Genomic DNA, 57671 nt, shown 5'->3' with positions numbered 1-57671 from the left:
ACGACACAGGTCGAACCACTCACCCTGCTTGTAGATCTTCACATCCTGATCTTCAGGAATGGCATCCACGAGCTGGACCTTGTAGGTCTCGCCCATCTCGGTAAAGACACGCTTGGCCTCATCGCGTCCCCATACTTCCTTGGTGAAGGGGCGGTCGCGGGCGATGATCTCGCGCATCTTCTCCTCGATGAGGGGCAGGTCATCGGTGGTGAAGGGCTCATTGCGGGCGAAATCGTAATAGAAGCCGTTCTCGATCACCGGGCCGATGGTGACCTGCGTGCCCGGCCAGATGGACTGCACCGCCTCGGCCAGCACATGGGCGGCATCATGGCGGATGAGTTCAATCGCGCGCGGGTCATCACGCGTGACGATCTCGATCTTCGCATCGCGGCTGATGGGTTCGGCAAGGTCGGCCAGCTCACCGTCCAGTGTGACGGCGACAGCCTTCTTGGCGAGGGATTTGGAAATCTGGGCGGCGATGTCTGCGCCGGAAATCCCCGCGGGATACTCGCGCACGGCGCCGTCGGGGAACTTCAGAGCAATCATTCTCTTCTCCTTTTGCCCACTCCTGCGTACCACGCAGGTAGGCGTGCCATTCATACGGCTGGCCCTTTTAAGGAGGAAGACCCGCTGCGTCCAGATGCGCGCGCCTCCTGCCGCGTGCTGAACCAGGGCGCACAGGGCGAATTCTGCCTGCGGGCACGATTATTCTTTCCCCCCGAAAGACAGTTCGTTATTCCAGAACAGTGGGAAACCGTTGCCAGTCATGGCGCCATGCGGGTCGGCAGCGGCCGGAAACTTTAGGATGACATGCAAAAAGCATCCATCTGCCGTGCGTTAAGTGCGGATTAAGGTTGATCTGGTGAAACCATGACTTCCGATGAGGATGCGGGAGATGAGGCCGGAATGATGTCAACACTCTTCAAGACTCTGGCCTTCGCCGCCGTGATTCAGGTGGGTGCGGCCGGCCTTGCAACGCAGAGCCAGGCACAGGTGCCGCCGCGCGGCGTGCCGGGTGCAAGCCTCGATATTGGTGACCAGCCAGGCTATGTGCCGCCGGAAGATGATACGGCGATGCTGGAGCCGGCCTATCGCCGCCAGCCGGTCTATTTCCGCACCACGGAGGCACCGGGCACCATCATCATCCATACGGATGAGCGCTTCCTCTATCTTGTCGAGGGCAACAACCGCGCCATGCGCTATGGCATCGGCGTGGGGCGTGACGGTTTCCAGTGGCAGGGCCTGAAGAAGATCGAGCGCAAGGCGGAGTGGCCGGACTGGCGCCCGCCGGCGGAGATGATCCAGCGCCAGCCTTATCTGCCGCGCTTCATGGCCGGCGGACCGGGTAACCCGATGGGCGCGCGCGCCCTTTATATCGGCGGCACGGTTTACCGTATTCACGGCACCAACCAGCCGCAGACCATCGGCTATGCTGTGTCTTCCGGCTGCTTCCGTCTCGTGAACAGCGACATCATCGACCTGTATCAGCGCGTGCCGGTGGGCACCAAGGTCATCGTGCGCCAGCAGGCCACCCTGTGAGGGGTGGTCTCATGCGCCATCCCGTCTCGATTTCAGCTCAACCGGGGGCATTCATGAAGAAGATCCTGGCCCTTCTGGCCGGCGCGGCAACTCTTGCGGTTGCAGGAGTTGGAACCACTGCCGCTTCCGCGCAGACCCTCAAGGCCGTGCAGGAGCGTGGTGAACTGGTCTGCGGCGTTTCCAAGGGCCTGCCCGGTTTCTCGGAAGCGGATGCCTCCGGCAAATGGACCGGCTTTGATGTCGATCTGTGCCGTGCCGTGGCCGCCGCCGCGCTGGGGGATGGCGAGAAGGTGAAGTTCGTGCCCCTCAATGCCGAGGAGCGCTTCCCGGCCTTGCAGAAGGGGGAGATCGACCTTCTCTCGCGCAATTCCACATGGACGCTGGAGCGCGAGGGAGATCTCGGCCTGCTGTTCGCGGGCGTTTCCTATTATGATGGTCAGGGCTTCCTCATTCCCTATGCGCGCAACCTGTCTTCCGCCCTTGAGCTGAGCAAGTCCAAGGTGTGTGTGCAGGCGGGCACGACAGCCGCGGCCAACACGCAGGACTATTTCAAGAATAACGGCATGGAACTGGAACTGGTGACCCAGCCGAATGTGGATGCCCTGCTCGTCGCCTATCAGGACGGCAAGTGCGACACCATCTCCACCGACGTTTCCCAGCTTTATGCCCTGCGCCTGAAGATGGAAAAGCCGGCTGACCATATGGTTCTGCCGGATGTCATCTCCAAGGAGCCGCTCGGCCCCGTGGTGCGACAGGGCGATGACCAGTGGTTCAATGTGGTGAAGTGGACCCTTTATGGTCTGTTGAATGCCGAAGAGCTGGGCGTGACCTCCGCCAAGGTGGATGAGGCTCTGAAATCCCAGAAGCCGGCTGTGAAGCAGTTGCTGGGTGTTGAGGGCAATGCCGGAAAGTCCCTTGGCCTGCGGAATGATTTCGTGGCGCAGGCCGTGAAGTCTGTCGGCAATTATGGCGAGAGCTTCGAGCGCAATGTGGGGACCGCTTCAAAGCTGGGCATTCCGCGCGGCATCAACCAGCTCTGGGACAAGGGCGGCATCCAGTATGCGCCGCCGGTGAAGTGAGGGCGGGGCGCATTTCTCCCCTGTCCTGAACGCCGTGATGAACACACGCCGTCCGCCGCAAGGTGGGCGGCGTTTCTGTTTGCCATGCATATGCCCATCATGGACGTTCCGCTCCTGAGACGGGTCAGGAGCCGCCGGTTTGCGTGACGGACCGGCTCACCCATTCCAGATAGGCGGGCAGGCCGCCCGTCGCCGGCAGAATGACAATTGCCGGCACATCATAGGGGTGAAGAGCGTCCAATCTGGAGACCAGCTCATCTGCGCGCGCGGCCAGGGTTTTCAGCAGCAGGACAACCTCCTCGCCACGCTCCATGGCGCCATTCCATTCATAGATGGAAACCATGCCGGGCAGGATATTGGCGCAGGCCGCAAGCCTTGCCGCGACAATCTGCTGCGCGGCCTGTTCCGCGCTCTCCATGGATGGAAAGGTCGAATAGACAAGGCAGACATCCTGTTCCGGAACATGGGCCGGAGGCACTGAGAGCGCTGGTTTGTCCATTGAACTCCTCTCCCGCCGGAGTGTGGCGGACATGTCATTATCGCCCCGCTCTTTCCATCCGCGCAATGGCGTGACCTCGACAAGGAGAGGCAAGGCGTTTAGACGGGGGCAATGAAATCCGGTTGTGGTGCCGCCCTGTGTGCCGGCGCTGCTTGCTTGTTCCCCTCATACCGCGCCAGAGGAAGCTTCGCCCGCGATGAATGACGCTCAGGGCCTGAAAGTCACGACGGGGGGTGAAGTGGGTGCGACAGGGCGTATCGCATTCGTATCCAGCCAGACCCCGGAGGCGGAATCCGCGCGCGCGCGGCTTGAGGCGCGCTACGGCGCGGTGAATGAGGATGAGGCGGATGTGATCGTCGCTCTGGGCGGCGATGGCCTGATGCTCCAGACGCTGCATCGCTTCCGGGATCGCGGCATCCCCATTTATGGCATGCATCGCGGCTCTGTCGGCTTCATGATGAACACCTATCGTGAAGACGGTCTGGTGGAGCGCCTGGCGGCGGCGCAGCATGTGAAGATCCATCCCCTGCTCATGGAGGCGATGGATAACAAGGGTGTGCGCCATCGCGCGCCGGCCATCAATGAGGTCTCGCTTCTGCGCCAGTCCTATCAGGCGGCGAAGCTGCGCATTTCGATAGATGGGCGCATGCGGCTGGAAGAGCTGATCTGCGATGGCGTGATTGTCGCCACTCCTGCCGGTTCCACGGCCTACAATCTCTCGGCTCATGGCCCCATTCTGCCGCTGGGCACCGCCCTTCTGGCTGTTACCCCCATTTCCCCTTTCCGTCCGCGGCGCTGGCGCGGCGCGCTGGTGCCGGACAGGGTGCGGGTGGATATTGCGGTGATGGAAGCGGAAAAGCGGCCGGTGAGCGCGGTGGCGGACCATTATGAGGTGCGCAATATCGTTGCTGTTTCCGCGCGCCTCGATAAGTCCTCGGCAATAGATATGTTGTTCGACCCCGATCACGGGCTGGAAGAGCGCATTCTCCGCGAACAATTTGTCTATTAAAGGCAAACGGCTTCAGCATGGTCTTTTCGTCTGTCACCTTCCTTTTCTATTTTCTGCCGCTGTTCCTTGCATGCTACTTTCTCATGCCGGGCACACGGACCAGAAACGTGGTGCTGCTGGTCTTTTCTCTGGTGTTCTATGCCTGGGGCGGGCTGGTTGACCTGCTTATTCTGTGTATCTCCATCGTCGCGAATTTCTTTCTGGCTCAGATGGTCGACAGGCACCCGGACCAGACCCGCCTGCGGGCTCTGGCCTTTGCTGTCGGGATCAATCTGCTCGGGTTGATCATCTTCAAATATATCGGTTTTCTCACAACCAACCTGGATGTCCTTCTCGCCCCGCTGGGCATTCATGTGCCCATCATCCAGGCCGAACTGCCGCTGGGCATTTCGTTTTTCACCTTCCACGCCATCTCCTATCTGGTGGACGTGTACCGGCGCAAAGCGAAGGCCAATGGCCGGTTTGAGGAAATCGCGGTCTATATCACCATGTTCCCGCAGCTGGTTGCGGGTCCGATTGTCCGCTATTCCACCATTTCCCACCGCATTCGCGAGCGCCGCACGACGCTGGGGCGGGTTTCGGCCGGCCTGCGCATCTTCATCATCGGCCTGTCCTGGAAGGTGCTGATCGCGGACGAGGTCGCCCCGATCGTGGCGGTGGTCTATGACCAGACGGCAGCGCCCAATCTGTGGGAGGCATGGCTAGGGGTGAATGCCTATACGCTGCAAATCTATTTTGATTTCGGCGGCTATTCCAACATGGCGATTGGCCTTGCCATCGCCATGGGCCTGAAGTTCCCGCGCAACTTCAACCTGCCTTACCGCTCCCTCTCCATGGGCGAGTTCTGGCGGCGCTGGCACATGAGCCTTTCAAGCTGGTTCCGTGATTATGTCTATATTCCGCTGGGCGGAAACCGGTTTGGCCAATCGCGCACCATGCTCAATCTGTGGAGCGTGTTCCTGCTGTGTGGCCTGTGGCATGGCGCCAGCTGGAACTATGTCATCTGGGGTGTGCATCACGGCTGTTTCCTGGTGCTGGAGCGCACTCGTTTCGGAGCGCTGATGGCCCGTGCGCCGGTGATCGTCTCGTTCCTCTATACCCAGTTTGTGCTGATGACGAGTTGGGTCTGGTTCCGCGCCGTCACCTTCGAGGATGCCATTGCGATGTTCCGCGGCATGTTCGGCTTCAATGGCGTGGGCTCGCTCTCTGTCTCGCTGATGGCGGAATTGCAGGTCTTCACCATGATCGTGATGGTTCTGGCATGGCCGCTTGCCATTTTTGGCCTGCCGCGTCCGGGCCTGCGCCAGTTGCCGCAGAAGCTGCGCCTTGCCATCTATGGGCTGGGTGACACTGCGGTGATGTTCGTGCTGTTCGTGCTGTGCATCCTGACGGTCGGTGCTGCTGCGTACAGTCCGTTCCTGTATTTCCAGTTCTGAGCGGGAGGAAGACGATGCCTCTGGTCATGAAGTTCCGCCGGTACTGGGCGATCTTTGTCTTCATCGTGCTGCTGCTGCCGACCATCGGTTTTTTTGCGCCGGATCTGCCCGCCCCGCTGCGCACCGTCGCCGCGCCCGAGGCGCAATGGTGGATGCGGGCATCGCAGCGTCTCGATCCGTATATCAACAATGTCTTCGGCTTCCGCGGCGCCGTGCTGGCGGCCCATAATACCTATGGCCGCTGGCTTGGGGGGGGCGAGAATGAGCGGGTGCTGAAGGGGGAGAACGGGGCGCTGTTCATCAAGGATGAATGGGCTCTGGAGCAATCCATCGGCCAGCTGGTGCGGCCGGATGCCGTGGCCGCCATCGCGGATGTGGCAGCCGAGCTGGATGGTTTCATGAAGGCCCGCGGCGGGCGCATGGTGATGATGCTTCCGCCAAACGGGCATACGGTGAACTCCGAAATGCTGCCCGCCTATGCCCGCGCCCTGAAACGCTCGCCCACGGAATATGATCTCGTGATGCAGGCCGTGAAGGACAAGGGCGTGACCTTCGTGGATATGCGCCCCATTCTTGAGGCTGCGAAGGCGGATGGCCCGGTGTATCGCCTCATCGACACGCACTGGAATGTGCGGGGTGCTGCCCTGGCCTTCAATGCGGCGATGGAGGCTGCCGGCCGGCCGGACTTCGTGTTCCCGCTTTCGGAAATCATCGGTGAGCCCGAGCCGCGCATGGAAGGGGACCTTCTGCGCCTGCTGGGAGAAACCGTGCCCGAGAAGCCGGATATGGATTACGGGCGCAAGGGTGCGATGCTCCATAGCGACAAGCTCACCCCGCTGACGGACCTGCTGCCGCCCACAGACCCCAAAGACCCCTTCAAGATGCAGGCCTATTCCACGGGCCACGCAGGTCCGCGCATCATGGTGATCGGCGATTCATTCACGCAGGGCTTCTGGCCGGGGCTTCTGGCCGCGCGCAGTTCCGCCTATGTGTGGATTCATCACCGCAGCTGCAAGTTCGACCGCAGCGTGGCTGACCGCTTCAAGCCGGACATCCTGATCTATGCCGTGACGGAGCGCTCCTTGCCTTGCAGGAAGTAGCGCCGTGCGCGTTCCGGCGGGGGATTCTGCCGGAAGGTTTCAAACGCCTGCCCATGGTGCCATCATGCAGCGGACCATGTGTGCACGCACATGCTGCCGCGGAGAATGAGAAGTGACGGAGAAAAGACCCGCGCGCCTGTTCATGCGGATCTATTTCCCGGATGGACGCCGGATTGGCCCGGGGAAGATCCTGCTGCTGGAAACCTTGCGCAAAGAGGGGTCCATTCTTTCCGCAGCCAAGGCCATCGGCATGAGTTATCGCCGGGCCTGGCTGCTGGCGAATGAAATGAACACCATGTTCGACCAGAAGGTGATCATCACCCATCCCGGCCGACGCGGAGCCGGCACGGAGCTGACCCCCTTCGGTGAACGCCTGATCACCCTTTTCCGGGAGATGGAGGCCCGCGCCATGCAGGCCAACCAACCCTTTGTGGATGAGCTGATGGCCGCTCTTGTCGAGCCTGCCGGCGATGCCTCAGGGGCAGGTGGAGCGGAAGAGGGCGGTGAGCCTGTTACTGCGCGCTGAAATGGGGTGAGCGGCTGTCCACCGCCACCGCCTTGATCATCGCCCATATTGGCATGCCTTCTTTCAGGGCCAGCCTTTCGGCGCTTTCAGCCGTGATCAGCGCGTGCAGGGAGCGGGCCTTTTCGACCGTTTCATCCGGGCGGGGCAGGGCGATTTCCACATTCACATATGGCCCTTCCTCACGGCGCAGGCCCGTTATGGTGCCGTGCAGATGGTTGGTGATGGAAACGCCATCGGGCCGGGAAAGCGAGATGGCGACATCGCGCGCCCGGATACGTGCCCGCACTGGCGCGCCTTCAGGCAGATCCACCATCGGCACACGCAGCTGCCCTTCCGGGAAGGTGATGGTGGAGAGAAAAAGCTCCGGGGCATGGGTCGAGACATGGCAATCAAACACACTGCCCACATCGAAGCGCCCCAGCACGGGCAGGGCTTCCGGCCGGGTGAAAACCTCGCCCAGCGGCCCGCTGGCCACGACCTTGCCCTCATGCACCGCCGCCATGGTGTCGGACAGGCGGACCACTTCCTCGATGGAATGGCTGACATAGAGGATCGGCAGGCGCAGATCATCCCGCAGCCGTTCCAGATAGGGCAGGATCTCCCGCTTGCGCATCTCGTCGAGGGAGGCGAGGGGCTCGTCCATCAGCAGCAGGCGGGGCTGGGAGAGCAGGGCGCGGCCAATGGCGACCCGCTGTTTCTCTCCGCCGGAAAGGGTATGCGGCCGCCGCTTCAGCAAATGGCCGATGCCGAGCAGATCCACCACGGAGGGAAGGTCGATGATCTCCTTGCGCCCCCGTGCCCGGCGCAACCCATAACGCAGATTGCTTTCCACTGACATGTGGGGGAACAGGCGCGAATCCTGAAACACATAGCCGACATGCCGCTTTTCAATCGGCAGATCGATCCCGCGCGCCGTATCGACGAAGATCTCGTCACCCACGGTGATATGGCCGGTATCCGGCTTCAGCGTGCCCGCCACCATCTGGATGATGGTGGTCTTGCCCGAACCGGAGCGGCCGAAAATGGCGGTGATTCCCGTGCCGGGAATGTGGATGTTGGCGGAGAGGGTGAAGCCTGTGGACCGCCGCAGGGTAACATCGATCTCGATCATACGCGTCCCAGAGCCAGCTTGAGGCGACGATTGGCCATCTCCGCCAGCATCAGCGCGCCGAGGGCAAGGAGAATGGAGACGATGGTGAGGCGCATGGCGCTTTCATCACCATCGGGCATATGGGTGGCGCTGTAGATGGCCAGGGGAATGGTGCGGGTTTGCCCCTCGACATTCGAGACGAATGTGATGGTGGCCCCGAACTCGCCCAGCGCCGAGGCCAGGGAAATGAGGCAGCCGGAAAGGATGCCGGGCATCATCAGCGGCAGGGTGATGGTGAAGAAGGCATCCAACCGGCTCGCGCCCAGCGTGCGGGCGGCGGTTTCCATGCCGCGATCAATGCCATCCACCGCAATGCGTATGGCGTTCACGATCAGCGGAAAGCTGACGACCGCGGCGGCGACCGTCGCGCCCGCAGTGCTGAACATGAGATTGATGCCGAACCAGTCATGCATGTACTGGCCCAGAAAGCCCCTGCTGCCCAGCGCCAGCAGAAGCAGATAGCCCACAACCACGCGCGGCAGCACCAGCGGCAGATGGACCAGCCCATCGAACAGGCCCTTGCCGGGAAAATCCTTCCGCGCCAGAAGCCAGCCGACAATGATGGCTGGCGGCATGGTCCAGATGGTCGCCCAGAAAGCCACACGCAGGCTGAGGCCAACGGCAACCCATTCCTCATATGTCAGCATTTGAGTACCCGAACTGGACAGGGGCGGGGAGGCCGGAGTGCGGCAGCGGCGGGCGGTGCCCTTCCGGTGCCGGAATGGAAACTGCGTCTGCGGTGAGGCAGACGCAGCATATGTTCAGAAAAGCCTGCATGGGCAGCCGGAAAAGGCCGCCATTTTCGCGGCCTACTGCACCGAGAAACCGTACTTCTTGTAGATTTCCCTGGCCTCCGGGCCCAGCAGGAATTCAAAGAATGCCTTGGCTTCCGCCGTATCATGACCCTTTACCAGAGCGAAGGGATACTGCACGGGAGGGTGGCTGCCGGCCGGGAAGGTGCCAACCACCTTCACATTTTTGGTGACGGCGGCATCCGTGGCATAGACCACGCCATAAGGGGCCTCGCCGCGCTCAACGAGGGAGAGAGCCGCACGCACGCTGGCCGCGCCCACAATGCGCGGACGCGCCTGTTCCCACAGGCCCAGATTGGTGAGGGCTGTCTTGGTATAGATGCCAACCGGCACGCTGTCCGTCAGGCCGGTCACCAGCTTTCCATTGGGGCCCAGCAGCTTGTCGAGATCCAGCGACTTGTCGATGGTCACTTCCTTGGCATCCGAGGAGGCCGGAGCGATCAGGACCAGCTCATTGCCGATGGGCGTCGCGCGGCTTGAATCGACGATCAGGCCGCGCTGTTCCAGATAGTCCATCCATTTCAGGTCGGCCGAAGCGAAAATGTTCGCTGGCGCGCCAGCCTCGATCTGCCGGGCCAGATCCGAAGAGGCGGCGAAGGAGAACTTGATCGGGGCATTGCCCTTGGCCTCATAGGCCTTGCTCACATCCTGAAAGGCATTGGTGAGGCTGGCCGCTGCAAATGTTGTGACAGTGGCCGAGGCCGCGCTGGTGGCGGCAGCGGGCTTTTCTGCATGGGCGGAAAAGGAAAAGGCAGATGCAAACAAAAGACCGAGGACAAAGCCGCGGCGAGGCCATTTGATACCAGACATGAACCCGACTCCCCATTGATGTATTTCACGATATATAGCTTTGGGGGTGCGAACAATCCCGTATCTGTATCATGCAGGCCGGATCTGTGGATTGGGCCGGGGCTATTGCAGCATCTTCAGCGCCAGTGCGCCGGGCGCCAGCATCACGAAGGCCCAGACCGCCGCGCTGGATATGTTCGCAATCTGGAAATGGATGTGCCGCATGTCCAGAATACCGGCGATGAGGGGAACAATCGCCCGAATGGGTCCGAAGAACCGGCCAATGGCCACGGCCCAGATCCCGAACCGTGCAAACAGTCCCTCGGCGCGGGCGACAAGCTCCGGGCTCTTGTTCAGCGGCCACAGGGTCTTGGCCCGCTCCTTGTAGTGCAGCCCGAGCCAGTAGGAGACGGCATCGCCCAGCACCGCGCCAATGGTGGCCGCCAGCCAGACGGAAAACAGGCCGAGGCCGCTGGCCTCCACCAGCGCGCCGATGGCCAGCAGCAGAACCGTGGCCGGAATGAACAGGGAAATCACCGCCAGGGATTCGCCAAAGGCGAGAGCAAAGACAATCGCCGGCGCGAAGGTCTGATTTTCTCTTACGAAAGTGGTGACAGTGTCCACCACAACCTGAAGGTCAAACATATGATCTCCGCTGCTTCCGGCGTGCATGAGGCTCCGGGCAGGAAACGGGCTTACGTTGCGTCGTGTGCAGGATCACTGCGGCAAAAAAACGGGAGATTGCCGGAATGCCTTGAAATTGTCGCCATGATGGGCCATATGCCGGTCTGTAGCGCTCTGCTTGGTACAGGCTTCAGGAATTACAGGGAAGCCGGATTTGAGATTTTGAGCGCTCTCGGGCCGCGTAGTGGGGCCTGCCGGATGTTTCTTCACACTTCATGAAAACATCGCAGGCGGCTTTGCCCGATATTCTTCCAATGGACACCCCAGGCCGCGCGGGATGTCAATGATCCCGCAGACTGCATCAGCAGACGGGCATCCTGCATATCCTGCCTGGCGCGTTGCCTTCATGGCCGTGTCGCTGTGCGACTGATTTATGCTGCGCCCTGAGCTTGTCGCTGATCTGCCATGAAAGACTGAGCTTGACTTCTTTTTCTACTCTCGGCCTTGCCGAGCCTGTTCTGCGCGCCCTCAATGACGCTGGTTACACGACACCTACGCCCATTCAGGCGCAGGCCATTCCTCAAGTTCTTGCTGGCCGTGACCTGATCGGCATCGCCCAGACCGGCACCGGCAAGACGGCAGCTTTTGCCCTCCCCATCATGGATTATCTGGTGCGCAACCCGCGCCGGCTCGAGTCCAAGAGCGTGCGTGTGCTCGTTCTTTCCCCCACGCGGGAACTCTCGGGCCAGATCCAGGACAATTTTGAAACCTTTGGCCGCCATACGCAGCTTTCTGTCGCTCTGGCCATTGGTGGCGTGCCCATGGGCCGCCAGGTGCGCACCCTGCATCGCGGCGTCGATGTTCTGGTCGCCACCCCCGGCCGCCTTCTCGACCTTGCGGATAATCATGCTGTGCGTCTGGATCAGGTGGAGGTGATCGTCCTCGACGAGGCCGATCAGATGCTGGACATGGGCTTTGTCCATGCCATCAAGGCCATTCTGCGCCGTCTGCCGCGCAAGCGCCATTCGCTGTTCTTCTCGGCCACCATGCCGACCGCCATTGCCGAGCTGGCCAACTCCATGCTGCACAATCCTGCGCAGGTGGCGGTGACCCCGGTTTCCCGCACCGCCGACAAGGTGGAGCAGCGCGTGGTGCTGGTGGACAAGCCGAACAAGGGCAATCTGCTGGCCGAAGTGCTCTCGCAGGAGCCGGTTGACCGCGCCCTCGTCTTCACCCGCACCAAGCATGGGGCGGACAAGGTGGTGCGCACGCTGGCGCGTGTGGGCATCGCGGCCGAGGCCATTCATGGCAACAAGTCCCAGAACCAGCGTGATCGCGTTCTGGCGGCCTTCCGTGAAGGGCAGGTGCGGGTGCTGGTGGCAACCGACATTGCCGCACGCGGCATCGATGTCAGCGGCGTCAGCCATGTCGTCAATTATGATCTGCCGAATGTGCCCGAAAGCTATGTGCACCGTATTGGCCGCACCGCGCGCGCCGGGCGTGAAGGCATCGCCATCTCCTTCTGCGATCATGAGGAGCGGCCCTATCTGCGCTCCATCGAGCGTCTGATCCGTATCCAGATCCCTTCCAGCGATCGCCGTGGCGCGCAGGCCAGCTTCAATGTGCCTGCCGGCAAGCCGATCGTGCAGGATGAGTGGAGCGAGGATGCGCCGCGTGCCCGCAATGGCCGCCGCCCGGCTGCGCCCGGCCAGCGCCAGCGTCCGCGTGGAGAGCGTCCGGCTGAAGCCGGTTCCGGTGAGGCCGTGCGCCGTGAAGGGCGTCGCCCGCAGCGCAATGGCGCTCCCGCTGGTGCGCAGCAGGACAAGCGCAATGAGCCGCGTGCAGCCGAGGGCCGCCCGGATCATCGCAAGCCGGCCGCCCGTGCCGATGGTCGCACCGAAGGCCGCGCCGAGCACCGCAACACGCGCACGCCGCGTGGGCCGCGCCCCTCTGGCGAAATGGCGGGCATCGGCTTCATGAAGGCCAGCCCCCGTCGCGGCGGCAGCGCCAAGAGCACCAGCAACTGAGCTGAATATCATGAGCGGGGACAGCTTTGATGCTGTTCCCGCAAGAGTCCTATGGGCTGAAGCGCATTTTCGTGAGATAAGCCCGCCAGCATCGCCCCAGCGGGGCCCAGTGGAGAGACTATATGGCGAAAGAAGAGATGTTGGAGTTCGAGGGCACTGTGACTGAAGTGCTCCCCGACGGCAATTTCCGCGTGCGTCTGGATAACGACCATCAGATCCTGGCCTATGCGGCCGGCAAGATGAAGAAGAACCGCATCCGCACCATTGAGGGTGACCGCGTGGTGGTGGAAATGTCGCCTTACGATCTGGATCGTGGCCGCATCAATTTCCGTCACAAGGCCGAGGGCTCCGCCCCGCCTCCCGGCGCCCGCCGCCAGAATTTCCGCCGTCGTTGAGATGGTGTTTCGCCCGGTGCGGCGCTGCAATTGTGCAGGCCGCCGGGGTGTGATTCATGTGGCGTGAAGGCTTCGGGTCTTCCGCCACATCTTTTTTGGGTGGTCAGCACCATCCTGACAAGTCGGCTTCCTTTTGGCGAAAGCTGATCTTGCGCTGATGATTTGCATTCCGTTGCGGTAACGCCTTGAAAAAGCCGGAATGCCTTCCTATCTCATACTCAACCCCAAGCCGATGAGCATCTGTCGAGATCTCCAGATGCACGCGGAAGACGGACGGATGTACTCCGATTCCGCACCGGCGAGGTGTTCGTTCCGCCTTGGCAGCTTTGCCTCTCTGGCGGAGCGGGCAAGGGGAAAAAGCCCGGACAATGCTGGTCCGGGCTTTTTGTTTTTCAGGGCAGGCCGGACATGAAGTCGAGAAGCGCGGCATTGAAGGCTCCGGGCGCTTCCAGAAAGGGCGCGTGCCCTATGCCCTCAAACATGTGCAGGCGGGCACCGGGAATGTTCGCCGCAATATGATGCGCCATGGCGGGTGCAACCACGATATCCCTGTCACCCTGCATCACCATCACCGGCAGGTCGAGCGCTGCGAGCATCTCATCATAATCTGCCGGTCGGCCGAAAAGCCGGGCGCGGACATATGGAGGCACCACCATATTGGCCGCCAGAAGCTGCGCGAAAACATCCTCGTCGGGCATGATCTCGAAACAGTTGCGCAGAAAGGCGCGGGTGCCGGCAATGTTGATATCGAGATCCGGCGTGCACATCTGCCGCATCAGCCGGTTCGATGTTCCATAGAAATGACGCTCATTGCGGGTGACGGCGTTGACGAAAACAATGCCGCGCAGCCGGGCAGGGCCGTAAAGGCCCAGATAATCGCAGATCACTCGCCCGGCATAAGACCAGCCCACCAGAACAGGCTGTTCCAGACCGGATTGGGTGATGACGGCTTCCAGCTCATCTGCCCAGCATTGGGCGGGCTGGTAATAATCCGCTGCCGCCGGCTTGTCGGATGCACCATGGCCGCGAAAATCATAATCCACCATATGCAGATGGGCGAGTTCAGCCGCCATGGTTTGCCGCCGCCAGCACAGCCCGGCCTGTGAGAAGCCATGGATGAAGAGCAGCTCCGCCCCCTTCCGCGCACCCCAGGCACGGGCCTGAATGTGCAGGCCATCCGGCGTCGTCACATCAATCATGCGGGGTTCGGAAGAACTCATGCGGGGCATTCCTCGGATTTTTTCATTTGGTCATGAAAACGAGCATTTCATGGGATCATAGCAGTCATGCAAGGCATCATGGATCGTGTGGGCCAGAAGTCCATATTGTCAGGTTTCCGTTAGGAAACCCGGACTAAGAGAATGCAGATGCAGGCAACAGGCATGCCAGTGGCAGATGCAGGGCGGACAGAGAGAATGTTGAAACGGGTCTTGAACAGGCTGGGCGCCTTTGTGCTGGTGGGCTGCATGGTTGTGCCGGCGGCGGCGGCAGAGCAGCAATATATGGCTGTCGGCTTGCCGTTCTTCCCGCCCTACCGGGTTGCCATTGTCAAGCTGGAGATGCATGACGCATCCGTAAAGGGGGCGCTGAGCCCGCCAGTGGGAGATCCGCGCCCGTCCTTGCCCCTGAGCGGCACGGTGAACAAGGGCCTGATGGAACTCTCCATCACCAAGGGCAATGAGGTCTACAAGGTCCAGCTTCGGCAGGAGGACCGCGGGGAGCAGAAGCTCTGGGTCGAGACCGGAATTGTGCCGGGGCTTGAGGATGTGCAGCTTTTCAGGCCCGATGGCGGCTTCTCACACCCGGCTTTGGCGCTCCAGCGCAAGAATGAGGCGTGGTGCGGCCTTGTCCATGGCGGCCTCGCCGTCACCCTGCGCGCGAGCGATCTGCGGAACATGGCGCATGCGCCCGGCGATCTGGCCTCTCTGAATGTGGTGATCGTGGGTGCGGACAATATGGTCAAGACCGTGAAGCTGGAGAATGTCTGGACGCGCATGCGGATGGCGGCGAAGAGCGGGCATGACGTCACGTTTGACATCACCGTGCCTGTCGGCAGTGAGGCTCCTGTGGCGGAGAAGATCCGTTCTCTTCCCGCTGTTGCCGGGGTCCATCTGCCCAATCTGTGCCGGGAGATGGCTCTTGCCGTCATCCCTTCTGCAAAGGTGATGGAGAACGGCCAGCTGAATGATGACCGGTTCAGGAGCTATGTGACCGGCATTCTGGAGCGTCAGCTTGCAGGGCAGCCGCCGCAGGAGGACAAGAAGGCGCGCCTGCGCAAGTTCGTGATCTCGGATGTGAAGATTGAGCGCAAGGGTACCCAGCCGCCGCGCTTCAGTGCGACAATCACGGCCGATGCCGCCGCAACCCGTGGCGCAACCGGCTGGGATCAGTTCACCCTTCAGATCACCCCCGTGATGACCGCCGCGGATGAGGAGGGCACCATTTCCCTTCTGGTGGATGTGTTGGACCTCAGGAGCACGGGGAAGGCCAGCGCACAGATTCCGGCGGCTTCCGCATTCCATGACCAGCCGGATGAGGCCGAGGCCGAACTGGCCTATCATCTGGTGACCTGGCTGGCGGAGGCGGAGGATACGCGCTGCGCCTTCACCACCACCACGAGCTTCAGCCAGCCGGAGGAGGGATTCACCTGTGCCTCGCTGATGCTGGATGATGTGGTGCCGGCGGTTACCGGAGAGTGATCCGGCGGTTTGAACAGGGCTGAAACGAAAAAAGGGGAGGCCCGGCCATGAGTGGCGGGCCTCCCCTTTTTGTTGCGCCTTCTGTTGTCAGGCGGTCGGCAGCTCGATCTGCCCATTGGGGCTGAGCTTGTCGATCAGGCCGGGCAGGTGCTGGGAGAGCAGGTCGCCCACAGTCTCGGGCGGCAGGCCGACAGCAGTGGCGACATGGGCCAGATGCTCCTGGCCGATGACGGAGATCAGCTGCTGCGCGGTCACCTGCAGGTTCTCGCCGCTGGAGAGCCAGCTTGCGACCTGATCTGCAAGGCCGTTCTCCTGAAGATAGGTGACAAGGCCGGCAAGGCTGCCGAACTCGGTCTTGGCCAGTGCGGAATTCACCATGCCGGGCAGGGCGTCACCCAGGCTGCCGCCGAGGGCGCTGTTGAGCAGGCCGCCCAGTGCGCCCGTGCCGCCAACCTTGCCCAGAACGCCACCCACCATCTGGTCGAACAGTCCCATCGTCTCATCCTCTCAGGGCTCAGGGCAGCCACGGGCCCATTATGCCGAATCAGGAGGATCATACAGGGCCGGAAGATGTGTGAAATGCGCGTTTGGTGCATTCCAGCTCCCTTCCGCATGCCCTTGCGGAACTCAGAATGACACAAATGCAGGCCGTACCCTGCGGCGCCGCGCCGCTGGCAGCGTTTCTGCTCTTTGCTTTAGAGTCGTTAGAGAGTAACCGCTATGACATGATGTCTGCCGCTCTTTTTATCGCTTTCATTGCCATGACCGCCTTTGCGGTGCTGCTCGTGCTGTGGCCGCTCAGCCGCGCGCGCACCCTGCGCAGCGAGCAGGATGCCGACCTTGCGGTCTATCGGGACCAGCTTTCGGAAATCGAGCGCGACAGGGAAAGCGGCCGCCTGCCTGCGGCGGAGGCGGAAGCCGCGCGGGCCGAGGTGGCGCGCCGTCTGATCGCGGCCGGTAGCGAGAAGGAATTGGCGGAGGCGGGGGGCGCGCTGGTGCGCCGTCGTGTTGCCGCGGTGTTCGCGCTTCTGGTGGTGCCGGTGGTGGGCGCCGGCATTTATGGCGTTCTCGGTGCGCCAGATGTGCCGGGTGCGCCGCTGGCCCAGCGCCTGGCCTCCCCGCCGGATCGCAATGACATTGCGATCATGGTGCGCAAGGTGGAAGAGCATCTCAAGCAGAACCCGGATGACGCGCAGGGCTATGCCCTGCTGGCGCCCATCTATCTGCGCCTCCAGCGGCCGGAAGATGCCGGCAAGGCCTATGCCCAGATCATCCGCATTCTCGGCCCCAACGGAGATCGTCTCTCCGCAATGGGCGAGACGATGGTGGCGGCGAATGATGGCATCGTTTCCAATGAGGCCAGCCGGATTTTCCGTGAGGCCGTTAAGATGGACCCGCAAGAGCCGCGGGCGCTGTATTTCCTCGGCGTTGCCGCGGAGCAGGACGGTCGCCCGGCCGATGCGGTGGAGATCTGGCGGCGGCTGGAACGCGTGTCGCCCGCCGATGCTCCCTATCTGCCCCTGCTGCGCCGGGCGATGGCCCGGGCCCAGGCGGAGACAGGCTCACCCGCAACGGCATCCGCCCCTGCCGCGCCGGGGCCCACCGCTGAGGATGTCTCCAATGCCGCGCAAATGTCGGCGGGTGACAGAAGCGCCATGATTCAGGGCATGGTGTCACGGCTTGAGGACCGGCTGAACGATGAGCCGAACGACCTCGATGGCTGGCTGCGCCTTGCCCGAGCCTTCACCGTGATGGGTGAAAACGACAAGGCAAAGGGTGCGCTCGAAAAGGCGCGCACCATCTTCGCCCAGAATCCGCAGGCCCTTGCGCGCATCAATGATGCCGCACAAACCCTTGCCCCGGGAGAATAGACATGACGCGCAAAGGTCGCCGCCTTGTTCTCATCAGTGCCGGCTTGTGTGTCATCGCGCTGGCCGCGGGACTTATTCTTTCCGCGCTGAATGACACCATCGTCTTCTTCCGCACGCCCACCGAGGTGGCAGAGCGGCAGATCAGCCCGGGGGAGAGGGTGCGTCTGGGCGGTCTGGTGGAAGACGGTTCGGTCACCAAGAATGGCACCACCACCATCTTTGCCATCACGGATGGCAATGCCACGGTGAAGGTGGCCTATACCGGCATTCTGCCGGACCTGTTCCGCGAAGGGCAGGGCGTGGTGACGGAAGGCGCGCTGCAGCCGGATGGCATGTTCGTGGCCGATACGGTTCTCGCCAAGCATGATGAGAACTACATGCCGCGCGAAGTGGCGGATGCCCTGAAGGAACAGGGGTTGTGGCAGCATGTCGAGGATGGGGAAGGCCCTGTCTCCGACCGGCCTTCGGGGAGCTGAGAGCATGATTGCTGAACTTGGCCAATATGCCCTTGCTCTCGCCTTTGCCCTCGCCGTGCTGCAGGTGGTTCTTCCCGCATGGGGGGCAAAGCGCGGTGATGCGGTGCTGATGGGCACTGCCAGCCCCATTGCCATCGGCCAGTTTGCCTTTGTGTTTTTCTCTTTCGCGGCGCTGGTCCAGCTTTATGTCACCTCCGATTTCACGGTGGTGAATGTGGTGGAGAATTCGCATTCGCGGATGCCACTCATCTACAAGATCACCAGCACATGGGGGAACCATGAGGGTTCCATGCTGCTGTGGGTGTTCGTGCTGGCCCTGTTCGGGGCGCTGGTCGCGATTTTCGGCACCAATCTGCCGGACCGGCTGAAAGCCTATGTGCTGGCGGTGCAGGGGTGCATTGCCGGGGCTTTCCTCTCCTTCATCCTGTTCACCTCCAATCCCTTCCTGCGCATGGTGCCTGCGCCTGCGGAGGGGCGGGATCTGAACCCGATCCTTCAGGACCCGGGCCTCGCGATCCATCCGCCACTGCTGTATCTGGGCTATGTGGGGCTCTCCATCTCCTTCGCCTTCGCCATTGCGGCGCTGCTGGAGGGGCGGATTGATGCGGCATGGGCACGCTGGGTGCGGCCATGGACCCTTGCCGCCTGGGTGTTTCTGACCCTTGGCATCGCCATGGGCTCCTACTGGGCCTATTACGAGCTGGGCTGGGGTGGATACTGGTTCTGGGATCCGGTGGAAAATGCCTCGCTGATGCCCTGGCTCGCGGCCACCGCGCTGCTGCACTCCGCCGTGGTGATGGAGAAGCGCGACGCGCTGAAAGTGTGGACCATCTTCCTCGCCATTCTCGCGTTTTCCCTGTCGCTGCTGGGCACCTTCCTTGTGCGTTCGGGTGTGCTGACATCGGTGCACTCCTTTGCATCGGACCCGGAGCGCGGCGTCTTCATTCTGGCCATTCTGGTGTTCTTCATCGCCGGAGCTCTGGCGCTGTTCGCCTTCCGCGCCTCCGAGCTGCGGCAGGGCGGGCTGTTCGCCCCTGTCTCCCGCGAGGGGGCGCTGGTGCTGAACAATTTGTTCCTCACGGCGGCGACTGCGGCGGTTCTCATCGGCACGCTTTATCCGCTGGCGCTGGAAGCGCTGACTGGCGCCAAGATCACGGTGGGGCCGCCCTATTTCAATCTCACCTTTGGCGGGCTCATGCTGCCCCTGCTGTTTGCGATGCCATTTGGCTCTCTTCTGGCATGGAAGCGCGGTGACCTGCTGGGCGTCGCGCAGCGGCTGATCTGGGCTCTGGGGCTTGGGGTCGTGGCGGCGGTAGTCACGGCCGCGGCGACCACCGGCGGGCCGGTTCTGGCGCTCGTGGGCATTGGCCTTGCTGCATTTGTGATGATCGGCTCCCTGATCGATCTTGTGGAACGTTCCGCCGTCTCGCGCGTTGGGCTTCGGGTGGCATGGTCCCGCCTGCGTGGCTTGCCGCGTTCGGTCTATGGCACGGCGCTCGCGCATTTCGGCCTTGGCGTGACCCTGCTGGGTATCGTGTGTGCCTCCACATGGGGGCTGGAGACGATCGCCGCGGTGAAGCCGGGAGATCAGGTCACTATCGGTTCGCGCACCCTCACGCTGGAAAAGCTGGTGGACAGGGGAGGAGCGAATTTTGATGCCCGTGTCGCGGTGTTCTCCATCATGAATGATGGTGTGCCACAAGGGCGTATCGAGGCTTCGCGCCGGATGTTCGAGGCCCGTCAGATGGCAACGGCCGAGGCGGGCATCCGCACCTTCGGCTTCAGCCAGCTCTATGTGAGCGTGAGCGAGGAGCAGGAGGTGGATGGCGGGGTGGCCGTGCGGGTGTCCTACAAGCCGCTGGTCACGCTCATCTGGCTCGGGGCTGTGGTCATGTCGATCGGGGGTGTGCTGTCCCTGCTGGACCGTCGCCTGCGGGTGGGCGCGCCAAAGCCGTCGCGCAAGCGTCTGGCTGCGGTTCCGGCGGAATAGGAGGTGCTGATGCATCGCGGCATGAAGCATCTGTATGGTCTGCTGGCGGCGGGACTGCTCAGCCTTTCGCTCGCCATCCCCGCGCATGCGGTGAAGCCGGATGAGGTGCTGGCGGACCCGGCGCTGGAACAGCGGGCGCGCGAGCTTTCACTGGAGCTGCGCTGTCTTGTTTGCCAGAACCAGTCCATCGACGATTCCGACGCGCCTCTCGCCCGCGATCTGCGCCTGCTGGTGCGCGAGCGGCTGAAGGCCGGTGACAGCAATTCCGATGTGCTGAATTACATGGTGGAGCGTTATGGCGAGTTCGTGCTGCTGCGTCCGCGCTTCACCGCCCGCAATGCCCTGCTGTGGGCCACGCCGTTTCTGGTGCTGGCGCTTGGCGGGCTGGGCATGATCGTGCTGGCCCGCCGGCGTCAGGCCGCCGCTGTTCCGCCCCTGACGAAGGAAGAGGAAGAGCGCCTTCACAAGCTTCTGGATGGATAGGCATCACGCCGGGGCAGTTCTGTTCAGGAGCCGCCCTGGCATCCCGCGGCCCTGACCTTCCTTTCGGTCGCATGCGCCCTGTGCATCCGGCCAGTACATTACCGAACTGTCATGTGCTGGCCAGCGAACTGTAAGATTCGGTTCGATAAGTTCTCTCTCGAACCTGCCGGAACGCCGTGTGAACACGCCCCGGCCAATGAGAGAGACGTGACCTCAATGACCCGCTCCGACAAGACCTCTTTCATGACGAAGCGCCGCTCTGCTCTTCTGGCCGGCGTTGTCGGCTTTGCGCTTGCGGGTGTGATGGCCGGTGCCCTTACCCCGGTTACCACCACTGCGGCCTTTGCGCAGATCACCACCAATGAGCCTGCCAATACCTTCTCCTTTGCCGATATCGTCGAAAAGGTCTCCCCGGCCGTTGTTTCGGTGAAGGTGAAGAAGGATGTGGATGCAGAAGGCCCGGGCGGCATGGGGCCGATGGGCGGCAATGTGCCTCCGCAGATCGAGGAGTTCCTGAAGCGCTTCGGCTTTGGCGAAGGCCCCGGCCCGATGGGGCCGCGCGGTCCGCGTGGCCCGCGTGGGGGCGAGCGTCCTGTCGTGGGGCAGGGCTCCGGCTTCTTCATCTCTGCTGATGGCTATGTCGTCACCAACAACCATGTGGTGGATGGCGCCGACGAGGTTGAGGTGACCGCCACCGACGGCAAGGAATATACCGCGCGGGTGATCGGCACCGATCCGCGTACGGATGTCGCCCTGCTCAAGATCGACAATGTCTCCGATCTGCCCTGGGTGAAGCTGGCCGAGAGCGCCCCGCGTGTGGGGGACTGGGTTATCGCGGTTGGCAACCCCTTCGGTCTGGGTGGCACGGTTACGGCGGGTATCGTTTCGGCCCGTGGCCGCGATATCGGCTCCGGCCCCTATGACGACTTCCTGCAGATTGACGCGCCGATCAACCGGGGCAATTCGGGTGGTCCGACCTTCAGCCTGAATGGTGAGGTGATTGGTGTGAACACCGCCATTGTCTCGCCCTCCGGCGGCAATGTGGGCATCGCTTTCGCCATCCCCTCCGAGACTGTCGCGACTGTGGTTCAGCAGTTGCGGGACAGTGGAAAGGTTTCGCGCGGCTATATCGGCGTGCAGATCCAGCCGCTGACGGAGGAGCTGGCGTCCGGGCTTGGCATCAAGCAGACCGAGGGTGCGCTTGTTTCGCAGGTGCAGCCGGGTGCGCCGGGTGAGAAGGCCGGCGTGAAGGCCAGCGATGTCATCGTGAAGGTGAATGGCGAGGCCATCAAGGATGCCCGCGAGCTTTCCCGCAAGATCGGCATGCTCAAGCCCGGCACCAAGGTTGATCTGGAGCTGATCCGTGACGGCAAGACCATGACCGTGCCGCTCACCCTGGACCAGCTTCCCGGTGATATCGACGCCAAGCCCGGCGAGGGTGCGGACAGCTCTGCCGATGTGAAGGGCCTGCCGCGTCTGGGGCTCCAGCTCGCCCCTGCCGGAAGCGTCGATGGCGCCGGCGCCGAGGGTGTGGTGGTCACGGGTGTGGACCCGCGCGGCCTTGCTGCCGCACAGGGGCTGCGCACCGGCGATGTCATCCTGAAGGTGGGCGACAAGACCATTTCCGCACCCAAGGATGTGCGTGAGGGGCTTGAGGCCGCCAAGGCCGCCAACCGCAAGGCCGTGCTGCTGCAGGTGAAGAACCGCCAGGGTGTGCGCTTCGTTGCCATCAGCCTGGAAGATGCCGGCAAGAAGTGATCCGCATTGCCCGCGCCTGTCATCTGAGGCTGGCGCGGGCTTCATCACGGTGTCAGCGCGGTCATGTCGCCCCCCGAACCGGACCGCCTTGACCCCGATGGCGCGGGCAGCCCTGCTCTGGCTTCCCGCGCCGCCCTTTTTGGTTTCCACACAGGCTTCGGCCTGCATGGACCCTTGATGTGAAGCTGGGATAGAGTGACATGAATTCGAATCTCGATCCGGGCTCCCTCAACACCATGCGCATCCTCCTCGTCGAGGACGACCGCGACGCTGCTGAATATCTGCGCAAGGCTTTCCGTGAAGCCGGCCATGTGGTGGACCACGCGGCCGATGGCGAGGAGGGCCTGACCCTGGCGCTGGATGGCAAGTATGACGTGCTGGTCGTCGACCGCATGCTGCCCCTGCGCGATGGCCTCTCCCTTGTGGCCGAACTGCGCGGGCGCGGCTATGCCACGCCGGTTCTCATCCTCTCCGCACTGGGGCAGGTGGATGACCGGGTGCAGGGGTTGCGCGCGGGTGGAGATGATTATCTGCCCAAGCCCTATGCCTTTACCGAGCTGCTGGCGCGCGTCGAGGCTCTTGCCCGGCGGGGTGGCCCGCAGGCGGCGGATTCCGTCTACAAGGTGGGTGAACTGGAGCTGGACCGGCTGGCCCATCGGGTGAGCCGCGGGGGCAAGGACATCATCCTGCAACCGCGTGAGTTCCGCCTGCTGGAATTCCTCATGCGCCATGCCGGGCAGGTGGTGACACGCACCATGCTTCTGGAAAATGTCTGGGATTATCATTTCGACCCGCAGACCAATGTGATCGACGTGCATGTCTCGCGCCTGCGTTCCAAGGTGGACAAGGGCTTTGATGAGCCGCTGATCCACACCGTGCGCGGAGCAGGCTACATGGTGCGGGCCGGAGCGGCCTGAACATGACAGCCCCGGCCAGCGGTTCCCTTTCCCTGCCCATGAAGGTGCTGCGCTATTTCTCGCGCCTGCTGCGCACCACGGCCTTCAAGCTGCTGGCGGCCTATCTGGTGGTGTTCGCCATCTTTGCCGTCACCGTCATCAGCTACACCGCCTGGCACACGCGGGAGCTGATCCAGAACCAGGTGGCCAGCGATCTGGAGCGCGAGGTGCGTTTCCTCTCAGATCAGTACCGGATCGGGGGAATCCAGCGGCTTGTGAATGTGATGGACCGGCGTGCCCGGCGTCCCGGCTCCTCCATCTTCATGCTCACCAATTTTCAGGGCGAGGTGCTGGCGGCCAATGTGGCTGATCTTTCCCTCGGCCTTCTGGACAAGCCCGGCACCCGCTTTGCCACCTATGAGCGGGCAGATGACGGCAGTGGCGGCACCACGGCCCGCAGCCATGTGGCCTATATTCATGTCTCCCTTCTGCCCGGTGGCTATCGGCTGCTGGTGGGGCGCGATATCGAAGAGCGCGATACCATGCGCGATATGGTGGCGCGTCCGGCGCAATGGGCGGTTCTGCTCATCGTGGTGCTGGGGCTGGCCGGCAGCATTTTCGTGACCCGTCGCGTCATGAAGCGCATCGACGCCATGACAGCGACCAGCGCCACCATCATGGCGGGAGATCTTTCCGGCCGCCTTGCCATTGATGGCACGGGCGATGAGTTCGACCGGCTCGCCCTCTCCCTCAACGCGATGCTGGAGCGTATCGAGGCGCTGATGCTGGGGCTGAAGGAGGTTTCGGACAATATCGCCCATGATCTGAAAACCCCGCTCACACGCCTGCGCAACGGGGCGGAGGAAGCCTTGCGCTCGGGGCGGACGGAAGAGGATTTCCGCAATGCTCTCATCACCACCATCGAGGAAAGCGACGGATTGATCCGCACCTTTGATGCCTTGCTGATGATCGCCCGGGCCGAGGCCGGACAGGCCCGCTCCATGATGAGCGATGTGGATCTGGCGGATATCGCCGAGAATGTGTCCGAGCTGTATGAGCCGCTGGCGGATGAGCAGGGGCTGGACCTGACTGTCGAGGCCGAGCCGATGATGGTCCATGGCGTGCGGGAGCTGCTTGCTCAGGCGCTCTCCAATCTGGTCGACAATGCCATCAAATATGGCCGGACAGCAGATGGCTCACGCGGGCATATCGCTGTCACCCTCAGGCGGGTGGGTGATGAGGCGGTGCTCAGCGTGGCGGATCGCGGCCCGGGCATAGGCGAGGCAGACAGAAGCCGGGTGACGGACCGTTTTGTCCGGCTCGAGGTCAGCCGCACGCTGCCCGGTTCCGGGCTCGGGCTGTCACTTGTCGCGGCTGTTGCGCGGCTGCATGATGGGCGTCTGGAGCTGGGAGATCATGCGCCCGGCCTGGTGGTGCGGTTGCATCTGCCTGTAAAACGTAAGGAAATGGGTTGAAGGGTGGGGCACGCTCGTCCTAATTGTGTAGAATGCAATTCCCTAAGGGGAATCACCTTCGTTCGCCACGGCAGACCTGCGAAGAGGCGCAGGGCAGTCTCCCCATCCACTTGAGCGTTGGTGTGGAGCCAGCGCTCGTGCCTTCAGGTTGATACATGCACGCGCCCATGTCGGCTCTTCCGCATACGGTCCTTCCACTCGCAGCACGCCTGCGCGAGGGGCCTGTTATCGGAAACGAGGCGGCAGCCCGGTTGCGGCTGGATCAATCCCTCGAACGGCTGGATGCGGAAGATCTCGCCCGGCTCAACGCGCTTCTGGATGAGTATCCGCTGGCGCGGCAGCTGTGTCTGGGGGTGATGGAGGGTTCGCCCTTTCTCACCGACCTGATCCGCGCCGAGCCTCAGCGCCTATTGCGCTCTCTGGCCAATGATCCGCGTACCCGGCTGGATGAGCTGATTGCCGAATGCACCGCCATCGCCACCACCAGTGCGGATGAGGCCCCGGTGATGCGTGCGCTGCGGCGCATGCGGGCAGAAGCCGCGCTGCTTCTGGCCCTTTCCGATATTGGCGGGGCGTGTGATCTGGTTGAGGTCACGGCCGGCCTCAGTGATGTGGCGGATGCCGCCGTGCGCGCGGCGCTGACCTTTCTGCTGGCCGAGGCCGCCCGTGCCGGCCGCCTGCTTCCACCCGATGCCAGCAACCCTATGGAGGGTTGCGGTCTTGGCATTATCGCCATGGGCAAGCATGGCGCGCGTGAACTGAACTATTCCAGCGATATCGACCTGATCGTCGTCTATGACCGGAATATCGCCCCCCTGCGTGAGGGGGTGGAGCCATCCCCGTTCTTCGTGAAGATCACCCAGCGTCTGGTGCGGATGCTTCAGGAGCGCACGGGTGACGGCTATGTGGTGCGGGTGGATCTGCGCCTGCGGCCGGATCCGGGCTCCACGCAGGTGGCGCTCTCCGTTGCTGCGGCACTGGCCTATTATGAGCGTGAAGGTGCCACCTGGGAGCGCGCGGCCTATATCAAGGCCCGCCCCGTGGCTGGTGATCTTGAGGTCGGGCGGGGGTTTCTGGCTGATCTGGCGCCCTTCGTCTGGCGGCGGGTTCTCGATTTCCGCGCCATTTCCGATGTCCATGCCATGAAGCGCGAGATCCATGCCTTTCGCGGGCATGATGTGCTGGCGGTGGAGGGGCATAATGTGAAGCTTGGCCGTGGCGGTATCCGCGAGGTCGAGTTCTTCGTGCAGACCCAACAGCTCATCGCCGGCGGGCGCGATACCATGTTGCGCACCCCGCGCACGCTTGAGGCGCTGAAAGCGCTTACGGAGCACCGCTGGATTGCCCCGGCCGTGCGGGACGGATTGACCGAGGCCTATCTTTTCCTCCGCCGAGTGGAACATCGCATCCAGATGATGGCGGATGCGCAAACCCATGAGTTGCCGGAAGGGCAGGAGGCCATGGAAGCCTTCGCCCACTTCATGGGCTATGAGAACCGCGACAGCTTCGCCACCGCTCTGGTGGAGCGTATGCGCCGCGTGCAGGGGCATTATGCCAAGCTGTTCGAGGATGCGCCCTCCGCCACCCCTGATGGCGGGCTCGCGTTTCCCGAGAGCGGCAATGACCGGCAGACCCTCGCGACTCTGGCGCAGATGGGTTTCAAGGATCCGGCCGCCGCCAGCAATATTGTGCGGGACTGGCTGGCGGGCAAGCATCGCGCCATCCGGGGGGAGACCGCACGCCAGCATATTGGCCGCGTCATCCCGCTTCTTCTGGAATCCCTCGCTCGTGGCGGTGACCCGGATGGAGCGCTGATTGCGGCAGACCGTTTCTTCACTGATCTGCCCGGCCCCAATCTGCTGGCGGCGCTGGATCGGCACCCGGATCTTGTGCGTCTGCTCGCCACGATCCTGACCGCGGCACCACGGCTGGGCGAGACGCTGGCCCGCCAGCCTTCGCTTACCGATGCGCTGCTGGACCCGGCCTTTTTTGATGTGCTGCCGGATGAGGAGAGCCTGAAGGCCCATCTCGACCATCTGCTGGACACGGCAGAAACCGAGGAAGAGGAATTCGACCGCGCCCGCCGCTTCCGGCAGGAACAGCATGTGCTCATTGGCGTGCGCATTGCCTCCGGCACCTTGCCGGCTGCCCGTGCGGGTGAGGCTTATGCCCGGCTTGCCGAGGTCATCATCCGGGCACTTCACCGGCGGGTCTGGACCCGGTTCATGGAGATGCACGGCACGATCGCCGGCGCTGCCACCGCCGTTGTCGCCATGGGCAAGCTGGGCGGGCGCGAGATGACCGCCGGGTCTGATCTCGACCTGATCGTGCTCTATGACTTCGATGCGGATGCGGACCCGAACTCCGATGGCCGGCGCCCGTTGATCGGCGCGCAATATTTCGCCCGGTTCACCCAGCGCCTCATCAGCGCGCTGACGGCGCTGACCAATGCCGGCAAGCTTTATGATGTCGACCTGCGCCTGCGCCCCTCCGGGCGTTCCGGCCCGCTCGCCACACGCCTGTCCTCCTTCCAGCTGTACCAGAAGGAGGAGGCTTGGACATGGGAGCATATGGCGCTGACCCGCGCCCGCGTGATTGCCGCGGACGAGCTGTTCCAGAAGCGCGTGGAAGAGGTGATCCACAAGGTCATGTCCCAGCCGCGAGATCATCGCAGCCTTGCCGGGGATATTCTGGACATGCGCCAGGCGATCGCCGACGAAAAGGGCGAAGATGACCGCTGGAACCTGAAGCATGCCGCAGGCGGCCAGGTGGATGTGGAGTTCATCGCCCAGTATCTGGTGCTGGCTTATGCCCATGAGTATCCGCAGATTGTCAGCACCGCCACGGCGCGTGTGCTGGCGCAGGCCGGAAAGCTGGGGCTTCTGCAGGCGGAAGATGCGCATGTGCTGACTAATGCATGTCGCCTCTACCAGAACCTGACAGAGGTTCTGCGCCTTGCGGTGGATGCCCACGTCATTCCGGCAGATGCCAGCCCGGCATTGCGCGCGCTTCTGGCACGGGCGGGCGAGATGCCGGATTTCCAGAGCCTGAGTGCGCATCTTCTGGAGACACAATCGCAGGTGCGTGCGATTTTTGATCGCTTTCTTGGCCGCGCCGCCCGCTGACGGGCACAGCTGCATCCCGTTCCAAATGAAACAGGGGCCTTGTGGTCAGGCCCCTTGGCGAACAGTCATGTCCTGATTGCCCGGCATGAGACCGGAGAGTCTGCGCGTGGGTCTGGCTGGCGCAAGTGAGGCAGGGCACCCCTGCCGGCCAGCTTTCGTGCCGGTATCAGGCGGCAGGCTGGGGCTGCTCCAGCGCCGGCATGATGCGGCACTGGACAGGCAAGCGCACCACCACGGCAGTGCCTTCACCAACCTCTGAACGAATGCGCATGGTGCCACCATGCAGCTCAACAAGCGATTTCGCAATGGCAAGACCCAGCCCCGAGCCCTGATGGGTCTTGGTGAACTGGCTTTCCACCTGTTCGAACGGGCGGCCGAGCCGCGCCAGCGCTTCACGGGCAATGCCGATGCCGCTGTCGACAATGGCGATCACGGCAGTATCACCCTTCACACGGGCCTTGACGGCAATATTGCCGCCCTCCGGGGTGAACTTCACGGCATTGGAAAGCAGGTTCAGGAGGATCTGCTTCAGGGCGCGCCGGTCACCCCTGATATTGATCTGCTCATCGGCATCGTCCGTCATGGCGATGCCCTTCACGTTTGCGTTCACCGCTGTCACGCGCATGGCGTCGGCGATGATGTCGTTCAGCGCCACATCCTCGACTTCAAGCTGCATGCGGCCAGCTTCGATCTTCGACATGTCGAGGATGTCATTGATGACGTCCAGCAGATACTTGCCGGAGCCCTTGATGTCCGAGCAGTATTCCGAATATTTCTGCGACCCGAGGGGGCCGAACATCCCGCTTTCCATGATTTCGGAAAAGCCGATGATGGCGTTGAGCGGCGTGCGCAGCTCGTGGGACATGTTGGCGAGAAACTCGCTCTTGGCGCGGTTGGCGCTATCGGCGCGGTCCGCCATCTCCACCAGCTGCTGCGTGTGGTAGGCCAGTTCCTGGGTCTGCTGCTTGAGGGTTTCCTCGGAGCTGCGCAGTTCGGACACCAGAGCCATCAGCCGTGCCTCGGAAGAGCGCAGGCGCTCCTCATGGCGCTTCATGGTGGTGATGTCGGTTCCCACCGACACATAGCTGCCATCCTTGGTGCGGCGCTCGGCAATCTTCAGCCAGCGCCCGTTGGAGAGCTGGGCCTCGAAGGCGCGGGTGCCTTCTTCCGGCTTGTCCTCGGGCAGGGTGGTGCGTTCCTTGGGGTGGCGGCCAAGGGCGGAGATGGTCTCAAAGGGGGTGCCGGGCTGAATGGCGTCATCCGGCAGCTCGTGCAGGCTCTGGAACTTGGAGTTGCAGAGCACCAGACGGTTATTGCTGTCCCACAGCACGAAGGATTCCGAGATGCTCTCGATAGCGTCGCGCAGGCGCATGTCGGCCGTATTGGTGCGCTCCACCATGTGCTGGGCCTCGGTCACGTCCATCGCGATGCCGATCAGATGGGGGCCATCCTCGCCCACCTGCTGGGCCACCTCGGCGCGCATGCGCAGCCAGACATAGTTGCCCTTGGTGGTGCGCATGCGGAACACACGATCCACCGCCGCACCGGGGCGCTCCGCCAGTTCCTGCGCCAGTTCGTAGAGGTCCCCGTCCTCGGGGTGCACGAGCTTGCGGATCTCGCCGAAGGAGATCAGGTCATCCTTCCGCTCAAGCCCGAGAATTTCATACATGGTGTCGGACCAGTACATGCGCCCGCGGGCCATGTCCCAATCCCACATGCCGCAGCGGCCGCGGTTGAGGGCGGTGTCGATGCGCCGGCGCACCGTGTCATAGATATGGTCTGCCTCGCGGGCGCGGCGGGCCTGCCAGTGGAAGGAAAAGCCCAGAATGAGCAGCACCGCCCCGGTGGTGGTGAACAGGGTTACCGTCAGGGTGGTGGTGTCGGACCATACGGTCAGCGCGCGCTGGAGCGGCTGGAGATAGACAAGCTGGCCAAGCGGGGCTTCCAGATTGCGGACGGTGGCGAGCATGGTCTGCCCGCCCACATTCACCTCAAGGACGCCGGCATGCTCGGCAAACACGAGCAGGGGCTGCGAGGGGTCCAGAATTTCGGAAAGCTTCTCGGGCGTGTTCTCGCCCCGCAGGGCGGCGGCAACAATGTGCCCCTGCGTATCGGTGACATAGATGCGGCGCCCCATTTCATTGGCGCGCGGGGGCAGGGCGGCCAGAAGGGCGTCGCTCACCCCTTCAAGGCTTTTGCCGACATGGTGGTTCAGGCTCTCGCTCGTGGCAAGGGCCATGAGGGAAAGCTCATCCTTCGCGTTTTCCAGAACGGTGCTGCGCTGGGTGTGCACCTGCACGAGTGCACCCACCCCAAGCACCACCAGAAAGGTGATGATGAGTGCCGGTACAATACGGCGCAGAAGTGGTTCTGCATCGAGCAGTCGCTGATACGCAGGGCGTGCAATTGAACGCGCCAGGCCACGTATGGCCGGGTCGCGCGCACTCGCGCCCGCCGCGTTGGCGCGTGCCATCGCCGGTCTCCTCAGGGTCCTTCGGAAGTGTTGGACGGCCTAAGTCCTCCACTCCCACGTCCTCGATCTGGAGGGACGTGCCGCATCTCTCCGAATCAGTGTCATTGGAATCGAATCGAGGGTGATTTGTCCAGCTTCAGGGCGTGTCAAGAGGGGGAATTTTCGGGCGATTCGCGGCAACGCCATGACAGGCGTGAAAAGCGCGTTTACCATGTTCGCGGAAGGCTGTGGATGAAGGGGAAAAGTATTGAGAAGCCTTTTGTTGGCTCACTTTTCCGTTGTGGATGACAGTCTGTTTGCCTGCTTTGCACGATATGGTTGAGGAAGAGGGTCATACACCCCGCCCGGCGGCCTCTCGGTGCGCCGGGCGGGGTTGTGTCATGTCAGGCAAGGGAGCGGATGGCGATATCCGCCACATCGGCCGAAAGGCCGCTCGTATCCGCCACCCGGCGCAGGGCGGCTTCCGCCTGATCGCGACGGGCGGGCTCAAGCTGGCGCCAGCTGCGGAACGATGAAAGCAGGCGTGAGGCAACCTGTGGGTTCGTCTTGTCGAGCTGGAGCACGATATCCGCGACAAATGCGTATCCCGCCCCATCCGGACGATTGAACTGGGTGGGGTTGCCATGGGCAAACGCGCCGATGAGCGCGCGCACCCGGTTGGGATTGTTCAGCGAGAAGGCGGGGTGCGCCATCAGCTTGCGCACCCTGTCCAGCGTATTGGCGGCAGGAATCTGCGCTTGAAGGGTCAGCCACTTGTCGATGACCAGAGGGTCATTCTGGAACTGGTCATGGAAGGAGGTGAGGGCCGTCTCGCGTTCTTCCACATCGTGCTGGCTCAGCACGCAGAGGGCGGCGAAGCGGTCGGTCATGTTGTCCGCCACCCGGAACTGGGCCAGAGCGCGGGTGATGCCCTCATGCGAGGCGGTGATGGCCAGATAGTCCAGCGCCAGATTGCGCAGGGCCCTGCGGCCCGCGGAGGCGGCATCCGGCTTGAAAGCCTCCTCGCAGGTCATGTCCTTGTAGGCGGTGCGGAACTCCTCCTCCAGCGCCTGCCCGATAGCATGTCGCAGGGCGAGACGGGCGGTATGAATCGCGTCGGGGTCCACATCCTGTCCCAGCTCGCGGGCAACCTCGCCCTCGCCGGGCAGGGCCAGCGCCTGCGCCTTGAAGGCAGGGTCCAGCCCATGATCCAGAAGAATGCGGCGCATGGCGTGAATGAGCGGCTCGGCGGAGGGCAGTTCGCCGGCGCGTGCGCCCTCCTTCAGCAGGTCAAGAGCCAGCCCCTGCAGGGCGTCGAAGCGGTTGAACGGGTCTGAATCGTGGGCCGCGAGGAAAACGCGGTCCTTCTGGCACAGATTGCTCTCGATATTTACCGGTGCGGAAAAGCCGCGGTTCAGCGAGGGCACAGGCCGGGCGGGAATGCCGGTGAAGACAAAGCTCTGCTCCGCCTGCGTGATTTCGAGAACGCCGTTCTCCAGCGGGCTATTGCCCAGAGTGAGGGGCAGATCCTTCCCATCCGGCCCCAGCAGGCCGATGGCCAGCGGAATGACCATGGGCTGCTTCACTGTCTGGCCGGGTGTGGCGGGAATGGACTGGGAGACATCCAGCCTGTAGGTGCCGGCCGCCTCGTCATAGGCGCCCTGAATCTTCAGAAGGGGCGTGCCGGCCTGCTCATACCAGAGGGCGAACTGCGAGAGATTGCGCCCCGTGGCTTCCGCGAAGGAGGTGAGGAAGTTCTCAATCGTGGCGGCTTCGCCATCATGGTTCTGGAAATAGACATCCATGCCCGCGCGGAAGCCTGCCGGCCCCAGCAGGGTTTTGAGCATCCGCACCACCTCGGCCCCCTTCTGGTAGACGGTGGCCGTATAGAAGTTGTTGATTTCACGGTAGGTTTGCGGGCGGACCGGATGGGCGAGGGGGCCGGCATCCTCGCTGAACTGGGCCGCCTTGAGCACCCGCACATCGGAAATGCGCTTGACCGGGCGCGAGCGCTCATCGGCCGAGAACTCCTGATCGCGGAAGACGGTCAGCCCCTCCTTCAGGCAGAGCTGGAACCAGTCGCGGCAGGTGATGCGGTTGCCGGTCCAGTTATGGAAATACTCATGGGCGATGACCCCTTCAATGCCGGCATAGTCAGCATCGGTCGCGGTCTGCGGGGTGGCCAGAACATATTTGTCATTGAAGACATTCAGCCCCTTGTTCTCCATCGCACCCATGTTGAAATCGGACACGGCGACGATGTTGAACACGTCCAGATCATACTCCCGGCCAAAGTTCTCCTCATCCCAGCGCATGGAGCGCTTGAGGGCATCCATGGCATATCCGGCGCGCTTTTCCTTGCCTTCCTCCACATAGATCCCAAGCTCTACCGGCTTGCCCGAGCGGGTCACGAAATGATCCGCCACCTTCGCCAGCTTTCCACCCACCAGGGCAAACAGATAGGACGGCTTGGGCCAGGGGTCATGCCACACCGCATAATGGCGGCTGGGGTCACTCTCCAGCGGGCCGCCCTTCTCCAGATTGCCGTTGGAAAGCAGAACCGGAGCCTCTTCCCGGCCGGCCTCGATACGTGTGGTGTAGACAGAAAGAACGTCCGGCCGGTCCGGGAAATAGGTGATGCGGCGAAACCCTTCCGGCTCGCACTGGGTGCAGTAGTTGCCGGAGGAGCGGTAGAGCCCCATGAGCTGGGTGTTGGCCGTGGGGTCTACCAGCGTCTCGATTTCAAGGGTGAAACTGTCCGATGGCGGGTTGGGCAGGGTGAAGACATCCGGTGTCGCCTGATAGGCGGTTCCGGCAACGGGCTGGTCATCAATTGCGACACGCACCAGCGTCAGGCCATCACCATCCAGCACCACCGGCGCACCTGCGGTGCCCTTCGGGTTGCGCCGCAGGGCGAGGCGGGAGGTCACGCGGGTCTGGGTCGGATGCAGCGAAACATCGAGATGGACCGTGTCCACCAGCCACTCCGGGGGCTGATAATCGGCAAGACGAATGCTCTGGGGTTCGGCGTCACGCAGCATGGGAAAACTCCTGGCGGGCATCATCACTGGCGCGGGAGCATGTGCGCCAGTCGAGTCCACACGACGCACACAGACTAAAGCTCTGCGCCGTGAAGGAAAAGTCGCCTTCCAAAGAAGTCTTTCCTCAGCGGACGTCTGTTGTCGGCTCATCGGCTGTTCCGGTCGACGTGGATCTGGTCAAGCCGTGTGCTCTTCGCTAGAAGGCGAGCCATGCAGAAAGGTCGCGCGTGGCGGGCAAAAAGCCGTCATGTCTTCTTTGTGGCGGGATATCATCCCATGGATGTCGGCGGGCACTTTCGGGTGTTTAACCGCGAGCTGCGCCGTTTCGCCGCCGTCTGGTCCCTGAACGCACAGGTGCTTCAGGAGGAGCCGGAGCGCACCGGCACGGGCGCTGCATGGCATGTGGAAACCCGGGGACAGGACTGGAAGGTGCAATCCACCTTCGAGGTGCTCGCCTGGGATGATCTGGTCCGGGCCGATATGAAGCGCCCGCTCTGGTCGCATCTGAAGGGCTCTGCGCGAGCGTTGGCGGACATGTTCACCAGCGGCACATTGCGCGGCTATTTCGGGGTCAGCCGTCGTTACGGGCTGTTCTTCCTGTTCACCTATGCCCTGCTTCTGGCCATATGGACCGCGGCTGTCGGGCTTGGGCTGGCCGCGGGATATGGTCTGGCACCTTATATCGGGGCTGTGCCTGCGGCGCTGTGCGGCCTCATTGTCTGCGTCCTGTGCGGTTTGGGGCTGATGCGCTGGCCGGGCCGTCGTCTGCGATTGCAGCAATCTCTCGATCTGGCCGAATTTTCGGTGGATTACGCCCATGGACGCCACCCGGAGCTGGATGCGCGCGTGCACGCCTTTGGCCAGCGGCTGGTGGATGTCGCGCGGGCGGGCGGGGTGGATGAGATCGTCATTGCCGGCCACAGCCTGGGGGCGATGCATGTTGTCAGCGCAGTTGCGGTGGCGCTGAAGCTGGATCCGGACTTCGGGCGGGCGATCCCCATCCGCCTGCTTACATTGGGCAGCACCACGGTGAAGTTCGCCCTCAATCCGGCCGGAGAGAGGCTGCGGGCGGCTGCTCATGAGGTGGCCGCCGCATCATGGATCGGCTGGCTCGAAATCCAGTCTCGCGATGATATTGTCAGCTTCTACAAGGTGAATCCGGTGACCCTGTCTGTCGCGCAGATCGCGGACAGCAACACCGTGCCGGGGGATTATTCGGCCCGCCCGCTCATCCGCCACGCCGCCATTGCCGACATGCTCACGACAGAGGGCTATAACCGCTTCCGGCTGGATATCATGCGCCTGCACTGCCAGTGCTTTCTCGCCAGTGACAAGCGCTCCTGCCATGATTTCAACGCTTATGTGCATGGCCCGGTCCTGTTCGATCAGCTGGCCTCAAGAACCAGCGGCCTGCTGGACTTCGTGGACGAAGATGGTGCATTGCGCCGGCAGGGGGAGCGGAATAGGACAGGGGTGGAAGGTGCCGCGTGAGGCCTGTTCATGAATTATGGTTGCATCCGTGGCCTTCCCCTTTCTATTGCTTCCGTTGCGTGAATGGAGAATGAGGGTGCGCCCGTTTCTTCAAGCCGGATTGCTGTTCAAGGACACTCAATGAGCCTTCTCGCCATCTCCAAAATTGCCTGGGCTGTCGGCGTGGTTGCCTGGTATGTGCTGCGCATCCCCTTCCAGCGGAAGGCCCGGCGGCAGAGCGTGAAGGATGCGCGCCACCGCAATCTGCGGGACATGACACTGCTCACCATCTCCACGCTGGGGCTTGGCGTCATTCCGGCCATCTATGCCGCCACGGGCTGGCCGGCGGCAGCCTCCTATCCCATCAGCACGGTACAGGTGGTGGCCGGCATCATCGTCTTCATCTGCGCGCTGCGCCTGTTCTGGGCGACCCACAAGGCTATCGGCAAGGACTGGTCCGTGACCCTTGAGATCAAGGAGCAGCACAAGCTGGTGACAGACGGCATTTATGCCCAGGTGCGCCACCCCATGTATTCCGCCTTTTTCCTCTGGGCGCTGGCGCAGCTTCTGCTGCTGCCGAATTATGTGGCGGGCCCGGCGGGTCTTGTCGGCTTCGGCATCCTGTTCTTCTTCCGCGTGGGGCGCGAGGAACAGATGATGCGCGAGGCTTTCGGTGCGGAATATGATGACTATATGCGCCGCACGAAGCGGGTGATCCCCGGCATCTACTGAGCGTGCCGAACGGGCGGAAAAACCGCCCGTTTCCGCGTGATGTGGCCGGGAGCCGAAGCGCAAGGCAAGGTCGGGGCGATCCGATTCGGCCCGCGCCCTTGGCCTTCACACCTTATGGCCTCCAGCCCTTATGGCATCTGCGTCGCCGGATGGACCCGCAGAGGCTCCTGCCGGCCAGCCGGAGTGCCGCCACCCCGACAGGTGATTCGCCCATGGCGCGCAGTGCCACGGCCTTCGGCAGGGCCTGTCCCGTCCTGAAACGGGGCAGGGGCAGTGTCAGTCATGCGGATCAAAGGGAAGGGCATCCACCGCCCGGCCATCCGTATCGGTGGTGATTGTTTCCACCCGTGCCTCGGCTGCCCGCAACAGGGCCTCACAGCGGGCCTTGAGGGCTTCTCCGCGCTCATAAATGGCGATGGACTGTTCCAGCGGCACATTGCCAGCCTCCAGGCTGGTGACGATGGATTCCAGTTCCTCCAAAGCCTGCTCGAAGCTCAGGGTTTTGACATCAGGACCCTTGCTGCCGGTTCCGGCGCTCGTCTTTGCGGCGGCATCCGCTTCCAAATCGGCCATCTCATCCTCCGGCTCGTTCGCGCCATAGCATAGAGGAGGATCGCGCTGGCATTAAGACCACCCCTTTGCCTTGTGGAGAGACGAGACAAACCCATAGATCAGCACAAGGCCTGAGTGGGGTGGCCCTATGCGGCGGCCTTTGCTAGAAGCTGAACGCAAAATTCCCATGGAAGATGAAGACATGACTGCCGCGGTGCCCGCGCCTGATCTCCCCCACGATCCACGCCTTCTGGAAGAAGCGCTCATTGCGCGCTTTGATGCGGCGGGGTTCACGCGCGTCCATCCACCGGTGCTTCAGCCTGCGGACGTGTTTCTGGATCTTTCCGGTGAGTCCATCCGCCGCCGGATGTTCTTCACCGCAGATGCCGAAGGGCGCGAGCTTTGCCTGCGGCCGGACCTGACCATTCCGGTCGCCCGCACGGTGCTTGAGCACAAGATGCCTCTGCCGGCCATGGTCAGCTATCTGGGCTCGGTGTTCCGCTTTCGGGGCGAAGGGCAGGGGGAGTTCCAGCAGGCTGGCGTCGAATCCTTCGGCCGCACCGATCTTCAGGCCGCCGATGCGGAGATGATCGCCCTCGGGCTTGAGGTGTGCGCCATTTATGGCCTGCCATCTCCCGAGATTCGTCTGGGAGATGTGGGCCTGTTCGCCGCGCTTCTGGAGGCGCTGCCTCTGGCGCCCGCCCAGCGCCGCCGCCTGATGAAGGATTTCGGACAGGGACAGATCGAGCCGGATTTCGGCCAGAGCAAGCCGGCGGAAACCGGTGAGGGCCGCCATTCCGGCGTTCTTGCCGCACTGAATGGGGCAGACCCGGCAGCGGCGCGCGCCCTGATTACCGATCTGCTCTCCATCGCCGGTATTTCCACGGTGGGCGGGCGTTCTGTCACGGAAATCGCCGAGCGTTTTCTGGAACAGGCGGAGCTGGATGCGGGGGGCGTCTCGGCAGAGGCGGCAGATATTCTCTCGCGCTATCTCGCCATTTCCGGTGCGCCGGACGAGGCATCCGCCCAGGTGCGCGAACTGGCCCGCGAGGCTGGTATCGATCTTTCCGAAGCGCTGGATGCCTTTGACCAGCGCTCCGGCTTCCTCACCGCCCTGGGGGTGGATCTGGCGCAGGTGCATTTTTCCACCTCCTTCGGCCGTCCTCTCGATTATTACAGTGGCATGGTGTTCGAGCTGCATGATCCCTGCTCGCGCACGCATGGGCCGCTGGTGGCGGGCGGGCGCTATGACAGGCTGCTGGCGCGCCTTGGGGCTCAGTCTGCTATTCCGGGCATTGGCCTTTCCGCCTGGCTGGAGCGTCTGGCTGTCATCAATGCCACCAAGATCAGCGCCCCGAAGATGGATGCCGCACAATGAGCAATGAGCCGTTGATTCTGGCTGTGCCGTCCAAGGGGCGGTTGCAGGAAAATGTCCACGCCTATTTCACCCGCGCCGGCATGCCTCTCAAGCAGTCCCGTGGGGCGCGCGAATATCGCGGTGCGCTGGATGGCGTGGAGAATGTGGAAGTCGCCTATCTCTCCGCTTCCGAGATTGCAGGTGCGCTGGCTGCCGGAACCGCCCATATCGGCGTGACGGGTGAGGATCTGGTGCGCGAAAACATTCGTGATGCGGATAGCCGTGTCATGCTGCTGGAGGCGCTGGGCTTCGGCCATGCGGATGTGGTGGTGGCCGTGCCGCAGGCATGGATCGATGTACGCACCATGGATGATCTGGACGATGTGGCCAGCCATTTCCATGGCCGTACGGGCCGGCGCATTCGTGTGGCCACCAAATATGTGAACCTGACCCGCAGCTTCTTCGCCCGCCACGGCATCATTGATTACCGTATCGTGGAAAGTGCCGGGGCAACGGAAGGCACGCCGGCTGCCGGAACGGCTGAGCTGATTGTCGATATCACCTCCACCGGTGCGACCCTCACCGCCAATGGGCTGAAGGTGGTGGATGACGGCGTGATCCTGAAATCGCAGGCCAATCTCGTCGCCTCGCTCACCGCCAGCTGGCCTGATGCCACGCGGGCCGCCGCTCGGGCGATGTTCGACCGGCTGGGTGCGGAAAAGCGCGCGCGCACCATGCGTGAAGTGCGGACCCGCTGTGCGCGGCTCAATGATGCGCTGGTGGCGGAGGCCGTTCAGCGCTTCAGTTGTGTCGCCCCCTTTGGCGGGCCCACATCTTCCGGCATGTTGACCCTGCATTGCCCGCCCAGAACGCTGCACGACCTGACGATCTTCCTGCGCGAGCGGGGGGCGGGCATGGTGAGCGTGACGCCGCTGGAATATGTCTTCGCCTCGGATAATCCGCTTTATGCGGCGCTTGAGGAGAGGCTCGGGCAGGCCTGACCCGGTTCCCGACCCGCCTTGTGCATGGAGCCGGGTCAATGGATGCGTGAATGGAGGCGCGGTCCCGGAAAAATACCGGGCCGCGCCTTTTTACTGGGGCACGCTCTATCTGGAAGAACGGCTCATTTTCTGCGGTTGCCCGACAATCCGGCATCTGCGCCTTTGGGGCATGCGGTTCAGATATCGAGCAGTTCCTCATCCGCGAAGGCCGCATGTTCGGTGATGAAGTGGAACCGGGCTTCGGGCTTGTTGCCCATCAGCCGCTCCACCAGATCCGCCGTTGCCGCGGCTTCCGCATCCGCAATGGTCACAAGCTGGAGCGTGCGGGTGAGCGGGCTCATGGTGGTTTCCTTGAGCTGGGCCGGCATCATTTCACCCAGCCCCTTGAATCGGCCCACATCAATCTTGCCCTTGCCGGTGAACTCTTTCTTCAGCAACTGATCCTTGTGGGCATCATCGCGCGCATACAGGGTTTTGGCGCCCTGCGTGATGCGATAGAGCGGCGGCACGGCGAGGAAAAGATGGCCGCCTTCGATCAGCTTCGGCATCTGGCGGAAGAAGAAGGTGACCAGCAATGAGGCGATATGGGCGCCGTCCACATCGGCATCGGTCATGATGATGACCTTCTCATAGCGCAGGTCCGCCTCCCGATACTGGCCAAGAGTGCCGCAGCCGAGCGCCTGTCCCAGATCCGTGAGTTGCTGGTTCTGGGCCAGCTTGTCCCGGCCCGCGCTGGCCACATTGAGGATCTTTCCGCGCAGGGGCAGAACGGCCTGGGTCTTGCGGTCCCGTGCCTGCTTGGCGGAACCTCCCGCCGAGTCGCCCTCGACGATGAAAAGCTCGGAGCCGGCAGCATCCGTATTGGAGCAATCAGCAAGCTTGCCGGGCAGGCGCAGCTTGCGCACCGCTGTCTTGCGGGCGACTTCTTTCTCCTGCTTGCGGCGCAGGCGCTCTTCCGCCCGGTCGATCACATGGTCGAGCAGGCGGGTGGCATGGGCTGGGTTGGCCGCAAGCCAGTGATCGAACGGATCCCGCAGCGCGCTTTCCACGATCCGCGCGGCTTCCGTGGTGGCGAGGCGATCCTTCGTCTGGCCCTGAAATTCCGGCTCCCGCACGAAGACTGAGAGCATGGCGGCGCAGCCGGTCATCACGTCATCACCGGTGATGACGCTGCCGCGCTTGCCGACGCCGGAGCGCTCGGCATGGTCGCGCAGGCCCTTGAGCAGCACGGCGCGCAGGCCGTTCTCATGGGTGCCGCCATCCGGGGTGGGAATGGTGTTGCAGTAGGAGGAGACGCTTCCATCCCCATCCGCCAGCCAGGCCACGGCCCATTCCACCGAGCCGTGCCCGCCGGTTTTCTGGATGCGGCCGGCGAAAATATCCGGGTGCACCAGGGTGCGCCCTTCAATCTCGATGGCGAGATAGTCCTTCAGGCCATTGGGGAAGCGGAAAACGGTCTTTTCCGGGATCCCCTCAACGCCCTTCAGCAGCGCGGCATCACAAGACCAGCGCACCTCCACGCCGCCAAACAGATAGGCCTTGGAGCGGGCCATGCGGAACACGCGCGCGGGCTCGAAATGGAGATCGTCGCCAAAAATCTCCGGGTCGGGATGAAAGCGCACACGGGTGCCGCGCCGATTGTTGACGCGCCCCACCTCTTCCAGCGGGGCCAGCGCGATGCCGCGGGAGAAGCACTGGCGATAGAGGGTCTGGTTCCGGGCAATCTCCACTTCCAGCACATCTGAAAGCGCATTCACCACAGAGATGCCAACGCCATGAAGGCCGCCGGATGTCTCATAGACCTGGCTGTCGAATTTTCCGCCGGCATGCAATGTGGTCATGATGACCTCAAGCGCCGATTTGCCCGGAAACTTGGGGTGCTCCTCCACCGGAATGCCGCGGCCATTATCGGAAACGGTCAGCGAGCCATCAGCCGCCAGATGCACCTCGATGAAGGTGGCATGGCCGGCCACCGCCTCGTCCATCGCATTGTCCACCACTTCGGCGAACAGATGGTGCAGGGCCTTGGAGTCCGTTCCGCCGATATACATGCCGGGGCGGCGGCGCACGGGCTCCAGCCCTTCCAGCACCTCGATATGCGCGGCGGTATATTCGGTCGCCATGGTCGGGACGCTCACCGCAGCCTTGCTTCTGGCCTTGGTCTTCGATGCAGGCGGCGGGGCGGCGAAAAGATCGTCAGGCTGGGACATGGACCTCGAAGCCGGATATGGCAGGCAAAATGGATGCAACGGGCTGGAAAGGCCCTTGCGTGCAGGAGAAACCTGACATGCGGACCTTAACAAGCTGCGGACATCACCTGGAGAATCGGAATGTGCTTTCGCCCATTCTGGCATGAAAGCTGCCAAACGCGGAGTCCAAATCGGAACAAAAAGGAAACATGTGGAGAGGGCAGTTGCGGCTTTCGCCTGTCTCGGGAAGAGTGTAGAGAACGCAATTGAAGAGCGTAGCCCCGCATATGGCGGCAGATGGAGAGAAAACGATGGCGGACGCAAAGGCGAAAATCGCAGTTCTTGGCGCTTCTGGTTATACCGGCGCGGAACTGGTGCGCCTGCTTCTGCGCCATCCGCACGTGGAGATTGCGGCGCTGACGGCAGACCGGAAGGCCGGCCAGACCATGGCCGAGGTGTTCCCCCAGTTCGCCCCCTATGAGCTGCCCCGGCTGGTTTCGATCAGTGAGGTGGACTTTTCCGGCATTGATCTGGTGTTCTGCGCTCTGCCCCATGGCACCACGCAGACCGTGATCAAGACCCTGTTCGAGAATAATGCACATGTGAAGGTTGTTGATCTTTCGGCCGATTTCCGCCTGAAGGATCCCGGTGCCTATGAGCAGTGGTACGGGCACCCCCATGCCGCGCTGGAACTGCAGAAGGAGGCGGCTTTCGGTCTGGTCGAGATCTATCGCGACGAGATTCGCAAGGCGCGTCTTGTCGCCAATCCCGGCTGCCACACCACCACTGCCATTCTGCCGGTGGTGCCGCTGCTGGAGGCCGGCGCCATCCAGCCTGAAAGCATCGTGGTGGATTCCAAGACCGGCATGTCCGGCGCTGGCCGCGCGGCCAAGGAAGCCATGCTGTTCTCCGAGGTTTCAGAGGGGGTCCATGCCTATTCCGTCGGATCGCACCGGCATATGGGTGAGCTGGATCAGGAATATTCCAAGGCGGCCGGCCGTCCGGTCACGCCGGTTTTCGTACCCCATCTCCTGCCCATGAACCGCGGCATCTATGCCAGCATCTATGTGCAGACCACGGGCGGCAAGGCAGAGGATCTGCATGCCATCCTCTCCAGCTTCTACAAGGGCGAGACCTTCGTGCATGTTCTGCCTTTCGGGCAGGTGCCGCAGTCCCGCCATGTGCGTGGCTCCAACCATGTGTTCATCGGTGTGGTGGCGGACCGGGTGCCGGGGCGCGCTGTCGTCATCTCCACCATTGACAATCTGGTGAAGGGGGCGTCCGGCCAGGCGGTGCAGAACATGAATCTGGTCATGGGTTTCCCGGAAGATGCAGGGCTCCGGCAGGTTGCCCTGATGCCCTGAGCATCACAGCTTCCCAAGCTTGAAATGAAAAAGGGGCGCTCCGGCATGGAGCGCCCCTTTTGAGTCTGCCCTTCCCCCGCTGCCTCAGGCCTTCGGGGGAAGGAGGGTCGGCAATCAGCGGACCTGGATTTCGTAGGTGATGCGACGGTTGTGCGCACGCCCTTCCGGCGTCTCATTGGTGTCCACCGGGTTGGCATCACCATAGCCGGTGGCGCTGATATCCTCGGCAGGCACGCCAGCCTCAACCATGATGGTCTTCACTGCTTCCGCGCGCTGCTCGGAGAGGGCGAGATTCATCTGCGCATCGCCGACATTGTCCGTATAGCCTTCGATGATCACGCGGGCACCCTGCGGCAGGCCCTTGATCAGTTCCGCAGCCTTGAGGATGACCTCACGCTCGGTGGCGGGCACGGTGGCGCTGCCGGTCTCGAACTCGATGGCAACCTGGTTCAGGGTCTGCGCAACATCCTTGCCGCGATAGCCGGACTGAAGGGCGTTCAGGGCACTGAGCGCGGATTCAGCAGAAAGGCGGGGGCTGGAAAGGTCCGGCAGGGTCACGGCAACATCACCGCCGAAAAGGGCCTTCAGCTTCTCCAGCAGGGAAGTGCGGTCCACATTCGGGGAAATGGCGCGGATGTCCACATCCGACCCATCAAGCACAACGTTCAGGCCGGGGCTCTTCACCAGACCCAGGAACTCACCCAGGCGGGTCAGCCAGCCGGGGGCCTGGTAACGCGGGTCGACAGAGAGATCACCGGAAATGTTCTCGGCGCCAAACACGTCAGCCAGAGTCTGCTTGATGGTGTCCGCGCTCGCGCTGTCCGGCACCGCGCCGCCAAAGATGACCTTGTTGCCCAGCTCGCGCAGGGAGAGGCGGGCAGGGCGGTCTGCCACCGGCTGTGCCGCGGCCGGCAGGGTGACCGAGCCCGAGGCGAAAGACTGGCGCAGTGCGCCGAGCAGGGCTTCACGGTCGGTTCCGGCCGGCAGGCTGTTCACCTTCAGGTGGTTGCCTTCAAACTGGGCATCAAGGCCGGGAAACTTGAGAGCCGTGAGCTGGCCGCCGAGATTGGCGAGCCAGGGGGCAGGGGCGGTGTTGGGGTCAACCGATACATTGCCACGAATACGGTCCGCGCCATAAACGGCAACAAGAGCGGCGAGAAGATCCTTGCGGCTGTCCTCATTCGCAACGGAGCCCTCATAGACCAGAACGCCATCCTCTTCCCGCAGGGAGAGGCGGGCCGGGCTGGTGGGGGCGGCGACCACCTCGGGCTGCTTCTCGGCAGCGGCGGGGGCCTCATGGCCAGCCTTGGGCGCATGGGCCTCCTGCTCGACAGCCTCGATGCTTGGCTGGGGCGGGGTTTCCTTTGCACCGGGCGTGGAGGACAGCTTGTGCCATGGGGTCAGCCAGAGCACCAGACCAAGAGCTGCCGCCAGAATCACGCCGCGCAGCAGCCAGTCCCCAATCTTCGACTTCACCAGATGATCCGGCGGCAGGCCGGGCGGCAGTGTGCCGGTCTTCAGGAAGGAGAATGCGGCATCCGGCAGGCCGGCGGGCACAACGCCATGATCGCTGATCAGCCCCAGAACCTTGGGCAGGGTAAAGCCGATGATGGAGGCGGCCTGCTCGGAGGTGCCCTTGAAGGTGCTGGCGATGGCGGCAATGGCCACCGAACCGAAGATCGCGCTCGCCTTCTCGCCATCCAGCACCGGGCCGGAGGCCGTTGCCCATGTCTCGGGAGAACCGGAAAGCCCTGCGGCCTTTACCTGTTCCACCACTGCGGTCAAACCCTGCGGCGCTTCATCGAGAAAGCCCAGCACGGCGCGAATGACAAGTTCAGCCTGTCCGGCGCTAAGGCCGAATTTCTGGCTGATCTGAGCGATGAGCGAAGAAAACATACGCTGCCCCTCATTGGGATGGAAACGGCCTGAGGTGGAAACGGCGTCCGTACCACCCGATTCCTTTGAACTTCTGATGCACCAGAGGCGCCACGCCCCGGAGTCGCCTGACGCATGCCCTGTGAGGCTTATAACCTTTTCGTGCGCAGTGGACACGCGGTTGTGGCATCGTCAAGACAGATGACGCCTAACCCGTCTGCGCCAGATCCTTCAGGCGCAGGGCGACACGGGTCTCCCCCCGCCAGCTTTCCAGTTCCAGCGCGCCGGCAATATGCATGGGGCGGTTGCGTCCGGCCAGCAATGCCTGGCCCAGAGGCTGTTCCGCCACGCGAAAGGCGATGACCTTGAGGCTGGCGCCGTCGCCGGATGTGATCCGTGCCCGCACATGCCCTGCGCCAAACGCCTCCGCATAGCTGATGCGATGGTTGGGGAAGGCGAAAACCGGTTCGGAATTGCCCGCGCCAAAAGGCCCGGCGCGTGAAATGTTTTCCACCAGCGCCGGTGTCGCGCCACCTGCCGTGAGCGCCCCATCTATGGAAAGGGCTCCCTGCGCGCGTGATTTTTCCACATCCTCCGCCAGCCGGGTTTCCAGATGGGCGCGCAAATCGCCAAGCCGCGCGCGCTCCACCGTCAGGCCGGCCGCCATGGCATGGCCGCCACCTTTCAGCAGAAGTCCGTCTTCCACAGCTTCGCGCACCGCCCGGCCCAGATCAACGCCGGGAATGGAGCGGCCGGAGCCGGTGCCGGTGTCTCCCGTGAAGGCGATGGCAAAGGCCGGGCGCTGGAAACGCTCCTTCAGCCGGGAGGCGACCAGCCCGACAACACCGGGATGCCAGCCCGCCCCGCTCACCACGATCACCGCCGCATCATCGCCCAGCCCAAGGGCTGCTTCCGCCTCGCTCTCCGCCGTGGCAACGATGTTGCGCTCCACCTCCTGCCGCTCGCTGTTCAGCCGGTCCAGCTCCGCGGCGATGATCTGCGCCTCGACCGGATCACGGGTGATGAGCAGGCGCGTGCCAAGGGTCGCATCGCCAATGCGCCCTCCGGCATTGATGCGGGGACCAATAAGGAAACCGAGATGAAACGGACGCGGCGGCCCATCCATCCGCGCCACATCCATCAGCGCGGTCAGGCCGGGGCGTCGTCTCTGGCGCAGGGTCATCAGCCCCTTGGTCACGAAGGCACGGTTGAGCCCGCGCAGGGGCACGACATCCGCCACCGTGGCCAGGGCGACCAGATCCAGCGCTTCCAGAAGGTCCGGGGCAGGGCGTGCCGTATTGAAGTGACCACGCTTGCGCAATTCGCGCAGCAAGCCCACAGCCGTGATAAAGGTGAGACCCGCCGCGCACAGATGGCCCAGCCCCGAGAGATCATCCTCGCGGTTGGGGTTCACGATAGCCTCGGCAGGGGGCAGGGCCTCATTGGCCTGATGGTGGTCAATCACCACCACATCCAGTCCCAGCCGGCGCGCGGCCTCCAGCGGCTCGGTCGAGGTGGTGCCGCAGTCCACGGTCACCAGCAGGCGCACCCCCTGGGCGGCGAGCTGCTCGATGGCGGGTACATTCGGGCCGTAGCCCTCGAAAATCCGGTCGGGAATATGGAAGAGGGGATCAAGGCCGCAAGCGCGCAGGAACTCCACCATCAGCGCCGTGGAGCAGGCTCCATCCACATCATAGTCACCAAAGACGGCCACCTTTTCCTGATTCTGCACAGCGGTCGCCAGACGGGCAACGGCCTTGTCCATGTCGGTCAATGTATCCGGGTCTGGCAGCAGGTCACGAATGGTCGGGTCGAGATAGCGCTCCACATCCTCCAGCCCCACCTCGCGCGCGGCCAGCACGCGGGCCAGCAGCTCGCTCACGCCATAGCGCTGCACCATGGCAATGCTGGTTTGCGCGGAACGCGGGTTCAGGCGCTCCTGCCATGTGCGGCCGGTGACGGAATGGGTGACATTGAGAAAGGAACGGGGTGCAGCCTGTATCATCACGGCGCTTATGTAGCCGCCGGAAAGGGGTCGCGTCGAGTGGTCTACAGTTCATGCAGCGCCAGAGCGGTGGCAAGGCCGGCCAGAATGGCACCTGCGGTGATGACGGCCAGACGGATGGAAAAGGCGAAGGTGCCCGCAGCCGCCGCGAAACCCACGCGCCCCAGCGCATTCATGCCGATGGCAATGAGAATGCATTGTGCCGCGCTTTCCAGGGAAAGGCTGCCACCGGCAAGGCGGGCGGCATTCAGTGCGGGCACATCGACATCCACAATGCCGGCAACCGCACTGACGAGATAAAGGCTCTGTGGCCCCACCTTGTACAGCAGAAAGCCGCTGAAGGCCGATACGATGCCGAACATGCCGGCAAACGCCAGAAGGGGCCCAAATTCGAAAGGGTTACCCACGCAGCTTTCACAAGGGGCCTGTGTGCCATGCCGCATGAGCCAGATGCCGCCCACGCAAAAAACAACGGAAGCCACCAGCGCCGGTGGCAGCAGGGGCTCCAGCAAAGCGGGCGCGACGATGGCGCAGATGATCATCACCCGCAGAAGCGAGACCATGGCGGCAAGCGCCGCGCCACCTGCCAGCAGCCCCGGCACCTCACCCAGGGCGGAGCGTCTGGCAAAGGCGATCGTCACCGCCGTGGATGAAACAAGAGCCCCGCCAATGGCGCTGAAAAATATCCCCTTGTCCGGGCCCACAACCTTCACGGCCACATAACCGGCAAAGGAGATGCTGGCTGTCAGCACCATGAAGAGCCAGATCTGCCGGGGATTGATGCTGTTATAGGGGTCTATGGTGTGGTTCGGCAGCAGAGGCAGGACGATAACGGTCATGCCCAGCAGCAGCAGGGCCGAGCGCAGCTCCGGCCATGTCATGTTGTGCACCATGCCGTGCAGGCGGTCCCGCGCCGCCAGCAATCCGGTCGTTGCAATCGCCGCCGCGCCGGCAATCGCGGTTTCACCCAGAACGGCCAGTGCGCCGAGGGCGAAAACCAGCAGTGCCGCGATCAGGCTGGTGATGGAATAGTCATGATCCTGCACCATCTCCCGATATTTGAAGATGGCAAAGATGGCGGCATAGACGATGCCGGTTGTCACCAGAAAAACCGGGCTGTCCAGCTCCCGGGTCAGCTCCGCCGAAACACCGCCCAGCAGCCCGCACAGGGCATAGGTCCGGATGCCGGCGGTTCGGCTGCCGGCAGGTTCTTCCCGTTCCCGCCAGCCACGCTCAAGCCCGACCAGAAGACCGATGGCGAGGGAAACAGCGAGGCGGAAGATCAGGTGATCCATGCAGGCTCCGGCAAGACAGGGCGGAACCCTGCCGTTTCGGCGGTCATCCCTGTGGCGATGATCTTAAACCATGCCCGGCGGCTTGCGAGTCCCGATCTCAGGGTGGTCAGTCGTTGAAGTGGAACTTGCGGAAATCGCGATGCTGGGTGGAAATGCGCCGCACCGTGCCGGTGGATGCACGCAGCACCACTGTGTCTGTCTCGATCACATCACGGCCGAAGCGCACACCCTTCAGCAAGGCGCCATCCGTCACACCCGTCGCGGCCACGATGCAGTCCGCCTGCACCATGTCGTCCAGCCGGTAGATGCGCTCAAAGTCCTTGATGCCGAGGGCGCGGGCCTGTCGGCGCTTGTCCTCGTTATCGAGCACCAGACGGCCTTCCATCTGCCCGCCAATGCACCGCAGGGCGGCGGCGGCGAGAATGCCTTCTGACGCCCCGCCAAGGCCGAGATAAATGTCGATGCCGCTTTCCTGCGGATTGGTGGTGTGAATCACGCCGGCCACATCACCATCCGTGATGAGCTTGACGGCAGCCCCGGTGCGCCGCACAGCCTCCACCAGAGAGGCATGGCGCGGACGATCCAGAATGAGGGCGGTGATCTCGGATGCCGGCACGCCCTTGGCTTCTGCCAGGGCCTGCACGTTTTCCTCCGCAGGGCGGGAGAGGGAGACGATGCCTTCCGGATATCCCGGGCCAATCGCCAGTTTCTCCATATAGACCGGCGGCACCTTGAGCAGGGAGCCACGTTCGGCAATCGCGACCAGCGAAATGGAGCCTTCCATGTTCTTGGCGCACAGCGTGGTGCCTTCAAGCGGCTCCACGGCAATATCTACCGGGCTGCCACCAAGGCCGATCTCCTCGCCCACGAAAAGCTGGTCCACCTCGCCTTCCATGCCCTCACCGATGATGATGACACCGGAGAGGGAGGAGCGGGACAGTTCCCGGTGGCAGGTGCCGGCGGCAGCGAGTTCGGCCGCCTGCTCATCCCCTCGCCCGCGCAGACGCGCTGCCGCGACAGCGCTGCGCTCGGTGATCTGCGCCAGCTCCAGCGCAAGGCGACGGTCCAGTGCCGGGGGCGTCCGGTCGGCGCTCATGGTATCAGTCCTTCTCGATGCGGATCACCTGCGGCAGCGAGGCGATGACGCCATCCGCCTCGATGGCGGCAATGGCGCGGCGCACGGCCTGTTCAGAGGTCGCATAGGTGATGAGAATAACCCGCGCGGTGGGCTGGGCGCGATTGCTGGCATCATCCGCCGGCCGGTGCTGCATGATGGATTCGAGAGAAATCCCCTCATCGGCCATGCAGCGGGCGATGGTGGCGGCGGTGCCGGGCTTGTTCACCACGGAGAGACGAATGTAATAGCCGCCCTCATGGTGGCGCATGGGCGCCCGCTTGGGCGTGGAAAGCTCCTCTACCGGCAGGCCGAAAGCATAGCCCTTGTTGCCGCGGGCAATATCCGAAAGGTCCGAGAACACGGCAGAAGCCGTTGCATCTCCACCCGCGCCGGGGCCGACAAGGGTGAGCGCAACCGCATCACCATCCACAGCCACCGCATTGGTGACATCGGAAACCTGGGCAATCGGCCAGTGCTTCGGCACCATGGTGGGATGAACGCGCTGCTCGATACCGGTATCGGTCCGCAGGGCCACGCCCAGCAGCTTCACATTATAGCCAAGGTCATTGGCAGCCTCGAGGTCCTCCAGCGTGAGCTGGCGGATGCCCTCCACATAGATGGAATCGGAATCCACCTGTGTGCCAAAGGCCAGGGATGTGAGGATGGCGAGCTTATGGGCCGTGTCGAAGCCGTCAATGTCGAAGCTCGGGTCCGCCTCGGCATAGCCAAGGCGCTGGGCGGCGGCGAGGCAGTCATCAAAGGAGAGCTTCTCATCCACCATGCGGGTGAGAATATAATTGCAGGTGCCGTTGAGGATGCCGGAAACCCGGGCAATCCGGTTGCCCAGCAGGGCCTCGCGCAGGGTCTTGACGATGGGGATGCCGCCGGCGACCGCCGCCTCGAAATACAGGCCGGCCCCGCTTGCCTCGGCATGGCGGGCGAGTTCCGTTCCCCATTTGGCGAGCAGCGCCTTGTTGGCGGTGACGACCGGGCGACCGGCATCCAGCGCCGCAAGCACGGCGGCTCTGGCGGGGTCTCCCTCACCACCCATCAGTTCGACGAACACATCGATGTCCGGGTCCTGCGCCAAGGCGACAGGGTCATCGTACCAGCGCATTCCGGAGAGATCGACGCCGCGGTCACGGCTCCGGTCACGGGCGGCAACGGCCACCACCTTGACCCGCCGGCCAGTTCGGTCAGCCAGCTCGTCCTCACGACGCTCAAGCATGCGGATGAGCGAAGCCCCGACAGTGCCGAGACCCGCAAGGCCAACTTTGAGATCACTCATGGAATGAACCGGTTCTTCCGTCTCGGATCAGATGCGCAGCCCGTGAGGGGCCGCGCGCATTGAAGGACAGAGCTGCCCGCACCGGCGGGCAACTCCAGAGCCCCGCATGTATCAGCGTGTGGCGCTGATGGGGAGCACATTGTGCAGGGAGGGCGCGGCCTGCTCGAAGAAGCGGCGGATATTGCGCGCTGCCTGACGGATGCGCTGCTCATTCTCCACCACCGCGATCCGCACAAAGCCTTCGCCCTGCTCGCCGAAGCCGACACCGGGGGCAACAGCCACCTCGGCCCGCTCGATCAGCAGCTTGGAGAATTCCACGGAACCCATCTCGCGGAAGGGCTCGGGAATCGGCACCCATGCGAACATGGAGGCGCGGGGAACAGGAACTTCCCAGCCGGTGCGGCCAAAGCTGTCCACCAGCGTATCGCGACGCCTCTTGTAGGTCTCGCGCATCTCGGAGACATATTCCTGCGGCCCGTTCAGGGCGGCGGTTGCGGCCACCTGGATGGGGGTGAAGGCCCCGTAGTCGAGATAGGACTTCACCCGCGCCAGCGCGGCGATGAGCCGTTCATTGCCCACCGCAAAGCCCATGCGCCAGCCGGCCATGGAATAGGTCTTTGACATGGATGTGAACTCAACGGTCACATCCATCGCGCCCGGAACCTCCAGCATGGAGGGTGGGGGCACACCGTCGAAATACAGCTCGGCATAGGCGAGGTCCGACAGCACGATCAGCTCATGCTTCTTCGCGAAGGCGATGACATCGCGATAGAAGTCCAGATCCGCCACATATGCCGTGGGGTTGGACGGAAAGCAGGTGACGACGGCCAGCGGCTTGGGAATCGAATGCCGGACAGCCCGCTCCATGGCGTGGAAGAATTCCGGACCCGGCTCGGCCGGCACGGAGCGGATGACGCCGCCGGCCATGAGAAAGCCGAAGGCATGGATGGGGTAGGAAGGATCGGGCGCGAGAATCACATCACCCGGCGCCGTGATGGCCTGCGCCATATTGGCGAAGCCTTCCTTGGAGCCGAGAGTGGCGACGATCTGTGTGTCGGGATTCAGCTTCACGCCGAAACGACGCTCATAATAGGCCGCCTGCGCGCGGCGCAGACCGGGGATGCCCTTGGAGGCTGAATAGCGGTCCGTGCGCGGCTTGCCGATGGTATCCTTCAGCTTTTCAAGCACATGGTCTGGCGCCTGAAGGTCCGGGTTGCCCATGCCGAGGTCGATGATATCCACCCCGGCATTTCGTGCTGCTGCCTTCACACGGTTCACTTGTTCGAACACGTAGGGCGGTAGCCGGCGAATGCGGTGGAAATCGGTGGTCATCTCTTGGCTCCAAAGCCGCGCATCCTGTTTCTCCGGCGCGGCAGGCAATCTTCTTAACACTGATCGGTGAATGAAAAACCACTCATTGTAAAAAGTTCTTCATGTCACCGGTGCGCTCTTCAGTAGGCGTTGGCCGCATTCTCGGATTCGGCCTGCAGCCGCTGTTCGAGATTGCGGCTGTGCTCAACGCCGGTGCGGGCGATGTTCTGTTCCAGGGCGGCGCGCTGGCGCGGCTCAAGAATGCCCTTGCCGCTGCCTTCGGTTGTGCCAACATGCGGGTAGTTGTCATGTGTGACAGCGGGCACATTGGGATGGGGCGCAACAGGAATGGTGAGGGTGTCTTCCTTCGCACAGGCGGCGAGGCCGGCCAAGGCCAGCACCGCGACAAGGCCGCGAACCGAAAGACGCCTGCCACGGCCTGCCGCCGGGAGGTGTGGATAAGCCGGCGCGCGGGCTGCGGCCTGGGGAAGGGTGGGCGTGTCAGGTCGCATGCTGGACATGAACGGTCGTTTATCCCTGCAGTGGAACGCACTCGTATTCATGCGAGGGTCGCTCCGGATCGGTTCGCGGGTTAATATGCGACAAAGCAGACGCATGGAACAAGGCGTGCCAGTATTTATGTCACCGGGTGAGTGAGAAGGGGTGGGGGAATGCCTTCTAAAGATGAAAAAACAACGGTCACCACTTCTGCTGGTGAGGTCGGCAAGGGTTCCGGCCCTGAACAAAAGGCGCGCCGCGGGGAATCGGCGCAGCAGCCCGGTGGAGCCCCGGAAGGGGCACCCGCGCTGAATGTGGAGGCATTCGCGCACAATCTGGCGCAGCTTGTGGAAGAAGGTGGAAAGGCGATGGCGGCTTATCTCGCCCCGCGTGAAGCGGGCGAGAAGAAGGATGACATCGCCGACGATCTTGCTGACGCGATGAAAACCGTCAGCCATGTGGCCGAATACTGGATGGCCGATCCCAAGCGCACCATGGAGGCGCAGACACGCCTCATGACCGGCTACATGTCTGTCTGGTCCAACGCGCTCAAGAAGATTTCGGGTGAGGCGGTGGAACCGGTGGTGCAGCCGGACCCGAAGGATGCCCGCTTCAAGGATGAGGGCTGGAACACCAGCCCCATTTTCGATGCGCTGAAGCAGACCTATCTGGTCACCTCGAACTGGGCCGAGGACATGGTGGAGGAGGCCGAGGGCCTTGACCCCCATGTGAAGCACAAGGCCAGCTTCCTGGTGAAGCAGGTGACCAATGCCGTTTCGCCCTCAAACTTCGCCATGACGAATCCCGAGGTCATTCGCGAGACGCTCTCCAGCTCTGGCGAGAATCTCGTGAAGGGCATGCGCAATTTCGCCGAGGATCTGGTCGAGGGGCGGGGGGATCTCAAGATCCGGCAGACCGATACCAGTGCCTTCGAGGTCGGGCGCAATCTGGCTACCACGCCCGGCAAGGTGGTGTTCGAGAATGAGCTGCTGCAACTCATCCAGTATGAACCCGCCACGCCGATGGTGCGGAAGACGCCTGTCCTCATCATTCCGCCATGGATCAACAAGTTCTATATTCTGGATCTGACCCCCGAGAAGTCGTGGATCAGGTGGCTTGTGGAGCAGGGCCTCACCGTCTTCGTGATTTCCTGGGTCAACCCGGATGAGCGTTTGGCGGAGAAGGGCTTTGACGACTATATGCGCGATGGTGTCATGGCCGCGCTGGATGCCGTTGCCATCTCTTCTGGAGAGCGGCAGGTGCATGCGGTGGGCTATTGCATCGGCGGCACACTGCTCTCGGTGACGCTCGGCTATATGGCGGAGACGGGGGATGACCGCATCGCTTCCGCCACCTTCCTGACCACCCAGATCGACTTCACCTATGCGGGTGATCTGCGTGTGTTCGTGGATGAGGAGCAGATCTCCGCCATTGAGCGCAAGATGAAGGAGCAGGGCTATCTGGAAGGTTCCCAGATGGCGCGCTCGTTCAACATGCTGCGCCCGAATGACCTGATCTGGCCTTATGTGGTCAACAATTACCTCAAGGGGAAGTCTCCCTTCCCGTTCGACCTTCTCTACTGGAATTCCGATTCCACCCGCATGCCGGTGAAGGGGCATTCCTTCTATCTGCGCAGTTGCTATCTCAATAACAGCATCTCCAAGGGCGAGGCGGATATTGGCGGCGTGCTCATCGACATGAGCAAGGTGCGTATCCCGGTCTATTCTCTGGCCACGAAGGAAGACCATATCGCCCCCGCGAAATCTGTTTATGTGGGCGCGAATCTGATGTCGGGGCCGCTGCGTTATGTGATGGCCGGCTCCGGGCATATTGCCGGCGTGGTCAACCCGCCCGCCCGCAACAAGTATCAGTACTGGACCGATGGCCCTGCGGGCGGTGATTTCGAGAGCTGGGTTGCAGGGGCGCAGGAACATCCTGGCTCGTGGTGGCCGGATTGGTTCAACTGGTTCTGCACGCTCTATCCCGAAGAAGTGCCCGCGCGCGAGGTGGGCGGCGGTCGCCTGACCCCGATCGAGGATGCGCCGGGGCGTTATGTGAAGGAAAAATCCTGATTCCAGCAGGATATATCCCCGGGTGCGATGCATCCGGGGATCATCATTTCCGGGTGGTGAGAAGGTGGTCACCATGTGGGCGGGTGCAGGGTGTGCCCATGAAATGGGCATTGCGGATGCTTGACGCCCGGCAGTAAGCCGGATCAAGTGTGCGGGCCTGAAGCGAACAGAACGCGGGTGTCGCATGCGTGCGGCGCCTTTTCTGTTTCCGGCAGGTGTTCGGGTCGGTCCTTCCGGTCCGGCTTGCACCCAGCTTTTGTGGCAGGCCGCCTGCGCATGCTGCAATGAAACTGGCCACTGGCCCGCGTTGGCGCGCAGGCTTGTGGTGCCTGTCCCCGCCGATCAGTTTGAGCCGATGCTTTCCCGTTTCAGAATCGATCCTTTCCTCGCCTCGCTGGCCGTGGTGGTTGTTGTTGCGCTTCTCTGGCCGGGGCCGGGTGTGACCGGGGGCCCCCTGCATGCCGACAAGGCTGCAAGCTGGGGCATTGCGGTTGTCTTCTTTCTGTATGGCGTTTCACTTTCCGCGCGGAAGCTTCTGGAAAGCGCCACACGCTGGGAACTGCATCTCATCGTGCAGCTTTCCACCTTCGTGCTGTTTCCGCTGGTCGTGGTTCTTGCCATGCCCGTGCTCTCGAAGATGTTCCCGGAAGCGGTGCTGATCGGTTTCTTCTTCCTGGCGGCGCTGCCCTCCACGGTTTCCTCTTCTGTTGCCATGACATCACTGGCGCGCGGGAATGTGCCGGTGGCGATCTTCAATGCCTCCATCTCCAGCCTGATTGGCGTGTTCGTCACGCCGCTGCTGATGGCGTGGTATCTGAAGGCCACGGGTGATGGGATGGATATCCGCGATGTCATCATGAAGCTGGTGATCATCGTCATTCTGCCGCTGGTGGTGGGGCAGTTGCTGCGCCCGCTCGTGCTGTCTTTCGTCGAGCGCAACCGCGCCGTTGTGAAGGTGGCGGACCGGCTGGTTATTCTGGCGATCGTCTACAATGCCTTCTGCGACAGCGTTGCGGCCGGAATCTGGAGCGAGCAGAGCCCGATGCTGCTGGTGGAGGTTTCGCTCGTCTCGGTGGTTCTGTTCGCGCTGGTTTATGTGCTGGTGCTGCTGGTGTGCCGGCTTGGCCGGTTCGATCACGCCGATACGATCTCCGTCGCCTTCTGCGCATCCAAGAAGTCTCTGGCCACCGGCCTGCCCATGGCAACGGTGATGTTCAGTTCCGTGCCGCAGATTTCGCTCATCATCACCCCCATCATGATCTATCACTTCCTCCAGCTCGTCATTGTCGGCTATCTGGCCGGGCGTCACGCCACCCGCCAGGAGATGATCGAGGCCATCGAGGAAAGCGCGGCGGAAGAGCCTTCCCTGCTGCCGGATGAAGAGAAGAAATGAGCCTGCCGCCTCTGACAGGGGCGGTGGCATGCTCGGAAAATGGTGGATGTCGTGATTGATAAGGTGAAGCTGGTGCTGGCTTCCGGCTCCCCGCGCCGGGCGGATCTGCTCAGGCAGGTGGGGATTGTGCCTGATCTGCTGTTGCCGGCCGATATTGATGAAACGCCGCTGCCGCGTGAACTGCCGTCCCATCTGGCCCATCGTCTTGCCACTCTGAAGGCCGAGCGGGTTGCAGCCAGCCTGCGTGAGAGGGATGAGCGGGCTCTGGTGCTCTCTGCCGATACGGTGGTGGCCGCGGGCCGGCGCATTCTGCCCAAGGCGGAGCGGGTTGAGGAGGCTGAGGCTTGCCTGCGCCTGCTCTCCGGCCGGGCGCACCGTGTCTATACCGGTGTGTGTGTCATGGATCCCGAGGGCGGCGCGCATACGCGCCTTGTGGAGACCCGTGTGCGTTTCAAGCGCCTTTCGGATGAGGAGCTGAAGGCATATCTGGCCTGCGGCGAGTGGCGCGGCAAGGCGGGGGGCTATGCGGTGCAGGGCATAGCCGGCAGCTTCGTGGAGAAGATCATCGGCTCCTATAGCGGCGTGGTCGGGCTGCCCATGTTTGAAACCCTGGGGCTTCTGGCCGGGCAGGGATATGATGTGCGCGCGGGCTGGAAGGAGTGTGCATCATGAGCGGGAAGACAGACATTTCTGCCGGCAAGGCCGGGAATGCGGCACTGACCGGCCGTCCATGTCCCATCTGCGGCAAGCCGGGCACCATGGATTACCGCCCGTTCTGCTCCAGGCGGTGTGCGGATGTCGATCTCAACCGCTGGCTTTCGGGCGCATATGCCATACCGGTGGCGGAAGACGAGGATGAGGACGGCTTGTCCGCCCTCTCCGAGCCGAGAGAGTGAGTCCTGTCAGTCCTGATCCGCAGTGGAGTGCTGAAGGATCGGGCGCAGAACAGCCCATGCGGCAAGCAGCAACCCGGCGCTGACCAGCGCCACGGTCGTGAATGTGGCCGAATTGCCCATCATCCCGCGCATGACGAGAGTGGCGGCCGAGGCCCCCTCAACGCTCAGGACAATGGCAACCGTGCCTATGGCGACAATCAGGGCAAGGCTCAGCATGAGCTGCGCAAGGGCATCGCCCCTCTTGTGCTCGCGCACCAGACGGGCGAGGGTTTCCGGGTCGGCGACAGGGCGCACGGCGGTGTTTTCAGTCCAGATATCCAGGCCAGTCGTGTGGGGCGCATCGCTGTGGGGGAGCTTTGCGCGCCGGGAGACGGCGGAAGGCTGATACAGGGCGCGAAACAGTGGCATGATATTCTCTCCTGAAAATATCGATCTCACAGGCTCGAATGCCGAATCACTTGACCTGTGACATTTTCACCATGCTTGCGAACTGTGGCTGTCAAGCGGCTGTGATTTGGCAGATCGTGGCAGAAACATGATATCTGCCCCGCAGCCGCTTGATAGGGCTGGCCTATTCGGCCGAGGCAGGGCGCCAGTCCATGTCCACATGGTCCGGCTCGGCCGCAATCCGCCGCAGCCAGGCGCGGACGGCGGGGAAGCCTTCCAGCGAGAACTCGCCTTCTTCCGCCATGTGCGTGTGGGCATAAAGGGCGATATCCGCCACGCTCAGTTTGTTGCCGACGAAGAAGCTGTGGCTGGTGAGGTGGCGCTCCATGGTCTTGAGCGCGGCATAGCCTTCCTCCATCCAGCGGTCGACATCATGCGTGCGCAGATCACGTCCGCCCCGCACCTGGTTGAGCCAGAAGCGGGCGGCCGCGATGCCCGGCTCATGGCTGTTCTGCTCAAAGAACATCCAGCGCAGGGTCTCGGCCACATCCAGAGGGTCATCCGGCAGGAAGCGCGTATCGCGCGCCAGATAGAACAGTATGGCGTTTGATTCGGAGAGGTGGCGCCCATCCACCTCCAGCAGCGGCACGCGCCCCTCGGGGTTGCGCGCCAGAAATTCAGGTGTCCGGTTTTCTCCGGAAAAGATGTTCACTTCCACGAGGTGGAACGGTCGGCGCAGCTTGGCCAGCAGCAGGCGCACCTTGTAGGAATTGCCGGAAGATTGCGAGGAATAGAGCGTCAGCACCGGATGCGTCTCCCCGCCCAGGCCAGAATTTAAGGGTGCGCACACGCGCATATATTTTGGGCATGTGGCAGCGGGAGGCGCAAAGTGCAAGGTGGACTGTGGCAGGGGGCGTATTTTCGAACCCCTCCATGCGGGCCTTATCCTTCATTTGTCCTTCACTTGCGTCTTGTTCCCGAATGGCGCCTGCACTATCGTCCGCACGCACCGGAAGGCCGGTGCGTTGTTCACGTCACATTACAGCGCCCGACGCCTGAGGTGGATTGTCCGCTGCGGCGCGGGGGCGCGTCTGGAGCGAGCAAGGCCATGAGCCTCATTTCGTCCGCGCTGAAGCGCATCAAGCCGTCGCCCACCATCGCCATCTCCAACAAGGCGCGGGAACTGAAAGCGGCCGGGCGCGATATCATTGCCCTGAGCGCGGGTGAGCCGGATTTCGATACCCCGGAGAACATCAAGCAGGCCGCAATCGCCGCCATCCAGCGTGGCGAGACGAAGTATACGGCCGTGGACGGTATTCCGGAGCTGAAGAAGGCCATCTGCGCCAAGTTCAAGCGCGATAATGATCTCGACTACAAGCCCTCGCAGGTGACTGTCGGCACCGGCGGCAAGCAGGTGCTGTTCAACGCGCTGGTGGCAACCGTGGATGCCGGCGATGAAGTGCTGATTCCCGCGCCTTACTGGGTGAGCTATCCCGATATCGTCGAGTTCTGCGGTGGCAAGCCCGTGCCGGTGATGACCACGCTTGAGGACAATTTCAAGCTGCGTCCGGAGGTGCTGGAGGCCGCCATCACGCCGAAGACCAAGTGGTTCATCTTC

48 protein-coding genes (2 of these 48 running past the window's edge) are annotated in these 57671 nt (G+C 63.0%); 27 read left to right on the top strand and 21 right to left on the bottom strand.

From position 1 onward, the window contains the following. Positions 1-546: the beginning of a threonine--tRNA ligase gene (gene thrS / locus ACT6QG_RS10890; protein ID WP_444977591.1), read on the bottom strand. 1431 nt of this gene lie to the left of the window's left edge; 546 of the gene's 1977 nt are visible here — the first part of the coding sequence; its start codon is at positions 544-546; its stop codon lies beyond the left edge, outside the window. Between the two features lie 363 nt (positions 547-909). Here thrS and ACT6QG_RS10885 point away from each other — a divergent pair, with 363 nt between their 5' ends. Both ACT6QG_RS10885 and ACT6QG_RS10880 read left to right on the top strand, forming a co-directional pair. Then, complete coding sequence (locus ACT6QG_RS10885; RefSeq protein WP_444977793.1) at positions 910-1539, top strand: L,D-transpeptidase; 630 nt, start codon at positions 910-912, stop codon at positions 1537-1539. 53 nt (positions 1540-1592) lie between these two features. Continuing rightward, on the top strand, positions 1593-2618 hold the full coding sequence (locus tag ACT6QG_RS10880; RefSeq protein ID WP_444977590.1) for an amino acid ABC transporter substrate-binding protein: 1026 nt from the start codon (positions 1593-1595) through the stop codon (positions 2616-2618). A 124-nt stretch (positions 2619-2742) separates the two neighbouring features. Here the strand turns inward: ACT6QG_RS10880 and cutA are convergent, their stop codons facing one another. Then, complete coding sequence (gene cutA, locus ACT6QG_RS10875; protein ID WP_444977589.1) at positions 2743-3117, bottom strand: divalent-cation tolerance protein CutA; 375 nt, start codon at positions 3115-3117, stop codon at positions 2743-2745. A 196-nt stretch (positions 3118-3313) separates the two neighbouring features. Here cutA and ACT6QG_RS10870 point away from each other — a divergent pair, with 196 nt between their 5' ends. From ACT6QG_RS10870 to ACT6QG_RS10855, 4 genes are all read left to right on the top strand, one after another. Continuing rightward, complete coding sequence (locus ACT6QG_RS10870) at positions 3314-4126, top strand: NAD kinase (RefSeq protein ID WP_444977588.1); 813 nt, start codon at positions 3314-3316, stop codon at positions 4124-4126. 17 nt (positions 4127-4143) lie between these two features. Then, positions 4144-5562: an MBOAT family O-acyltransferase gene (locus ACT6QG_RS10865; RefSeq protein ID WP_444977587.1), complete on the top strand. Its 1419-nt coding sequence runs from the start codon at positions 4144-4146 to the stop codon at positions 5560-5562. A gap of 14 nt (positions 5563-5576) precedes the next feature. Then, positions 5577-6662 (top strand): alginate O-acetyltransferase AlgX-related protein, encoded by a 1086-nt coding sequence (locus tag ACT6QG_RS10860; RefSeq protein WP_444977586.1) that lies wholly within the window; start codon positions 5577-5579, stop codon positions 6660-6662. A gap of 112 nt (positions 6663-6774) precedes the next feature. Next, positions 6775-7188, top strand: coding sequence for a winged helix-turn-helix domain-containing protein (locus ACT6QG_RS10855; RefSeq protein WP_444977585.1), 414 nt, complete (start codon positions 6775-6777; stop codon positions 7186-7188). Here the strand turns inward: ACT6QG_RS10855 and modC are convergent. The 4 genes from modC to ACT6QG_RS10835 form a co-directional block, all read right to left on the bottom strand. Then, complete coding sequence (gene modC / locus ACT6QG_RS10850) at positions 7175-8299, bottom strand: molybdenum ABC transporter ATP-binding protein (protein WP_444977584.1); 1125 nt, start codon at positions 8297-8299, stop codon at positions 7175-7177. The genes ACT6QG_RS10855 and modC overlap by 14 nt on opposite strands. Then, positions 8296-8985 carry a molybdate ABC transporter permease subunit gene (gene modB / locus ACT6QG_RS10845; RefSeq protein WP_444977583.1) on the bottom strand — a complete coding sequence of 230 codons (690 nt, stop codon included), beginning with the start codon at positions 8983-8985 and terminating at the stop codon, positions 8296-8298. The genes modC and modB overlap by 4 nt, the downstream gene beginning before the upstream one ends. Positions 8986-9147: 162 nt before the next feature. After that, positions 9148-9960 (bottom strand): molybdate ABC transporter substrate-binding protein, encoded by an 813-nt coding sequence (modA, locus tag ACT6QG_RS10840; protein WP_444977582.1) that lies wholly within the window; start codon positions 9958-9960, stop codon positions 9148-9150. 102 nt (positions 9961-10062) lie between these two features. Next, positions 10063-10584 carry a DedA family protein gene (locus ACT6QG_RS10835; RefSeq protein ID WP_444977581.1) on the bottom strand — a complete coding sequence of 174 codons (522 nt, stop codon included), beginning with the start codon at positions 10582-10584 and terminating at the stop codon, positions 10063-10065. Positions 10585-11042: 458 nt separating this feature from the next. On the opposite strand from ACT6QG_RS10835, the gene ACT6QG_RS10830 reads away from it, so the two are divergent. Both ACT6QG_RS10830 and infA read left to right on the top strand, forming a co-directional pair. Continuing rightward, positions 11043-12590 (top strand): DEAD/DEAH box helicase, encoded by a 1548-nt coding sequence (locus tag ACT6QG_RS10830; RefSeq protein WP_444977580.1) that lies wholly within the window; start codon positions 11043-11045, stop codon positions 12588-12590. Between the two features lie 122 nt (positions 12591-12712). Next, positions 12713-12985, top strand: coding sequence for a translation initiation factor IF-1 (gene infA / locus ACT6QG_RS10825; protein ID WP_444977579.1), 273 nt, complete (start codon positions 12713-12715; stop codon positions 12983-12985). 392 nt (positions 12986-13377) lie between these two features. Here the strand turns inward: infA and ACT6QG_RS10820 are convergent, their stop codons facing one another. Then, complete coding sequence (locus tag ACT6QG_RS10820; protein WP_444977578.1) at positions 13378-14205, bottom strand: alpha/beta fold hydrolase; 828 nt, start codon at positions 14203-14205, stop codon at positions 13378-13380. 195 nt (positions 14206-14400) lie between these two features. Between ACT6QG_RS10820 and ACT6QG_RS10815 the strand changes: the two genes are divergently transcribed. Beyond that, a complete protein-coding gene (locus tag ACT6QG_RS10815) occupies positions 14401-15684 on the top strand; it encodes a hypothetical protein (RefSeq protein WP_444977577.1) in 1284 nt (427 codons plus the stop codon). Between the two features lie 87 nt (positions 15685-15771). On the opposite strand, the gene ACT6QG_RS10810 is transcribed toward ACT6QG_RS10815, so the two are convergent. Next, a complete protein-coding gene (locus ACT6QG_RS10810; protein WP_444977576.1) occupies positions 15772-16179 on the bottom strand; it encodes a YidB family protein in 408 nt (135 codons plus the stop codon). Between the two features lie 230 nt (positions 16180-16409). Here ACT6QG_RS10810 and ccmI point away from each other — a divergent pair, with 230 nt between their 5' ends. The 8 genes from ccmI to ACT6QG_RS10770 all read left to right on the top strand — a co-directional run bounded on the left by ccmI (position 16410) and on the right by ACT6QG_RS10770 (position 27758). Further along, a complete protein-coding gene (ccmI, locus tag ACT6QG_RS10805; protein ID WP_444977575.1) occupies positions 16410-17555 on the top strand; it encodes a c-type cytochrome biogenesis protein CcmI in 1146 nt (381 codons plus the stop codon). A 2-nt stretch (positions 17556-17557) separates the two neighbouring features. Continuing rightward, complete coding sequence (gene ccmE / locus ACT6QG_RS10800) at positions 17558-18031, top strand: cytochrome c maturation protein CcmE (RefSeq protein ID WP_444977574.1); 474 nt, start codon at positions 17558-17560, stop codon at positions 18029-18031. Positions 18032-18035: 4 nt separating this feature from the next. Next, complete coding sequence (locus ACT6QG_RS10795; RefSeq protein WP_444977573.1) at positions 18036-20021, top strand: heme lyase CcmF/NrfE family subunit; 1986 nt, start codon at positions 18036-18038, stop codon at positions 20019-20021. Positions 20022-20030: 9 nt separating this feature from the next. After that, on the top strand, positions 20031-20504 hold the full coding sequence (locus tag ACT6QG_RS10790) for a cytochrome c-type biogenesis protein (protein WP_444977572.1): 474 nt from the start codon (positions 20031-20033) through the stop codon (positions 20502-20504). A gap of 216 nt (positions 20505-20720) precedes the next feature. Next, the gene (locus ACT6QG_RS10785; RefSeq protein ID WP_444977792.1) at positions 20721-22262 is read left to right on the top strand and encodes a Do family serine endopeptidase; all 1542 of its coding nucleotides are present in this window, start codon (positions 20721-20723) and stop codon (positions 22260-22262) included. Between the two features lie 200 nt (positions 22263-22462). Then, positions 22463-23179 carry a response regulator transcription factor gene (locus ACT6QG_RS10780; RefSeq protein ID WP_444977571.1) on the top strand — a complete coding sequence of 239 codons (717 nt, stop codon included), beginning with the start codon at positions 22463-22465 and terminating at the stop codon, positions 23177-23179. 47 nt (positions 23180-23226) lie between these two features. Continuing rightward, positions 23227-24633 (top strand): ATP-binding protein, encoded by a 1407-nt coding sequence (locus ACT6QG_RS10775; RefSeq protein ID WP_444977791.1) that lies wholly within the window; start codon positions 23227-23229, stop codon positions 24631-24633. A 167-nt stretch (positions 24634-24800) separates the two neighbouring features. After that, positions 24801-27758, top strand: a complete 2958-nt coding sequence (locus tag ACT6QG_RS10770) for a bifunctional [glutamine synthetase] adenylyltransferase/[glutamine synthetase]-adenylyl-L-tyrosine phosphorylase (RefSeq protein WP_444977570.1) — start codon at positions 24801-24803, stop codon at positions 27756-27758. A 166-nt stretch (positions 27759-27924) separates the two neighbouring features. On the opposite strand, the gene ACT6QG_RS10765 is transcribed toward ACT6QG_RS10770, so the two are convergent. Together ACT6QG_RS10765 and pepN are read right to left on the bottom strand one after the other, a co-directional pair. Continuing rightward, a complete protein-coding gene (locus tag ACT6QG_RS10765; protein ID WP_444977569.1) occupies positions 27925-30231 on the bottom strand; it encodes a sensor histidine kinase in 2307 nt (768 codons plus the stop codon). 383 nt (positions 30232-30614) lie between these two features. Further along, on the bottom strand, positions 30615-33251 hold the full coding sequence (gene pepN / locus ACT6QG_RS10760) for an aminopeptidase N (RefSeq protein ID WP_444977568.1): 2637 nt from the start codon (positions 33249-33251) through the stop codon (positions 30615-30617). 210 nt (positions 33252-33461) lie between these two features. Here pepN and ACT6QG_RS10755 point away from each other — a divergent pair, with 210 nt between their 5' ends. Next, a complete protein-coding gene (locus ACT6QG_RS10755) occupies positions 33462-34742 on the top strand; it encodes a hypothetical protein (RefSeq protein WP_444977567.1) in 1281 nt (426 codons plus the stop codon). A gap of 120 nt (positions 34743-34862) precedes the next feature. Further along, positions 34863-35453: a protein-S-isoprenylcysteine O-methyltransferase gene (locus ACT6QG_RS10750; RefSeq protein WP_444977566.1), complete on the top strand. Its 591-nt coding sequence runs from the start codon at positions 34863-34865 to the stop codon at positions 35451-35453. Between the two features lie 276 nt (positions 35454-35729). Here the strand turns inward: ACT6QG_RS10750 and ACT6QG_RS10745 are convergent, their stop codons facing one another. Continuing rightward, positions 35730-36026 carry an exodeoxyribonuclease VII small subunit gene (locus ACT6QG_RS10745; protein ID WP_444977565.1) on the bottom strand — a complete coding sequence of 99 codons (297 nt, stop codon included), beginning with the start codon at positions 36024-36026 and terminating at the stop codon, positions 35730-35732. A gap of 181 nt (positions 36027-36207) precedes the next feature. Here ACT6QG_RS10745 and ACT6QG_RS10740 point away from each other — a divergent pair, with 181 nt between their 5' ends. Both ACT6QG_RS10740 and hisG read left to right on the top strand, forming a co-directional pair. Further along, positions 36208-37383, top strand: coding sequence for an ATP phosphoribosyltransferase regulatory subunit (locus ACT6QG_RS10740; protein WP_444977564.1), 1176 nt, complete (start codon positions 36208-36210; stop codon positions 37381-37383). Continuing rightward, a complete protein-coding gene (hisG, locus tag ACT6QG_RS10735; protein WP_444977563.1) occupies positions 37380-38363 on the top strand; it encodes an ATP phosphoribosyltransferase in 984 nt (327 codons plus the stop codon). The genes ACT6QG_RS10740 and hisG overlap by 4 nt, the downstream gene beginning before the upstream one ends. Positions 38364-38539: 176 nt before the next feature. Here the strand turns inward: hisG and parE are convergent, their stop codons facing one another. Continuing rightward, on the bottom strand, positions 38540-40573 hold the full coding sequence (gene parE / locus ACT6QG_RS10730; protein WP_444977562.1) for a DNA topoisomerase IV subunit B: 2034 nt from the start codon (positions 40571-40573) through the stop codon (positions 38540-38542). Positions 40574-40863: 290 nt separating this feature from the next. Between parE and argC the strand changes: the two genes are divergently transcribed. Further along, the gene (argC, locus tag ACT6QG_RS10725) at positions 40864-41916 is read left to right on the top strand and encodes an N-acetyl-gamma-glutamyl-phosphate reductase (RefSeq protein ID WP_444977561.1); all 1053 of its coding nucleotides are present in this window, start codon (positions 40864-40866) and stop codon (positions 41914-41916) included. 114 nt (positions 41917-42030) lie between these two features. Here argC and ACT6QG_RS10720 read toward each other — a convergent pair whose 3' ends face one another. The 7 genes from ACT6QG_RS10720 to ACT6QG_RS10690 all read right to left on the bottom strand — a co-directional run bounded on the left by ACT6QG_RS10720 (position 42031) and on the right by ACT6QG_RS10690 (position 51328). Next, positions 42031-43812, bottom strand: a complete 1782-nt coding sequence (locus tag ACT6QG_RS10720; RefSeq protein WP_444977560.1) for an OmpA family protein — start codon at positions 43810-43812, stop codon at positions 42031-42033. A 187-nt stretch (positions 43813-43999) separates the two neighbouring features. Next, entirely contained in the window at positions 44000-45796 is a 1797-nt protein-coding gene (recJ, locus tag ACT6QG_RS10715) for a single-stranded-DNA-specific exonuclease RecJ (protein WP_444977559.1), read from the bottom strand. A 44-nt stretch (positions 45797-45840) separates the two neighbouring features. Next, positions 45841-47091, bottom strand: a complete 1251-nt coding sequence (locus ACT6QG_RS10710; RefSeq protein ID WP_444977558.1) for an MgtC/SapB family protein — start codon at positions 47089-47091, stop codon at positions 45841-45843. A 106-nt stretch (positions 47092-47197) separates the two neighbouring features. After that, positions 47198-48187, bottom strand: a complete 990-nt coding sequence (gene glpX / locus ACT6QG_RS10705) for a class II fructose-bisphosphatase (RefSeq protein ID WP_444977557.1) — start codon at positions 48185-48187, stop codon at positions 47198-47200. Positions 48188-48191: 4 nt separating this feature from the next. Next, a complete protein-coding gene (locus ACT6QG_RS10700) occupies positions 48192-49496 on the bottom strand; it encodes a homoserine dehydrogenase (protein ID WP_444977556.1) in 1305 nt (434 codons plus the stop codon). Positions 49497-49607: 111 nt separating this feature from the next. Next, positions 49608-50828: an LL-diaminopimelate aminotransferase gene (locus tag ACT6QG_RS10695; RefSeq protein ID WP_444977555.1), complete on the bottom strand. Its 1221-nt coding sequence runs from the start codon at positions 50826-50828 to the stop codon at positions 49608-49610. 119 nt (positions 50829-50947) lie between these two features. After that, positions 50948-51328 (bottom strand): hypothetical protein, encoded by a 381-nt coding sequence (locus tag ACT6QG_RS10690; protein ID WP_444977554.1) that lies wholly within the window; start codon positions 51326-51328, stop codon positions 50948-50950. A gap of 150 nt (positions 51329-51478) precedes the next feature. Here ACT6QG_RS10690 and ACT6QG_RS10685 point away from each other — a divergent pair, with 150 nt between their 5' ends. The 4 genes from ACT6QG_RS10685 to yacG all read left to right on the top strand — a co-directional run bounded on the left by ACT6QG_RS10685 (position 51479) and on the right by yacG (position 55666). Further along, complete coding sequence (locus tag ACT6QG_RS10685) at positions 51479-53377, top strand: class I poly(R)-hydroxyalkanoic acid synthase (protein ID WP_444977553.1); 1899 nt, start codon at positions 51479-51481, stop codon at positions 53375-53377. Between the two features lie 325 nt (positions 53378-53702). Continuing rightward, complete coding sequence (locus tag ACT6QG_RS10680) at positions 53703-54770, top strand: bile acid:sodium symporter family protein (RefSeq protein ID WP_444977552.1); 1068 nt, start codon at positions 53703-53705, stop codon at positions 54768-54770. A gap of 51 nt (positions 54771-54821) precedes the next feature. Continuing rightward, positions 54822-55442: a Maf family nucleotide pyrophosphatase gene (locus ACT6QG_RS10675; protein WP_444977551.1), complete on the top strand. Its 621-nt coding sequence runs from the start codon at positions 54822-54824 to the stop codon at positions 55440-55442. Continuing rightward, a complete protein-coding gene (gene yacG, locus ACT6QG_RS10670; protein WP_444977550.1) occupies positions 55439-55666 on the top strand; it encodes a DNA gyrase inhibitor YacG in 228 nt (75 codons plus the stop codon). Before ACT6QG_RS10675 ends, yacG begins: the two co-directional genes overlap by 4 nt. Positions 55667-55672: 6 nt before the next feature. On the opposite strand, the gene ACT6QG_RS10665 is transcribed toward yacG, so the two are convergent. Beyond that, on the bottom strand, positions 55673-56074 hold the full coding sequence (locus tag ACT6QG_RS10665; RefSeq protein WP_444977549.1) for a hypothetical protein: 402 nt from the start codon (positions 56072-56074) through the stop codon (positions 55673-55675). 163 nt (positions 56075-56237) lie between these two features. Then, positions 56238-56909, bottom strand: a complete 672-nt coding sequence (locus ACT6QG_RS10660) for a glutathione S-transferase family protein (RefSeq protein ID WP_444977548.1) — start codon at positions 56907-56909, stop codon at positions 56238-56240. Positions 56910-57161: 252 nt separating this feature from the next. On the opposite strand from ACT6QG_RS10660, the gene ACT6QG_RS10655 reads away from it, so the two are divergent. Then, positions 57162-57671, top strand: the start of a protein-coding gene (locus tag ACT6QG_RS10655) for a pyridoxal phosphate-dependent aminotransferase (RefSeq protein ID WP_444977547.1). 693 nt of this gene lie beyond the right edge of the window; 510 of the gene's 1203 nt are visible here — the first part of the coding sequence; it begins with the start codon at positions 57162-57164; its stop codon lies off the right edge, out of view.

Source organism: Haloleucobacter ellipsoideus, assembly GCF_052491725.1.
The sequence above is the reverse complement of the archived record's forward strand: the minus strand, read 5'-3'. Positions and strand labels throughout refer to the sequence as shown.

Excerpts from the sequence above, each read along its gene's own strand:
- ACT6QG_RS10700 (WP_444977556.1), bottom strand. The coding sequence starts at position 49,496 with ATGAGTGATCTCAAAGTTGGCCTTGCGGGTCTCGGCACTGTCGGGGCT.
- cutA (WP_444977589.1), bottom strand. The coding sequence starts at position 3,117 with ATGGACAAACCAGCGCTCTCAGTGCCTCCGGCCCATGTTCCGGAACAG.
- ACT6QG_RS10695 (WP_444977555.1), bottom strand. The coding sequence starts at position 50,828 with ATGACCACCGATTTCCACCGCATTCGCCGGCTACCGCCCTACGTGTTC.
- ccmE (WP_444977574.1), top strand. The coding sequence starts at position 17,558 with ATGACGCGCAAAGGTCGCCGCCTTGTTCTCATCAGTGCCGGCTTGTGT.
- modA (WP_444977582.1), bottom strand. The coding sequence starts at position 9,960 with ATGTCTGGTATCAAATGGCCTCGCCGCGGCTTTGTCCTCGGTCTTTTG.
- ACT6QG_RS10750 (WP_444977566.1), top strand. The coding sequence starts at position 34,863 with ATGAGCCTTCTCGCCATCTCCAAAATTGCCTGGGCTGTCGGCGTGGTT.
- ACT6QG_RS10780 (WP_444977571.1), top strand. The coding sequence starts at position 22,463 with ATGAATTCGAATCTCGATCCGGGCTCCCTCAACACCATGCGCATCCTC.
- ACT6QG_RS10740 (WP_444977564.1), top strand. The coding sequence starts at position 36,208 with ATGACTGCCGCGGTGCCCGCGCCTGATCTCCCCCACGATCCACGCCTT.
- yacG (WP_444977550.1), top strand. The coding sequence starts at position 55,439 with ATGAGCGGGAAGACAGACATTTCTGCCGGCAAGGCCGGGAATGCGGCA.
- ACT6QG_RS10665 (WP_444977549.1), bottom strand. The coding sequence starts at position 56,074 with ATGCCACTGTTTCGCGCCCTGTATCAGCCTTCCGCCGTCTCCCGGCGC.
- ACT6QG_RS10785 (WP_444977792.1), top strand. The coding sequence starts at position 20,721 with ATGACCCGCTCCGACAAGACCTCTTTCATGACGAAGCGCCGCTCTGCT.
- glpX (WP_444977557.1), bottom strand. The coding sequence starts at position 48,187 with ATGAGCGCCGACCGGACGCCCCCGGCACTGGACCGTCGCCTTGCGCTG.
- ACT6QG_RS10660 (WP_444977548.1), bottom strand. The coding sequence starts at position 56,909 with ATGCGCGTGTGCGCACCCTTAAATTCTGGCCTGGGCGGGGAGACGCAT.
- ACT6QG_RS10880 (WP_444977590.1), top strand. The coding sequence starts at position 1,593 with ATGAAGAAGATCCTGGCCCTTCTGGCCGGCGCGGCAACTCTTGCGGTT.
- ACT6QG_RS10835 (WP_444977581.1), bottom strand. The coding sequence starts at position 10,584 with ATGTTTGACCTTCAGGTTGTGGTGGACACTGTCACCACTTTCGTAAGA.
- ACT6QG_RS10710 (WP_444977558.1), bottom strand. The coding sequence starts at position 47,091 with ATGGATCACCTGATCTTCCGCCTCGCTGTTTCCCTCGCCATCGGTCTT.
- ACT6QG_RS10745 (WP_444977565.1), bottom strand. The coding sequence starts at position 36,026 with ATGGCCGATTTGGAAGCGGATGCCGCCGCAAAGACGAGCGCCGGAACC.
- ACT6QG_RS10815 (WP_444977577.1), top strand. The coding sequence starts at position 14,401 with ATGTTGAAACGGGTCTTGAACAGGCTGGGCGCCTTTGTGCTGGTGGGC.
- ACT6QG_RS10810 (WP_444977576.1), bottom strand. The coding sequence starts at position 16,179 with ATGGGACTGTTCGACCAGATGGTGGGTGGCGTTCTGGGCAAGGTTGGC.
- ACT6QG_RS10685 (WP_444977553.1), top strand. The coding sequence starts at position 51,479 with ATGCCTTCTAAAGATGAAAAAACAACGGTCACCACTTCTGCTGGTGAG.
- ACT6QG_RS10885 (WP_444977793.1), top strand. The coding sequence starts at position 910 with ATGTCAACACTCTTCAAGACTCTGGCCTTCGCCGCCGTGATTCAGGTG.
- ACT6QG_RS10790 (WP_444977572.1), top strand. The coding sequence starts at position 20,031 with ATGCATCGCGGCATGAAGCATCTGTATGGTCTGCTGGCGGCGGGACTG.
- hisG (WP_444977563.1), top strand. The coding sequence starts at position 37,380 with ATGAGCAATGAGCCGTTGATTCTGGCTGTGCCGTCCAAGGGGCGGTTG.
- ACT6QG_RS10865 (WP_444977587.1), top strand. The coding sequence starts at position 4,144 with ATGGTCTTTTCGTCTGTCACCTTCCTTTTCTATTTTCTGCCGCTGTTC.
- infA (WP_444977579.1), top strand. The coding sequence starts at position 12,713 with ATGGCGAAAGAAGAGATGTTGGAGTTCGAGGGCACTGTGACTGAAGTG.
- modB (WP_444977583.1), bottom strand. The coding sequence starts at position 8,985 with ATGCTGACATATGAGGAATGGGTTGCCGTTGGCCTCAGCCTGCGTGTG.
- ccmI (WP_444977575.1), top strand. The coding sequence starts at position 16,410 with ATGATGTCTGCCGCTCTTTTTATCGCTTTCATTGCCATGACCGCCTTT.
- ACT6QG_RS10765 (WP_444977569.1), bottom strand. The coding sequence starts at position 30,231 with ATGGCACGCGCCAACGCGGCGGGCGCGAGTGCGCGCGACCCGGCCATA.
- ACT6QG_RS10870 (WP_444977588.1), top strand. The coding sequence starts at position 3,314 with ATGAATGACGCTCAGGGCCTGAAAGTCACGACGGGGGGTGAAGTGGGT.
- ACT6QG_RS10860 (WP_444977586.1), top strand. The coding sequence starts at position 5,577 with ATGCCTCTGGTCATGAAGTTCCGCCGGTACTGGGCGATCTTTGTCTTC.
- modC (WP_444977584.1), bottom strand. The coding sequence starts at position 8,299 with ATGATCGAGATCGATGTTACCCTGCGGCGGTCCACAGGCTTCACCCTC.
- ACT6QG_RS10820 (WP_444977578.1), bottom strand. The coding sequence starts at position 14,205 with ATGAGTTCTTCCGAACCCCGCATGATTGATGTGACGACGCCGGATGGC.
- ACT6QG_RS10720 (WP_444977560.1), bottom strand. The coding sequence starts at position 43,812 with ATGTTTTCTTCGCTCATCGCTCAGATCAGCCAGAAATTCGGCCTTAGC.
- argC (WP_444977561.1), top strand. The coding sequence starts at position 40,864 with ATGGCGGACGCAAAGGCGAAAATCGCAGTTCTTGGCGCTTCTGGTTAT.
- ACT6QG_RS10690 (WP_444977554.1), bottom strand. The coding sequence starts at position 51,328 with ATGTCCAGCATGCGACCTGACACGCCCACCCTTCCCCAGGCCGCAGCC.
- ACT6QG_RS10795 (WP_444977573.1), top strand. The coding sequence starts at position 18,036 with ATGATTGCTGAACTTGGCCAATATGCCCTTGCTCTCGCCTTTGCCCTC.
- ACT6QG_RS10770 (WP_444977570.1), top strand. The coding sequence starts at position 24,801 with ATGTCGGCTCTTCCGCATACGGTCCTTCCACTCGCAGCACGCCTGCGC.
- pepN (WP_444977568.1), bottom strand. The coding sequence starts at position 33,251 with ATGCTGCGTGACGCCGAACCCCAGAGCATTCGTCTTGCCGATTATCAG.
- ACT6QG_RS10755 (WP_444977567.1), top strand. The coding sequence starts at position 33,462 with ATGCAGAAAGGTCGCGCGTGGCGGGCAAAAAGCCGTCATGTCTTCTTT.
- parE (WP_444977562.1), bottom strand. The coding sequence starts at position 40,573 with ATGTCCCAGCCTGACGATCTTTTCGCCGCCCCGCCGCCTGCATCGAAG.
- recJ (WP_444977559.1), bottom strand. The coding sequence starts at position 45,796 with ATGATACAGGCTGCACCCCGTTCCTTTCTCAATGTCACCCATTCCGTC.